We start from the raw sequence: 57,000 nt of genomic DNA, 5'->3' as shown, positions 1-57,000 counted from the left end.
GGTTGCCCAGGTCGCTGTGAATCGAATACGCGAAGTCGAGCGCCGTCGCGCCGCGCGGCAGCGGCATGATCTTCGACTTCGGCGTGAACACGTAGACGGCGTCCGGGAACAGGTCGATCTTGACGTGTTCGAGGAACTCGCTCGAGTCGCCCGCCTCGCTCTGAATGTCCAGCAGCGACTTGAGCCATTGATGCGCGCGCTTCTGCACGTCGTTCAGATCGGCGCCGCCGTTCTTGTAGAGCCAATGCGCCGCGACGCCCGCCTCGGCGATCTCGTGCATCTTGCGCGTGCGGATCTGGAACTCGATCGGCGCGCCGAACGGGCCGACCAGCGTCGTGTGCAAGGATTGATAGCCGTTCACCTTCGGAATGGCGATGTAGTCCTTGAATTTGCCCGGCACGGGCTTGTAGAGCGCATGCAGCGCGCCGATGCACGTATAGCATTCGAGCGCGCCCTCGACGACGACCCGAAAGCCGTACACATCGAGCACCTGCGAGAACGACAACTGCTTGTCGCGCATCTTCTTGTAGATGCTGTAGATCGTTTTTTCGCGGCCGGTGACTTCCGCGTTGATCTTCGCATCCGCGATGGTGCGCTGCACCGCTTCGAGAATCTTGCCGACCACTTCGCGCCGGTTGCCGCGCGCCGCTTTCACCGCTTTTTCGAGCGTCGCGTAACGATTCGGATTGAAGTTCGCGAACGACAAATCCTGCAACTCGCGATACGTATTGTTCAGACCGAGCCGATGCGCGATCGGCGCATAGATGTCCAGCGTCTCGCGCGCGACGCGCCTGCGCTTTTCCGGCGGCACCGCGCCGAGCGTGCGCATGTTGTGCAGCCGGTCCGCGAGCTTGACGAGAATGACGCGCACGTCGCGCGCCATCGCGAGCAGCATCTTGCGGAAGTTTTCCGCCTGCGCTTCCTCGCGATTGCGGAATTCCATCTTGTCCAGCTTGGACAAGCCGTCGACCAGTTCCGCGACCTTGGCGCCGAAGCGCTCCGCGATTTCGGTCTTGGTCACGCCCTGGTCTTCGATCACGTCATGCAGCAGCGCCGCCATGATCGATTGCGCATCGAGCTTCCAGCCCGCGCAAATTTCCGCGACCGCGACCGGATGCGTGATGTACGGCTCGCCGCTCTGCCGATACTGGCCGAGGTGCGCTTCGTCGCTGAAGTGGAAAGCCGCCTTGACTTCCTTGATCTCTTCCGGAGTGATGTAGCTCGCGAGCGCGTTCGTGAGTTTCGCGATGGAAACGACGTCGTGCTTGCGCGGCTGCTCCGGCGTGGCGGTCGGCCCGAACAGATGGCGGAAGGATTGTTCGAGAACCGCGTCGATGTACTTGCGCGCCGCGTGCGGCTTTTCGGCATCGAGCATCGAGTCGGCGTCGACTTCGATATCGGGATCCACGGCGGTGGAGATGGGCAACGGTGTCTGACTCATCTTCCCCTCCGTGGTGACGTGACGCGCTGGGTTGTCGGTTGCAAAAAATGAAACCGTGTGGAACTGCGGCCCTTAGACGGGCACCTTCTTCAACATTTCGATGCCAACCTGGCCCGCGGCGATCTCGCGCAGCGCGACGACGGTCGGCTTGTCGCGGCTTTCGATCTTCGGCGTGTGGCCTTGTGCGAGCTGGCGCGCGCGATACGTTGCCGCAAGCGCGAGCTCGAAGCGATTCGGGATTTGTTTCAGGCAGTCTTCGACAGTGATGCGGGCCATGTTTGTTTCCTTCGGAATATGGGTTTTATTCTACCTTATGTGACCGATCGACCCGGCCACTGCAATGCGTCACGCTTGCGGCGTGGAGTGGATGCCGAGGTCCACGAAAAGCTGCGTGTTGCGTGCGTATTGCGACGTGAAGCGCAGGCGCGTCGCGGCGACGAGACAGCGCAGTTCGTTAAGCGCGCGATCGAAGTTCTCGTTGATGACGACATACTCCGCTTCCGATGCATGCGCCATCTCGCTGCCGGCCGCGAGCAGACGCCGCACGATCACTTTTTCGGAATCCTGGCCACGTTTCTTGAGGCGGTCTTCGAGCGCATCGAGCGACGGCGGCAGAATGAAAATCTCCACCGCATTGCGGAACTGCTTCTTCACCTGCTGCGCGCCCTGCCAGTCGATTTCCAGCAGCACGTCATGGCCCTGCTTCATCTGCTCCGCGATCCACAGCTTCGATGTCGCGTAGTAGTTGCCGTGCACTTCGGCGCTTTCGAGAAACTCGCCCTTGTCGCGCCGCTCCATGAATTCATCGACGGACACGAAGTGATACTGCACGCCATTGGTTTCCTTCGAGCGCGCCTCGCGCGTCGTGTACGAAACCGACAGCAGAATGTCCTTGTCCTCGGCGAGCAGCGCGTTCACGAGCGTGGACTTGCCCGCGCCCGAGGGCGCTACGACCATGAACAGGTTGCCCGGATAGATGCCCGTGTAATGGCTGTGCGAGCGATGCGTGGTATTCGGCATGATGTTGCGTTACTCCAGATTCTGTACTTGCTCGCGCATCTGCTCGATGAGCAGTTTCAGCGTCATCGATGCGTCGGCGAGTTCCTTCGCGGCGGCCTTCGAGCCGAGCGTGTTCGCTTCGCGGTTGAGCTCCTGCATCATGAAGTCGAGACGCTTGCCGACCTTGCCGCCCTTTTGCAGCACATGGCGCGTTTCGTTCAGATGCGCGGTGAGACGCTGCAATTCTTCCGCGATGTCGATGCGAATGCCGTACATCGTCACTTCCTGGCGGATACGCTCGGCGATTTCCTCGCGCGGCACGCTCGTCGTGACCGCGCCGCCGCCTTCGGTCGTCGCGATGCCGAGCGCGTCCTGCAGCCGCTCGACAATTTTCTGCTGATGCTTCGCGATGAGTTCCGGCACGAGCGGCGTGATGCGCGCGACGATCGTTTCCATCTCCGTCACGTTGTCGATCAGCACTTTGCCGAGCGCCGCGCCTTCGCGCGCCCGGACTTCGATGAGATCGGCGATCGCCTGCTTGCCGCACGCGAGCACGGCCTCACGCAGCGTTTCCTGCGACACCGAGCTTTCCGCGAGCACGCCGGGCCAGCGCAGGATTTCGCCGGTACGCATGCGCTCGGCGTCGGGGAAGATATCGAGCACGGCGCGTTCGAGCGCGGCGAGCTGCGTGAGCGCGTCGCGATTGAGCGCGCCCGCGTTTGCCGTCTGCTCGACGCGATTCAGGTTGATGCGGATATCGACCTTGCCGCGCGAGAGCTTGGTCATCAGCATTTCGCGCAATTGCGGCTCGGTCGCGCGCACGTCTTCGGGCATGCGGAAGTTCAGGTCGAGAAAGCGCGAATTCACCGTGCGCAATTCCACCGATACACCGACGCCCGAACCGCCCGCGCCATTGGGTCCCGCGCCATCCGCGACGACTTCGCGCGTCGCGCTGGCATAGCCTGTCATGCTGTAGATCATGGTACGTCTCGCGATAGAGAGCCTTCGTTGCGAAGACCCATTCGATACGAAACGCCCGGCGCTGTCGAAAGTGCCTGTGAGTGGCCTGCGTTGGGCCGCCGGGCGAGGAACCCGCATTATCCCATTTTTACCGCGAAAGCCGCCCGGACGGCGGACCGGCGCGCATGGCGCACGCGCAACGCCTGAAAGTGAATGACGATAAAATCGCTGGGTTTGCTGGTTCCACACTCTTCTTCCGACATCCATGACCGACTCTCCCCTGCTCAAGCCTTCTCCCCCGCGTCCGAGCGGCCGCCGTGCGAATCAGCTGCGCGACGTACGCATCACGCGGCATTACACGAAGCACGCGGAAGGCTCGGTGCTCGTCGAATTCGGCGATACCAAGGTGATCTGCACGGCGAGCATCGCCGAGCGCGTGCCCGAGTTTCTGCGCGGCCGGGAGCAAGGCTGGCTCACCGCGGAATACGGCATGCTGCCGCGCGCGACGCACACGCGCAGCGACCGCGAAGCCGCGCGCGGCAAGCAGACGGGCCGCACGCAGGAGATTCAGCGGCTGATCGGCCGCGCATTGCGCTCGGTGTTCGATCTGGACGCGCTCGGCGCGCGCACGCTGCATATCGATTGCGACGTCATTCAGGCCGATGGCGGCACGCGCACGGCGAGCATCACGGGCGCGTTCGTCGCCGCGCACGATGCGGTCGGCAAACTGCTCGCGTCGGGCAGGATCGCGAAGTCGCCGGTGAAGGATTTCGTCGCGGCGATTTCGGTCGGCATCTTCGCAGGCTCGCCCGTGCTCGATCTCGACTACGACGAAGACTCGCAATGCGATACCGACATGAACGTCGTGATGACGGGCGCGGGCGGCTTCGTCGAAGTGCAGGGCACGGCGGAAGGCGCGCCCTTCACGCGCGACGAGATGAACGAGCTGATCGCGCTCGCCGACAGCGGCATCAAGGCGCTGATCCTGAAGCAGAAGGAAGCACTGGGGATTCGCGGTGTCTGACGTCAATGGTCTTGGGCGCGTCGTGCTCGCATCGAACAATGCGGGCAAGCTGCGCGAATTCGCATCGCTGCTGGATGCGGCGGGCATCGAACTGATCGCGCAGGGCGAACTCGGCGTGCCCGAAGCGCCCGAACCGCACCCGACCTTCGTCGAGAACGCGCTGGCGAAGGCGCGGCACGCCGCGACGTTCACCGGCCTGCCCGCGCTCGCCGACGATTCCGGCCTTTGCGTGCGCGCGCTCAACGGCGCGCCGGGCGTGTATTCGGCGCGCTATGCGTCGATGAGCGGCGGCGCCAAAAGCGATGCCGCGAACAACGCGAAGCTCGTCGCCGACCTCGCTCAGCACACGGATCGCCGCGCTTACTACTTCTGCGTGCTCGTGCTCGTGCGTCACGCGGACGATCCCGAGCCGCTCATCGCGGAAGGCCGCTGGCATGGCGAAGTGATCGATGCGCCGCGCGGCGCAAATGGCTTCGGATACGATCCGCACTTCTTCCTGCCGACGCTCGATGCGACCGCCGCCGAACTCGATCCCGCGCGCAAGAACGCGCTCAGCCATCGCGCGCTCGCGTTGCGCGAGTTGCTGCAACGACTGAAGGAACTTGCGTGAGCGCCGGACCGAAGACGATCAACATCGTGCAGGCGTTCACGTCGCCGGGAAGCATCCGGCTGGCGTCGCTGCCGCCGCTTTCGCTGTACGTGCATTTCCCGTGGTGCGTGCGCAAGTGTCCGTACTGCGACTTCAACTCGCACGAGTGGAAGGACGACACGTTTCCCGAAGAACGTTATCTCGATGCCCTGCGCGCCGATCTCGAAAGCGCGCTGCCGCTCGTGTGGGGACGGCAGGTGCATACGATTTTCATCGGCGGCGGCACGCCATCGCTGTTATCGGCGAAAGGGCTGGACCGCCTTCTCTCCGATGCGCGCGCGCTGCTGCCCATCGATGCCGACGCCGAAATCACGCTCGAAGCCAATCCCGGCACGTTCGAGGCGGCCAAGTTCGCGTCGTTTCGCGCGAGCGGCGTGAATCGTTTGTCGATCGGCATTCAGAGTTTCAACGAGGCGCATTTGAAGGCGCTCGGCCGCATTCACGATGCGATGCAGGCGAAAAATGCCGTCGAGATCGCCGCGAAGCACTTCGACAACTTCAATCTCGATCTGATGTTCGCGCTGCCGCAGCAATCGCTCGACGAGTGCAAACACGATATCGAGACGGCCATCTCGTTCGCGCCGCCGCATCTGTCGCTGTATCACCTGACGATGGAGCCGAACACGGTCTTCGCCAAATACCCGCCCGCGCTCCCCGACGACGACGCTTCCGCCGACATGCAGGACTGGATCCACGAGCGCACGCGCGAGGCCGGTTACGCGCGCTACGAAGTGTCGGCGTATGCGAAGCCGCATCGTCAGAGCAGGCATAACCTGAACTACTGGCGCTTCGGCGATTACCTCGGCATCGGCGCGGGCGCGCATACGAAGCTGTCGTTTCCGTCCAAAATTCTGCGTCAGGCGCGCTTCAAGCATCCTTCGAGCTATATGGATCACGCGCTTTCGCCGGCCGAAACCGCGATCCAGGAAGAACGCGAAGTCGGTCCGCGCGATCTGCCGTTCGAGTTCATGCTGAACACGCTTAGGCTCGTCGAAGGCTTTCCGGTGCATTCGTTCGTCGAGCGCACGGGACTGGCGCTGTCCGCGATCGAGCCGGCGCTCGCCGAAGCGGAAAAACGCGGGCTCATCACGCGCGACATCGAACGCATTGCGCCGACCGAACTCGGCCAACGCTTTCTCAACGATCTCCAGGAACTGTTCTTGAAGGATCCGCACAATTGAGCGCGCCGACGATGGCGCCGAACTCGGTGATGCGGCATCGCCCGTTCGCGCTTTTCTGGAGCGCTCGGGTGATGTCGTCGGTGGCGTTTCAGATGATGTCGGTCGCGATCGGATGGCAGGTTTATTCGATCACGCATAGCGCCTACGCGCTCGGTCTCGTCGGCCTCGCGCAATTCCTGCCGATGTTCGTGCTGACGCTCGTCGTCGGGCACGCTGCGGACCGTTACGACAGACGCGTGATCGCGTACGTGTGCCAGTCGATCGAGGGCATCGCCGCGCTCGTGCTGTGTCTCGGCGCGTGGCACGGCTGGCACGATGTCGCGCCGATCTACGCGATCGCCGCCGTGACGGGTGCGGCGCGCGCGTTCGAATCGCCGTCGATGGCCGCGCTCTTGCCCAATCTCGTCGCCCGCAATCAGTTGCAGCATGCGAGCGCGTGGTCGACGTCGGCGAATCAGACGGCGCAGATCCTGGGTCCCGCGATGGGCGGCGTGCTCTACGGGTTCGGCGCGCTGACCGTGTACGGCGCGGTGAGCGTCGCGTTTCTCGTCGCGGCGTGCGCCGTGGCCGCGATCAGAATCGACGAAGCCGTGCGTATGCGCGCGCCGCTCTCGTTCGAAGCGCTCTTTTCGGGTATCGGTTTCATTCGCAGCAAGCCGGTGATTCTGGGCGCGCTGTCGCTCGATCTTTTCGCCGTGTTGCTCGGCGGCGCGACCGCGCTCCTGCCGGTCTACGCGCGCGACATCCTGCATACCGGACCGTGGGGACTCGGCGTTCTGCGCGCGGCGCCCGCGGCCGGCGCGCTGGCCGGATCGATCTGGCTCGCGCATTTTCCGCTGCGGCAGCGCGCGGGCAATGCGCTGTTCGGCGGGGTGATCGCGTTCGGAATCGCGACGATCGTCTTCGGACTGTCGCGCAATATCTACGTGTCGCTGATTGCGCTGGCGGCGCTGGGCGCGTCGGATGTGATCAGCGTCGTCGTGCGGATGTCGCTCGTGCAGTTGCAGACGCCCGACGAAATGCGCGGACGCGTCGGCGCGATCAATTCGCTGTTCATCGGCACGTCGAATCAGCTCGGCGAGTTCGAATCGGGGATGACGGCGGGACTGCTCGGCGCGGTGCCGGCGGTGCTGATCGGCGGAATCGGCACGATTGTCGTCGCGCTGTTGTGGATGCGCCTTTTTCCCGCGCTCAAGGCGACGAAATCGCTCGAAGGATGAGCGTTCCTGCGCGGCTGCGAGTTGCGCTACAATACGCGCCTTGCTGGAGGTGTGGCCGAGCGGTTTAAGGCACCGGTCTTGAAAACCGGCGAAGGAGCGATCCTTCCGTGAGTTCGAATCTCACCGCCTCCGCCAGATCAAATCAAGCCTCGTAAGTTCAAACGCTTACGGGGCTTTGTCTTTTGCCGCTCCGTTTTCGCGACGCGCTCGAACGCGCCAAGGCTGGCCCGTTGCTTCGCTATCCTGAACCATCAATTTCAGACAAAACGCCTATCCGACGTCTCCGGAGCCACGTATCTTCCCTTCTGCCTCCTTCCGAGTTCCCCCCATGCTCGATTCGAAGGAGGTCTTCAATGGGAAAGGTTGGACTTGGGCCTCGCACTCGCGAGGCTTTTTTTCGTCCGATGCCACGCCCCGACAGACAATCGACGTGAACACTACGGCCATAACGCCATCTAACCGCCTCATCGATCACAACGCGGAGAGTCGCCCATGAAGTCAGGCCGCATCATGCCCATCCTCGTCGGCTGCATCGCCGCCGTGAGCCTGTCGGCGCATGCCCAGCCTCAGCCAAACGCGCAATGGCGCGCGACCGAAACAACGCTCTTCGACCTGATTCAAAACGGATATGGGATCGTCGCGGTAACGAGCGTGGCCGCGCGCAACTCCGGCCTTCCCGAAGACACCTACGTGCTTCAGAAAAACAATAGCCTCTACCGCTGCGTGGAAACGCGCGCGGCCGAAACCGGCGCGGTCAGATCTGCCGCGCCGATGCGCTGCGCCGAACTCGTCAAGCCCTACACCGAATAATCGAAACCGAACGCTCAATTGTCATCGGATCTGACGGGCGGCCGGACGTGCGGAACCGGCTCCGCCTTCGCAGCGTCCTGTTTGGGCGCGGCGCGTTGCGATTCGCTCTTCGAATGCGCCGCGGAAGCCGGTTGCTGCTTCGTTGCGGGCGCGCCCGACGGTGCAGGATCGTTCTTGCGTGTCATGGCATTCTCCCGAAATCCGGGGACATCCCCTTTCCACATTAGCACCGCGCCGCCGATACCGCACACGCCATGCACGACTCAGCCGACCGGCGCCTCGCCCTCACCCGACTGCTTGCCCGGCCTGTCGTTCGGACCTTGCTTGCGGTTGTCGTCATCGCGCTCGGGCAGCTTGCTTTTCTCGTTGTCGCTGTGCTCGGCCGTCTTTCCGTCTTCCGGACGGTTGGTCTCGCTGTTCATGGCGCCCTCCTTAAAGTGCTTTCGAATGAAAGCATCGGCAGCAAACTGCGCGCCTGAATGCGTCCGGGCGCACGAATTCGGTTCGCTGACGGCCTTTGCAGCGACTACCATTTAAGTAACGTCATCCCGCCATTGTTGCGATGTCCGCGTCACGTTTTCGCCGTACCGCCGCCGCGCTCGTCCTTGCGTCGGCGATGAGCGCCTGCACGATCACCCCGCCCCCCAGCGTCGTGGCTGCGCGCGCGCCCGCGCCGGCCGTCTCCGGTCAAACGCTCGACGAGTACAAGGCGCGCATCGCGCAGCGCATCTTCGAGCGCAATCCGTCGCTCGTGCTGAAGGGCACGCCGCAAGCGATGCTGCGCTCGTTCGTGCTCGTGTCGTTTACGGTGGATCGCGGCGGGCGGCTCGTCGAATCGTCGGTGTATCGCACCAACGGCGATGATGAAGCCGAAGCCACCGCGCTCGCCTCGCTGCGCCGCGCATCGCCGCTGCCCGCGCCGCCCCCGCGCCTTTTGAACGGCAACGGCCAACTGGAGCTTTTCGAAGGCTGGATGTTCAACGACAACGGCCAGTTCCAGCTACAGACGTCCCATTCGCCGCAAGCCACGACCATCGATTGATTGGCGCTCGGCCGGCACGCTCGTTATAATTTTTTGCACCCCGGCCGGACCCGCTTCCGGCGTGGCCTGCGCCTCGCGCTCACCCCGCGCGTCCGGCGCAGCGCCCGCGCGCAGCCGAACTGCGCCGCGACACCGCGCGCCACTCACGCGCCGTCCAACCCTGGCTTTCCCGCCATTCATCGCAATCCCTACAAAAAGCTGACGCGCGCCGGACGACGACATCGTTCGTCATTCCGATCGCTCTTGCCCGGCGATGCGCGCGACAATGCTTCGCACCAAGGCAACACGACAACGGAGACAACATGGCCTCACCCTCGCTTTCCGCCGCAAAGCCCGGCGACGGATCCCAAAGCGCTTCCCGCGTGATTTTCGCGAGCTTCATCGGCACCGCGATCGAGTTCTACGACTTCTATGTCTACGCGACCGCCGCCGCGCTCGTCATCGGACCGGTGTTCTTTCCGCACGACTCGCCCGCCGCGCAGGCGCTCTCGGCGTTCGTCACCTTCGGCATCGCGTTCTTCGCGCGGCCTATCGGCTCGTTCATCTTCGGACACTTCGGCGATCGCATCGGCCGCAAATCGACGCTCGTCGCCTCGCTGCTCGTGATGGGCCTCTCGACGACGCTCATCGGCTTCGTGCCCGGCTACGATTCGATCGGCAGCGCGGCCCCGATCCTCCTGTGCATCCTGCGGTTCGGCCAAGGCATTGGGCTGGGCGGCGAATGGGGCGGCGCGGCGCTGCTCGCGACCGAATACGCACCGAAGGGCAAACGCGGTCTCTTCGGCATGTTTCCGCAGCTCGGGCCGTCGATCGGCTTTCTCGCGTCGAACGGTCTGTTCTTCGGTCTCGCGCTCTCGCTCTCCGATGAGCAATTCCGCAGCTGGGGCTGGCGCGTGCCGTTCATCGTGAGCGCGGTGCTGGTCGCGCTCGGCCTGTACGTGCGCCTGAAGATCGCGGAAACGCCGGCGTTCCGCGCGGCCGTCGAGCGCGAAGAACGCGTCAAGGTGCCGGTCGCGACGCTGCTCGGGCGCCATCTCGTGCCGACGCTGCTCGGCGCGTTCGCGATGGTCGTCTGCTACACGCTCTTCTATATCTCGACGGTGTTTTCGCTGTCGTACGGCGTGGCCAAACTGCATTTCGCGCGCGAGACCTTCCTCGGCCTTCTGTGCCTCGCCGTGGTGTTCATGGCGCTCGCCACGCCGATCTCCGCGATCGCGAGCGACCGTTTCGGACGCAAGCCGGTGCTGATCGTCGGCTGTCTGCTGGCGATCCTCTCCGGCTTCGCGATGGCTCCGCTCCTCGGCAGCGGCGACACGATCCAGGTCGCGCTCTTCCTGACGATCGAGCTCTTCCTGATGGGCGTCACGTTCGCACCGATGGGCGCGCTCCTGCCCGAGCTCTTCCCGACCAACGTGCGTTACACGGGCGCGGGCGTCGCGTACAACCTCGGCGGGATTCTGGGCGCATCGGTGGCGCCGTACATCGCGCAATTGCTCGCCAATCGCGGCGGGCTCGCGTGGGTCGGCGGATATGTGTCGGCGGCTGCGGCGGTGAGTTTGATCGCCGTGCTGTGTATGCGCGAGACGCGCCACATCACGCTGGAGTAAGCACGAGAGAAACCGGCGCGCTCAGCGATCGCGCCGGTTCGTGGCGTGCGCCGGGACCGGCCTGCCCTCGATGACGGGCATACGCGGCGCCGGCCGCTCGACGCTCTTCGCACGCGCCGCTTTCGCCGCCTTCCGATCCGCCCAGAAGCGCGCGAGCGCAAGCAGGCCGACGATGGCGATGCCATCGGCGATCAGCCCCAGAATCCAGTGCGACGGATACCGCCCGAGCCCGAGCACGCCCATCGCGCGCAGCGCCGAATCGAGCACGAGCGACACGCATGTGCCCGCGATGAAGCACACGAGCCCCTGCTGGCCGATCGTGACGACGCCCGGCAGCCTGCGTGCGAGCTTGCCGACCCAGCCCGCATACACGCCGCGCGCGACGATCCACGCGATGGCGGCGAAGCTCACGATGCGCAGCGTCGCGAGATTCTGCTTCATGTATCCCGGCGGCGCCTGCGTTTCGAGGAAGAGCTTGGCGAACGCGAAGGTCAGCGCCAGCGCGATCGCCCCGGCGGTCAGCCAGCGCGCGAATCGGCCGGCGTGGAATTCGTCGCTGATCGGCTGCACGCGCGCGAGCACGCCGGTCATGAACATCAACTGCCACGCGAACGGATTGAACGACCACGCTTCGCCGTATGTGCCCGGCAGGAAGCGCAGCAGCGGCATGGCCGCGAGCCACACAAGCAGGCTGCCGAAAATGGCGATGACGGGTTTCTTCTGCGCGAGCGGCACGATCGCCGGGACTGCGAGCGCGAACACCGAATACATCGGCAAAACCGCCGACAGATACGGCTGCTGACGCAACAGCACGATATCGACCGCAAGGCCGAACGGCCGCATGAGAAAGTTCGGCCACTCGGTGTACTGGACCATCGGCGTGTCGACTTGAAGCGCCATCAGGATCGCGCCGCCGACCAGCATCAGAAACGCCGTGAACAGATACGCGCGATAAATTTCCCAACTGCGTTTGAAAAAGCGTCGGCGGGCGGCTGAATCGCTACGGCGAGTCGCAAGCGCCGTATAAGCCGCCGCCGACGCATAACCTCCGAGAAACACGAAAACTTCGGCGGAATCGCAAAACGCATACTGGTGCAGCGTAAAGCGCGATAGCACGCTTCCCGTTATATGGTCGACCGCGATAATGAGCAGCACGATTCCTCGAAAGAAATCGACTTCGAGAGAACGTGTCGTCGGGGAAGTCATCTGGCGAATGCTCCACGGACCTGCGGTTTCGGCGCGCCGCCGGACGGGCTGGCGCACATACGCGGTTTGTACCTGCTCCGAAAGGAAAATTCCCTTAATCAACGAGTATTTAAATTAACACTCGGTGCCAGTCGGCAAGCTGGCGGCAAAATGACTTTTTTGTCCGCTTTCCAGTAAATGTGCCGCTGCCTATACTCGAAAGAAGTTCGACAAAAACGATGCGCGGAAAACTTGCGCCGCGAACCAGAAGGAGGCCGGGCATGCGTATTCATGTTGAGAGCGCTCATCTCGTCGCGATGATCGCCATCGCGCTTTCGACCGCGTTGCTGCTCGCGATCAAGTTCCGACCGGCGACATGGCGAGGCGTGCTCGTCGAAGCCGTCATCGCGAATGTCGGCGCGATCCTGGCCGTGCTCGCCTTCGAAGTGCTGACCGCCTGAGCCGCGCGCGCCGGCATCAGACGCCGGACCTACAGAAAAATTTCAAATCGGTTGAACTTTCCCCCGCGCGGGCACTCTGAGCAGGTAATGCCGTTCGTCGGATCGCTCGTCGAACCTAACGCACGGCTCTCATCTCCTCTCCGCTCCTGCTTATGGCGGGAGCGTTTCTTGGGCGCCCGGCGAAAGCCTCGCGCCTGTTCTTTTTTCTGGCCCCGGAAAACGCTGATCGACCGCGCATCGGCGGCGTCGACATGACACGCGCAAACGATAACGCGCCAAGCAAAAGAGCCAGAATCCCGAGACTCTGGCTCTTTCGATAAACGCGGCGCGCAAGCACGCGCCGCACGCGGCATCACGCCTGCGGAATTTCGATCTTCACTTCCAGCACTTCGAGATCGTCCTGACGTTCGAGGCTGACTCGAATATCGTCATCGGAAATCTTCACGTACTTCGAAATCACGGCAACCAGTTCCCGTTGCAACGCCGGCAGATAATCGGCGGCGGCTTTGCCACCCGCGCGCTCGTGCGCAATGATCAACTGCAAGCGTTCCTTCGCGACCGTAGCGGACTTCTTCTTCTCGCCCAGCAAAAACGAAAGAATCGACATTGCGTCCCCTTACTTGGTGCCGAAGATGCGTTGCAGCAAACCGGGCTTCTGATAATCGGTGAAGCGCAGCGCCTTTTCCTCGCCGAGGAATCGCGACACCACGTCCTTGTACGATTCCGCGACATCCGTGCCATCGAGATGCACGGCCGGCAAACCCTGGTTCGATGCGTGCAGCACCGCTTCCGATTCCGGAATCACGCCGATCAGATCGATGCGCAGGATTTCCTGGATGTCGGAGAGCGACAGCATTTCGCCCTCGCTTACGCGCTTCGGGTTGTAGCGCGTGATGAGCAGATGTTCCTTGACCGGTTCCTTGCCTTCGATCGCGCGCTTGGTCTTCGACGACAGAATGCCCAGAATGCGGTCCGAATCGCGCACGGACGACACTTCCGGATTCGTCACGATGAGCGCTTCGTCGGCGAAGTGCATTGCCATCAGCGCGCCGGATTCGATGCCCGCCGGCGAATCGCAGACGATGTACTCGAAGTCCATCTTGATCAGCTCGTTGATGACCTTCTCGACGCCTTCGAGAGTCAGCGCGTCTTTATCGCGCGTTTGCGATGCCGGCAGGATGTAGAGGTTCTCGCACTTCTTGTCCTTGATGAGCGCCTGATGCAGATTCGCTTCGCCCTGGATGACGTTGATCAGGTCGTACACGACGCGGCGTTCGCAACCCATGATGAGGTCGAGATTGCGCAGACCGACGTCGAAGTCGATCACGGCCGTCTTGTGGCCGCGCAATGCGAGCGCCGATGCGAAGCTCGCGCTGGTGGTCGTCTTGCCGACGCCGCCCTTTCCCGAAGTCACCACAATGATTTTTGCCATACAAGTACCTTGTGTTCGTCAATAAGTCCGCTTGCGTTGCCTGCGAGCGCGCGCCAAGGGCATCGGGCGCGCGAATCGATGCAACCCGTCAGGTCAGACGCAGCGGTTCGATCATCAGTTTTTCTTCGTTCAGCCAGATCTGCACCGGCTTGCTGAGCACGTCGGCCGGCAGCGGGTTCTCGGTCGTCCGATAGATGCCCGCGATGGAGATGAGTTCCGGCTCGAGACAGGTGCAGAAGATGCGCGCGTCGAGATTGCCGTGCACGCCCGCGAGCGCGCGGCCTCGCAACGGCGCATAGATATGGATATTGCCTTCGGCGATCACTTCGGCCCCGTACGACACGAGCCCGAGGACGATGAGATCGCCCTTCGCATAGACCTGCTGCCCCGAGCGCAGCGGACGATCGATGATGGTCGCCGGCGCCGGCAGCGCGGGCGGCGGCGGCGTGTTCGCGACCGCGGCTTCGATCACCGCGGCAGCTTCGGTGTTGGGCTTCGCTTCGTCGACGGAGGGCTTGGGCGCGCCGCGCCGGTCACGTGCTTCGAGAACAGGCAGGCCGCCCGCGTTCGCCCATTGAATCGCCCACGTCTGCTCGGGCAGCGCAACGATGCCGATCGGACGCATGCGGACGTCTCTCAGCACCTTTTCCAGATCGGCAAGCGCGACACGTTCGCCTTCGGCGAGACGGCGCACGTCGATGGCGACGACATCGCCTGCGAAAAATTCGGGAGTCGCTTCGAAGCGCCGCGTGAGTTCAGTGCGCAGGGCATCGAGGTCGGGAGTCTTGACGACGAAGAGAAGCGTGTCGACGGAGCCGCTGCGCAGTTCGAAGAAGGGCGTTTTGTTGAGCGACATAAGAACGGCCAAAAATTTTGCGTATTTTACAGGCGTTGTCGCACACGGCCATAATTTTTAGGACCGATTTCAGCTATCGGAAACGAGAAGTGCGTGCGACGAACGCGCACGACGAACATGCGTGAAGCGAAGACGAAGCCGAAGCGGAGGCGCCTCAGTCGTCCTCTTCGGGATGCATGTGGCGCACGAAGAGCGACTCGGCTTCTTGCTCGTGAGACGGCATCGCGCGACGATCGCCGGTGGGACCGAAGCCGAGGCGCTCGTAGAAGCGCACCGCAGTGCGGTTCTCCTCGGATATCCACGCATGCACCTCTGCGACGCCTTGCTGCGCGAGCCATCGCGACGCGACGTTCACGAGCAGTTCGCCGCCACGCAGATGCCGCACGGCCGGCGCGACCCACAGCGCGCTCACGAATGCGCGCTCGTTCGGCGCCTCTTCGATGTACGCGTGCACGAGACCGCAAGGATGGCCTTCGGTGTAGAGCAGAAACGTCGCGAGCCGGGGCGAACTCGCATGCAGCGACGCGGTGTCGTCGAACGACGACGGATCGACGAGCAGCGCATCTTCCAGCGTTTCGCCGAATGCGTATGGCGCTTCGCGCAGCGATGCCGTGCGAAGCTCGCGCAAGACCGAACCTTGTTGCGCGGCGATGCGGCTGACGGTCAGTGAGGGACTCATGCGGGCGCTCATGCGGACAATTTCTCTCTGGCTTTCAGGCGGGATACGCGTGCGGCTCTGTCGGCCGGTCCGGCGCTCGGGCCATCGGCATAGCTTCAACCGAACGGGCGAACCCGTCAATTCCTAAATCCGGGAAAGTGCTTTACAACGCACACGGCATGGCGAACGCGCGCTCATGGCGCTGCATAGCTGCCCGTGCCATCCGGCCACGGCGTGAGCACTTCGAAGCCGTCGTCGGTCACGGCGACCATGTGCTCCCACTGCGCGGACAACGAGCGGTCCTTCGTCGTCACGGTCCAGCCGTCGCGCGACTGCTGCGTGCCGGCGCGGCCCGCATTGATCATCGGCTCGATCGTAAAGACGAGGCCCGGCTTCAGACGCAGGCCCGCGCCACGCTGACCGTAATGCAACACTTGCGGATCTTCGTGATACACGCGGCCGATGCCGTGTCCGCAATACTCGCGCACCACCGAGAAGCCTTCCCGATGCGCGACGCTTTGAATCGCCGCGCCGACGTCGCCGAGCGTCGCGCCGGGACGCACTTCGCGCATGCCGGCGACCATCGCTTCGTAGGTGGTTTCGGTGAGGCGGCGCGCCTGCTCGCTCGGTGTGCCGGCGTAGTACATGCGGCTCGTGTCGCCGTAGTAGCCGTCCTTGATGATCGCGACATCGATGTTGATGATGTCGCCTTCCTTCAGTTCCTTCGCCCCCGGAATGCCGTGGCATACGACGTGATTCACCGACGTGCAGATCGTTTTCGGAAAGCCCATGTAGCCGACGTTAGCGGGCACGGCCTTCAGTTCGTTGACGATGAAGCGATTGCAGATGGCGTCGAGTTCGTCGGTGGTGACGCCCGGGCGGACGTATTCGCCGATCATCGCGAGGACTTCGGCGGCCATGCGGCCGGAGATGCGCAACTTTTCGATGTCGGCGGGTGTCTTGAGCGTGATGGCCATTGAGCAATGCGAATGGGTTCGTGCCGCCTCGCGCGCGCCTTTTCGCCGATGTTCGACGCAGGCGGCGCGCGAGGACAATGGGCCCGATGATAGCACTCCCGCGCAGCCTCTCCGCTCGCGGAGGCGCATCGGCGCTGCATTTCGAGCCTTCGGGCGCGTTGTTTGTGCGTGCGTCGCCGTCGTCGTTCGATCTTGTGATCAGCGACCGTTTGTGTTTTAGTGGCGCGACTTCTGACCTGCCGGAGTGTTATGAACCTGCATCGATTTGCTTCTCTTTGCGCCGTGCTGTCGGGCGTCGCCACCCTCGCCGCCTGCAGTTCGACGAGCGATCCCGAACTGCGTGCGTCGAAACCCGTGATTCATGTTTCGTCGGCGCGGCCTGCGTCGGATATATCGAGTTGTCTGCAACGCATGATTCCGTCCGCGCAGACGCGACGCGATCAGGGCTCGACGGAGTTGCTGGTCGGCTCGAATGCGTGGCTCGTGACGCTCACGCCTTCGGCTTATGGATCGATCGTGAAGGTGCAGCAGTCATCGAGCGACGATGGCGGCGTGCCCGAACCCGAATTGCGCTTCGATATCGCGAGGTGCACGACCTGAAGACGCGCTCCGCCTCGACGAAGCGGAGCCGCAAAAGCAAAACCCCGCAAGCCTTTCGACTTGCGGGGTTTTTGTGTCTTGGCGGAGAGGGTGGGATTCGAACCCACGGTACGGGAAAACCGTACGCCTGATTTCGAGTCAGGTACATTCGACCACTCTGCCACCTCTCCGTCTACCCTTGCGGGTCTTCGTGAACTGGTCGTTGCTCAACGAAGAACGAAAGTATATCGAACCCTTTCGCGCTTTCCAAGCCCCTTGTTGAAAATAAACATCAGGCCGACGCGGAAACTTCGATTCTTTCCGCGCCGCGCATGTACGGACGCAGCACTGTGGGAATCGTCACCGAGCCGTCCGCATTCTGGAAGTTCTCCAGCACCGCGACGAGCGTGCGGCCGACCGCCAGGCCCGAGCCGTTCAACGTATGCACGAACTCCGGCTTGCCCTGCGCATTGCGGAAGCGCGCCTGCATGCGACGCGCCTGGAACGCCTCGGTATTCGAGCAGCTCGAAATCTCGCGATACGTGTTTTGCGCCGGCAGCCACACTTCCAGATCGAACGTCTTCGCCGCCGAAAAGCCCATGTCGCCGGTGCACAGCGTAATCACGCGATACGGCAGTTCGAGCTTCTGCAAGATCGTCTCCGCCTGGCCGACCATCTCGTCGAGCGCGGCGTACGAATGCTCGGGCGCCACGATCTGCACCATCTCGACCTTGTCGAACTGATGCTGGCGGATCAGGCCGCGCGTATCGCGCCCGTACGAGCCCGCTTCGGAGCGGAAGCACGGCGAATGCGCGGTCAGCTTCACCGGCAGCGCGTCGGCTTCGAGGATGCTGTCGCGCACCGTGTTGGTGAGCGAGATCTCCGACGTCGAGATGAGGTACTGCGTGACCGTGTTCTCGTCGCCGCCTTTCTCGACGCGGAACATGTCGTCGGCGAACTTGGGCAGCTGGCCCGTGCCGTAGAGAATCTCCGGATTCACGATGTACGGCGTGTACGCCTCGGTGTAGCCGTGCTGCTCCGTATGCGTGTCGATCATGAATTGCGCGAGCGCGCGATGCAGCCGGGCGATCGGCCCGCGCAACAGCGTGAAGCGCGCGCCGGAGAGCTTCGCGCCCGTTTCGAAATCGAGACCGAGCGGCGCGCCGACATCGACGTGATCCTTGACTTCGAAGTCGAACGAACGCGGCGCGCCCCAGCGCCGCACTTCGACGTTCTGCGTCTCGTCGTTGCCGACCGGCACGCTTTCGTGCGGCAGGTTCGGCACGGTCAGCATCAGGTCCGACAGACGCTTCTGGATCTCATCCAGCTTCGCCGCCGATTCCTTCATCGTGTCGCCGATGCCGCTCACTTCCGCCATTACCGCCGACGTGTCCTCGCCGCGGCCTTTCATCGCGCCGATCTGCTTCGACAGGCTGTTGCGGCGTGCCTGGAGTTCTTCGGTGCGGGTCTGGATCTCGCGACGCTCGGCTTCGAGCGCGGCGAACGCGGCGACGTCGAGCGTGTAGCCTCGAGTGGCGAGACGCTTCGCGACGCCGTCCAGGTCTTTGCGGAGGGTTTGGATGTCGAGCATGGCGGGGCTGCTTTGTTAAGTAATCGGAAACGCCGATTTTAGCGCACGGTCATCGCGCGCCGGGCGGGATCGGCGAAACGCGGCGAGCGCGCGCGCGAAACGGACCGCGCCGGTTTCAGCGCTTCTTCTCGTCGCGATGCTCGCGCCGCCACGCATCGTCGAGTTCGGCGAGACGCGAGAGCTTTTCGCCGATCTTCCCTTCGAGTCCGCGCGGCGTCGGCTTGTACCAGTACGGATCGCGCATGCCGTCGGGCAGATAAGTCTCGCCGGCCGCGTAGGCGTCGGGCTCGTCGTGCGCGTAGCGATATTCGTGGCCGTAGCCGAGTTCCTTCATCAGCTTGGTCGGCGCGTTGCGCAGATGCACCGGCACGCCGCGCGACTGATCCTTGCCGACGAAGCGCCGCGCTTCGTTGTACGCGTTGTAGCCGGCGTTCGATTTCGGCGCGACGGCGAGATAGATGAGCGCCTGCGCGAGCGCCAGTTCGCCTTCGGGCGAGCCGAGCCGCTCGTAGGTTTCGGCGGCGTCGAGCGCGATGCGCGCGCCGCGTGGATCGGCGAGGCCGATGTCCTCCCACGCCATCCGGACAATGCGCCGCGCCATGTAGCGCGGGTCCGCGCCGCCGTCGAGCATGCGGCAGAACCAGTAGAGCGCCGCGTCCGGATTGCTGCCGCGAACCGATTTGTGCAGCGCGCTGATCTGGTCATAGAACGCGTCGCCGCCCTTGTCGAAGCGGCGCAGGTTTTCGGCGAGCGCGCTGCCGAGCAGTGCGCCGTCGACCTCCGTCTGCTTTTGCTGCGCCGCCGCGCGCGCGACGATTTCCAGATTGTTCAGGAGCTTGCGGCCGTCGCCATCGGCGGAACCGATCAGCGCGTCGCGGGCTTCGTCGGTGAACGTGAGGCCGCCGAGTTCCTTCGTTGCGCGTTCCAGCAGTTCCTTGAGTTCATCGGCGTCCAGACTCTTCAGCACGTACACCGCCGCGCGCGACAACAATGCGCTGTTCACCTCGAACGACGGATTCTCCGTCGTCGCGCCGACGAACACGAACAATCCCGATTCGACGTGCGGCAAGAACGCATCCTGCTGGCTCTTGTTGAAGCGATGCACCTCGTCGACGAACACGAGCGTCTGATGCCCGTTCGCGCGATGAATCTGCGCCGTTTCCACCGCCTCGCGAATGTCCTTGACACCGGACAGCACCGCCGACAGCGAGATGAACTGCGCGTGAAACGCATCGGCCATGAGACGCGCGAGCGTGGTCTTGCCGACGCCGGGCGGGCCCCAGAGAATCATCGAATGCGCCTCGCCCGATTCGAAGGCGACGCGCAGCGGTTTGCTCGGCCCGAGCAGATGTTTCTGGCCGATCACGTCGTCGATGGTGCGGGGGCGCAGGCGCTCCGCGAGCGGAACGGTGCCACGGTTTTCTTCGAACATGTGCTGTGCGATGCAGATTGACGCAGTTGGGTGGATCGCGGCGATAATCTCGCGCTTCGGCAAAGGCGCGGCGCGGCCGCAGAATCGGGTCATTATGACAGCCTGAGGGCCGCGACCAACGCGGGCCACGCCTGAACAATCCATATAAGGACGCAATCCGATGGGGCAAGAGCACACCACGAACGCCGCAGCGCACGGCGAAACTTCGACTTACGCGCCGCTCACGCCGGTGCCGCCGGAGCGGCGCGCATTCGGCACGAGCGACGCCTTCGCGCTCTGGTTCTCGCTCGGCATCGGCCTGCTGGTCGCGCAGGCGGGCGCGCTACTGGTGCCGGGATTGTCGCTGCCGCACGCCCTCGCGGCGATCGTCATCGGCACGGTGATCGGCGTCGTGCTGCTCGCGCTCGCGGGCGTCGTCGGCACGGATACGGGGCTTGCGGCGATGTCCTCGCTGCGCCCGACGCTCGGCGTGCGCGGCGCATCGGTGCCGGCGGTGCTCAACGCAATCCAGCTCGTCGGCTGGGGTTCGTTCGAGATCATCGTGATGCGCGATTCCGCCGACGCGCTCGCGAAGCAATCCTTCAATCTCTCGATGCCGCTCGTCTGGACGCTCGTCTTCGGCGCGCTCGCTACCTTGCTCGCGGTGAGCGGCCCGCTCTCCTTCGTGCGCCGCTTTCTGAGAACGTGGGGAATCTGGCTCCTGCTCGGCGGCGCGGGCTGGCTCACCTGGAATCTGCTCGCGAAGCACGATCTCGCCACGCTGATGGCGCGTCCCGGCACCGGCGAAATGGCGTTCGGCGCGGGCATCGATCTGGTCGTCGCGATGCCGCTGTCGTGGCTGCCGCTGATCGCCGATTACACGCGTTTCGGCAAGAGTGCGGGCGGCGCGTTCCGCGGCACGCTTCTCGGCTACGGCATCGCGAATCTGTGGTTCTATGCGCTCGGCGCGATCTACGGGCTCGCGGCGGGCGGCGGCGATGCGCTTCTCACGACCGCGTTCGCGCAGGCGGGCGGCGGGCTCGCGCTCTTCCTGATCCTGATCGACGAAACCGACAACGCCTTCGCCGATATCCACTCCGCCGCCGTATCGACGGGCACGTTCTGGGCGCGCGCGAGCGTGCCGCTGCTCTCGTGCGCGTTCGGCGCGCTGTGCACGCTCGTCGCGCTCGTCGTCGAGATGGGCAAGTATCAGAACTTCCTGCTGCTGATCGGCTCGGTGTTCGCGCCGCTCTTCGGCGTCGTGCTGGCGGATCACTTCATCGTGCGCAAGCGCCGCATCGAAGCGGCCGTGCTCGCCGATGTCAACGGCCGCTATGGCTTCTCCGGCGGATGGCACGTCAGCGCGTTCATCGCGTGGGGCATCGGGATCGCGGCGTATCACGCGATCAACCAATGGCTGCCGAATCTCGGCGCGACGCTGCCCGCGCTCGCACTCGGCGCGGTGTGCTATCTGCTGCTCGTGTCGGGCAGACGTCGCGCCTACGCGTAAGCGTTATTTCGCCGCGCGATACTCCACGCCCGGCAGCACGCACAGCAACTCGAACGCGAGGTTCGCGCCGAGCAGCGCGGTCGTGCCGAACGGATCGTAAGGCGGCGCGACTTCGACGAGATCCGCGCCGACGATGTTCAGCCCGCGCGCGCCGCGCACGATCTCCAGCGCTTGCGGCACCGTCAGCCCGGCGATTTCCGGCGTGCCGGTGCCGGGCGCGAACGCGGGATCGATGCCGTCGATATCGAAGGTGATGTACACCGGCCCATCGCCCATCTGCGCGCGCACTTCGTCCATCAACGGAACGAGCGACTTGTTCCAGCATTCCTCCGTCTGCACGACGCGAAAGCCCTGCTCGCGGCACCAGTCGAAATCGCCCGCTTCGTAGCCCGTGCCGCGCAGCCCGATCTGCACGACGCGCGAGCAATCGAGCAAGCCCTCTTCCACCGCGCGGCGAAACGGCGTGCCGTGCGCGATCTTCTCGCCGAACATGGTGTCGTTGACGTCCGCGTGCGCGTCGATATGAATCAGCCCGACCTTGCCGTGCTTCGCGTGAATCGCGCGCAGGATCGGCAGCGCGATGGTGTGATCGCCGCCGAGCGTCAGCGGCTTGCAGCCGTGCTTCAGGATTTCGCGATACGCGCGCTCGATGCGGTCGATCGAATCGAGCAGGTTGTACGGATTGATCGCGACATCGCCGATATCAGCCACGCGCAGCGAATCGAACGGCGCGGCGCGCGTCGCCATGTTGTACGGACGCAGCAGCACCGACTCGCTGCGCACCTGACGCGGGCCAAAGCGCGCGCCCGTGCGATTCGACGTGCCGAGATCGAACGGCACGCCGACGAAACAGGCATCCAGCCCTTCCGCCGATTGAACGTGCGGCAGACGCATCATCGTCGTGATGCCGCCGCAGCGCGGCATCTGATTGCCGGAAAGCGGCTGCGGACGCTCGGCGCGCTGTTCGAGGAAATGCGAATCGAAGTGTTCGGCTGGAGCGAAAAGCGACGAAGGCGAGGAAGGATTCATGGCGTCGAATGGCGGCGGGTGGTCGATCCGACAATTAATAGCCGCTTTCCCGCGGAGATAAAATGGCGAAGAAATCAACTTAACATCGATATTTATCGATGTATCGACGGCGGCCATGTTCACTCACCTTTCCGATCTGGATCTGCGCCTGATCCGCGTGTTTCTCGCCATCGTCGATGCGGGCGGCGTCTCGTCCGCGCAAGCGACGCTCAACGTCGGGCAGTCGACCATCAGCACGCAGCTCGCGACGCTGGAAACGCGGCTCGGCTACCGGCTTTGCGAGCGCGGACGCGGCGGCTTCGCGCTGACCTCGCGCGGCGAGCCGTTCGTCGAGGCGTGCCGGACGCTGCTCGCGGCCATCGACACCTTCGATTCGACCGCGCGAAATGTCGGCAAGAAGCTCGTCGGCACGCTGACGCTCGGGATGATCGGCAACACGCCTGTCAGCGCGAACGCGCGCGTCAGCGAGGCGATCGCGCGTTTCCGGCAGCGCGACGAATCCGTGCGCTTCGCGGTGCTCGTGCGCTCGCCCGGTGAACTCGAAGAGATGCTGCTCGCCGAACGCATCCAGATGGCGATCGGATACTTCTGGCATCGCGTGCCGTCGCTCGAATACACCGAAATTTTCGCGGAGGATCAACTCGCGTATTGCGGACGCGAGCATCCGCTGTTCGCGCGCGCGGGACGCGTCGCCGTACCAGAAGCGTTCGAGCACGACTGGGCGTGGCGCAGCTATCCGCTGCCGGAAGCGGGCGAGCTGACGCCGCGCAATATCGGGGCGGTCGCAGACAACATGGAGGCCGTCGCGATGCTTGTGCTGTCGGGCCGGCATCTCGGCTATCTGCCCGAGCATTTCGCCGCGCCCTACGTGAAGGAAGGGTTGCTCGCGCCGTTGAACCCGAAAGCGATGCGCTATCGCGTCGCGTTTCAGATGGTCACGCGCGCTGAACGCTCGGGCAACGCGAAACGGGAAATCGTGGAAGCGTTCGTCGAGGACATGCAAGCCGCGCACGCCTGACGCGCGCGGCCGGACCTGAAACCTCAGCCGTTGATGACATCCGCGCCCTTCGGCACGGTGAATTTGAACGTATCGCTCTTGATGGGCGGGTTCTTCTGGATGTTCGAGAACGTCAGCAGCGTCACGTTGCCGAAAACGTCGTGCAGTTCCATCGCCTGCAGGTTGCCGTCCTTGAAGCCGATGCCGACCGTCTCGAATTGCGTGTCCTTCGCCTTGGGCGTGAGTTCGAGCCAGTCGATGCCGCCCTTCTCCCCCGCGTCGCGCAGGTTGAAGTTCTTTTCCAGATCGTTACTGCCGAAGAGAATCGCCGCCGGGCTCGCACCGAGCGCGCCGCCGAGCGTGCGTACCGTGACCTGGTTCAGATCCTTGTCGTAGACGTAGAGCTTGTCGCCGTCGGCCTGGAGAATTTGCGAATACGGCTTCTGATACGACCAGATGAACTTGCCCGGCCGCGCGAACATGAACGTGCCGCTGGAGGCTGCGCCCTTGGTCGGCACTTGCGTGGACGTCGCGCCGTTGTTGGTCTTGCCGGGCGCCTTGATCTCCTGCTGCGTGAAGTCGCCGCGCGCCGCGTGGACTTGCGACACGAACGCCTTCAATTGCTCCGTGCCGCTCGCGAATGCGTGCGATGCGACCAGCATCGACGCCGAAACCAGCGCCGTGCCGAATGCCTTGACGAAACTGCGCCCCGTAAACTGCTTCATGCTTATGTTCTCCATATAACGCGCGGTCATTCCGCGTCGCGCGCCGGCGTGAGGATTTCGCGGTTGCCGTTCGACGACATCGCCGACACGAGCCCCGAGTTCTCCATCTGTTCGAGCAAACGCGCCGCCCGGTTGTATCCGATGCGCAAATGCCGCTGCACGAGCGATATCGACGCGCGACGGTTCTTGATGACGACCTCGACCGCCTGATCGTACAAAGGGTCCGACTCGCCATCGGCGCCGCCGGTTCCGCTTGCGCCCGCCGAGCCTTCGTCGCCATCGCCCGCGAGGCCGCCTTCCAGAATGCCCTCGATATAGTTCGGCTCGCCCTGCTCCTTCAGCCTGTCGACGACGCGATGCACTTCTTCATCCGACACGAACGCGCCGTGCACGCGTACAGGCAGGCCCGAACCGGGCGGCAGATAGAGCATGTCGCCCATGCCGAGCAGCGACTCCGCGCCCTGCTGATCGAGAATCGTGCGCGAATCGATCTTCGACGACACCTGGAACGCCATGCGCGTCGGCACGTTCGCCTTGATGAGGCCGGTGATCACATCGACCGAAGGACGCTGCGTCGCGAGAATCAGATGGATGCCCGCCGCGCGCGCCTTCTGCGCAATGCGCGCGATCAGCTCTTCGACCTTCTTGCCGACGACCATCATCAGATCGGCGAGTTCGTCGATCACGACGACGATGTTCGGCAGACGCGTGAGCGGCTCCGGCTCGTCGGGCGTGAGGCTGAACGGATTCGGAATGTTTTCGCCGCGCTTCTTCGCTTCGTCGATCTTCGTGTTGAAGCTCGCGAGATTGCGCACGCCCATCTTGCTCATCAGCTTGTAGCGGCGTTCCATTTCGGCGACCGCCCAGTTGAGCGCGTGGCCGGCCTGCCGCATGTCGGTGACGACCGGACACAGCAAATGCGGAATGCCTTCGTAGACGCTCATTTCGAGCATCTTCGGATCGATGAGGATGAGACGGACCTGATCCGCGCTCGCCTTGTACAAGAGCGAGAGAATCATCGCGTTGATGCCGACGGACTTGCCCGAGCCCGTCGTGCCCGCGACGAGCAAGTGCGGCATCTTCGCGAGATCGGCGCAGACCGGATTGCCGCCGATGTCCTTGCCGAGGCCCATCGTCAGCGGCGATGCGCCGTTCGCATAGACTTCGGAGCCGAGAATTTCGGAGAGCTTGACCGTCTGACGGCGCTGATTCGGCAATTCGAGCGCCATGAAGTTCTTGCCCGGAATCGTCTCGACGACGCGAATCGACACGAGCGACAGCGAGCGCGCGAGATCCTTCGCAAGACCGACGATCTGGCTGCCCTTCACGCCCGTCGCCGGCTCGATTTCATAGCGCGTGACGACCGGCCCAGGATACGCCGCGACCACGCTCACTTCGACGCCGAAGTCCTTCAGCTTCTTCTCGATGAGACGCGACGTGTATTCGAGCGTATCGGCGGCGATGGTTTCCTGCGTCTTCGGCGGCGGATCGAGCAGCGCGAGCGGCGGCAAGGTGGAATCGCCCGGCAGGTCCTTGAAGAGCGGCACCTGCTTTTCCTTCTCGGCGCGTTCGGAACGCGCGGGCGCGGGCGCGGCGGGCACGATCATCACCGGCTCGTGATCCTCGCTCTTCTCGCGCGAACGCACGACCTTGCCTTCGCGCTTGACCGCGGCCGCTTCGCCCAGCTTGCGATCGCGTCCGGCTTCGCGGCGCAGTTGCGCGCCGGTGATCGCATCGAGAATGCCGTCGCCGACCTTCTCGCACACGGACAGCCACGAGAAGCGGAAATACAGCGAGAGGCCGATCGCGAGCGCGATCAGCAGAAACAGCGTCGCGCCCGTGAAGCCGAGCGCGTGCGATACATGGCGCGCGACCACATCGCCGACGACGCCGCCCGGCGCGCGCGGCAACTGCACCTTGAGCGACCACATGCGCAGTGCCTCGATGCCGTCGGAGGCAAGCAGCACGAGCACGAACGCGAACGCTTCGGCGAGCCAGGTGCGGTCTTTCGGCGCGTCTTCGTCGACGACCGGCGGATGCGTGATCTTTCGATAATTCGCGATGATGCGCCGCGCGAGCAGCACGATCAGCCAGTAGGACGATAGCCCGAAGACGAGCAGGAGGATGTCCGACGTGTACGCGCCGACGCGCCCCGCCCAGTTCGCGATGTGATCGACGCTCACCGCGTGGGTCCAGCTCGGATCCTTGCGGCTGTACGAGAGGAGCGCCATGACGAGAAACAGTCCGAGTGCGACCTGGAGAATCCAGCGAATCTCGGTGAAGAGCCGCGACATGCGGTGCGGCAATGCCTGCGGGCTCGCGGAATAGGTAGCTTTGGCCATTGATTCGGTGTCGCTTTGTATCGCTTTTTTGCGGCTCGCGCCTGTTGCGCAAGAGCGGCATGGAACGGTGAACTATTGTAAACGCTGCATTGCGGTGAAAGGCGCAAAAACCGGCGCGTTCTTGCAACCTGTAACACTCGTCACGCGCGCGTCATGTCGCGGTTTCGGCCCGGCGCGGCTATCAATCCGATTGAAAGGTTCATTCGGAAGGCTTTTTCCGACGCCTTTATAATCGTCGTTTTGCACTCAAATACGGTTCATCGGATGTACCGGGCGTCGAGATTGCTGCGTCGCAGGCAATCGCTCGCGCGCCTCGAGGCGCGCATCCGAAACCATCAATAACGGACCATCATCATGTCTTCGCCCAAACACGCCAAAGTGCTGATTCTCGGTTCCGGCCCCGCCGGCTACTCCGCCGCCGTCTACGCCGCGCGCGCGAACCTGTCGCCGCTGCTCATCACCGGCCTCGCGCAGGGCGGCCAGCTGATGACCACCACGGACGTCGAGAACTGGCCGGCGGATCCGTCGGGCGTGCAAGGCCCCGAACTGATGCAGCGTTTCGAGGAACACGCGCGCCGCTTCAACACCGAGATCGTCTTCGATCACATCCACACCGCGAAGCTCAACGAGCGCCCTTTCCGTCTGATCGGCGATTCCGGCGAGTACACCTGCGATTCGCTCATCATCGCGACGGGCGCATCGGCGCAATATCTCGGCGTGCCGTCGGAAGAAGCGTTCATGGGCAAAGGCGTGTCGGCCTGCGCAACGTGCGACGGCTTCTTCTATCGCAACGGTGAAGTCGCGGTGATCGGCGGCGGCAATACGGCCGTCGAGGAAGCGATCTATCTCGCGGGCATCGCGAAGAAGGTCACGGTCGTGCATCGCCGCGACAAGTTCCGCGCCGAGCCGATTCTCATCGACCGCCTGCTCGCGAAGGAGAAGGAAGGCATCGTCGACATCAAGTGGAATCACGTGCTCGACGAAGTCACCGGCGATCAGTCCGGCGTCACCGGCCTGCGCATCAAGGACACGCAATCGGGCAAGACGACCGACATCGCGCTGCAAGGCGTGTTCGTCGCGATCGGCCACAAGCCGAACACCGATCTCTTCGTCAACCAGCTCGAGATGAAGAACGGCTACATCATCACGAAGGGCGGCACGAGCGGCGACGCGACCGCGACGAGCATCCCCGGCGTGTTCGCGGCGGGCGACGTGCAGGATCACGTCTATCGCCAGGCGATCACGAGCGCGGGCACGGGCTGCATGGCCGCGCTCGATGCGCAGCGTTATCTCGAAACCATCGACGAAACGCCGTCGCCGCATTCGATGAGCCACGAAGCCGACCGCTGATCGGGCGGCGCGAGCCGCTAGAATGCAGCCACGACGGGCCACGGTTCACTCCGCCGGCCCGTTTTCGTTTCGGCGCGCGCGTGCCGTCGTTTCACGCGGCGGCGCCGGCGCGCGGCGCGCCGAGTCCGATCCCCGACCCATTCCGCTGGCCGAACGATGCCGAAGAATCTCCCTCATCCGAACGAACCGAAAGTCCGTCGCAAGGAAGCGCCGCGCCCGGCCGCGCCCGCGCAAAAACCGGTGGATGCGCGCGATGTCGCCGCCGCCGTGAAACGCGAAGGCCTGTCGGGTCTGTCGTCGCTGAAGGGCGCGCTGAAGGCCGACGCCGAAAAGCGCGAAGTCCAGCGGGTCGCGGCGGCGCGCGCCGAGCGGGAAGCCGTCGCGGATGCCGACGAGTTTCGTCGCGCGATCGGCGAAATCGAGCCGCTCAAGACGCCGCCGCGCACGACCGTCACGCGCGTACCGCCGCCGCCCGTGCCGCTGCAGAGCCGCCGCGACGAAGAAGCGGTGCTGCAGGAAGCGCTCTCCGACGAATACGATCCCGAAAGCCTGCTCGACATCGACGAAACGCTGTCGTTCTATCGTCCGGGCGTCAGCCAGGAAGTCGTCAGAAAGCTGCGGCGCGGGGCGTGGATCGTGCAGGCGCAGCTCGATCTGCACGGCATGCGCCGCGAGGAAGCGCGCGAGGCGCTCGCGGAGTTCATCCGCGAATCGGTGAAGCGCGGGCTGCGCTGCCTGCGCGTCATTCACGGGAAAGGGCTCGGGTCCATCGGCAAGGAGCCGGTGCTGAAGGGCAAGGTGCGCGCGTGGCTCGTGCAGAAGTCGGAGGTGATCGCGTTCTGTCAGGCGCGGCCGCACGACGGCGGCGCGGGCGCGGTGCTCGTGCTGCTGCAGCCGGGCGGCACGCCGCGTCATCACAATCATCCGCAGGACAAGTCGCAGGACCGGAGCCTCGGCAAGAACAGCAATCCGGGGCCGGACAGTGCATCCTAGACTCACCCTCGCCATCACCATCATGGAGGCGCTCGCGATTTTCGCGTACGCCTTCTCCGGACTCATCGAGGCGCGCAAGCGCCGGCTCGACGCGGTAGGCGCGTTTCTCGTCGCGCTCGTGACCGCGTTCGGCGGCGGCACGGTGCGCGACGTGCTGCTCTCGCGCCGGCCCTTCTACTGGGTCGAGCATCAGGACTACGTGCTGTTCATCTTCGCGATGGCGATCTTCGCGCCGCTTTTTTTGCGCGTCACGTCACGCCTCTTCGACCAGCGCGCGCTGCTCGTCACCGATGCGATCGGGCTCGGGCTCTTCAGCGTGTCGGGCACGTCGATCGCACTCGACGCCCAGATGCCCGCCTTCACCGCGACGATGATGGGCGTCATCACCGGCGTGTTCGGCGGCGTGCTGCGCGACGTGCTCTGCAACGAGATTCCGCTGATCCTGCGCGACTCGCGCCCGTACGCGGTCTGCGCGTTCGCCGGATGCTGGATGTATCTCGGGCTCGAACGGCTCGACGTCGACACGATCTACAACGTGCTCTTTTCGACGGCGTTCATCCTGATCGCGCGGCTCATCACCTTCAAGTTCGATATCCGCCTGCCGCATTAGCCGCACGGGAGGCCAGCGCGTCGGGCGCAGGTCGGGCGCAAAGCAGGCGGGAAAACCCTTCGATTTGCTACAATCGCGTAGTTTTCTAGCCCCGCATCCGGCCGCGATGCAAGCCGCTCCGGTCGCCATCACGCACACAGAACATGAACATCGAGCAAGCGCGTTTCAACATGATCGAGCAACAGATTCGTCCGTGGGAAGTGCTGGACCAGGACGTCCTGAACCTGCTCGCGATCGTCAAGCGCGAGAACTTCGTTCCCGCCGCGTACCGCAACATCGCTTTCGCCGATCTCGAAATTCCGCTGCCTGGCGGCGAGCGCATGTTGTCGCCCAAGGTCGAAGCGCGCGTCCTGCAGGAACTCGCGATCCACAAGGGCGAAACCGTGCTGGAAATCGGCACCGGCTCGGGCTACATGGCGGCGCTGCTCGCGCACCGCGGCCGCAGCGTGACGACGGTCGAAATCTCGCCGGAGCTCGCCGCTTTCGCGCAGCAGAACCTCGCGGCGAACGGCGTGACGAACGTCGACGTGATCACCGGCGACGGCGCGCTCGGCTGGAATCAGGGCGCGCCTTACGACGTGATCTGCGTGTCGGGCGGGCTGCCGGTCATGCCGCAGGAATTTCTGGAACAGCTGAAGATCGGCGGGCGCATCGCGGCGTTCGTCGGCTCGGCGCCGGTCATGAAGGCGCAGATCATCACGCGCGTGGACGAAAAGCAGTTCCGCGTGTCGGATGTCTTCGAAACGCTCGTCGCGCCGCTGAAGAACGCGGTGCATCCGTCGCAGTTCAAGTTCTAAGCCGAAAGCGCGCTGCCGGCCTTATCCGGTAGCGCGCATCTTGCCGGAATCTCCATGCAAAACCTGACCGCACCCGAACTCGCCGCGTGGCTCGCCGATTCGTCGCGCCCCGCTCCCGTTCTGCTCGACGTGCGCGAGCCCTGGGAAATCCAGACGGCGAAGATGGACAACATCGTGTCGATTCCGATGCGCGACATCCCCGCACGCAGCGAAGAACTCGACGACGAAGCGCAGATCGTCTGCATCTGCCATCACGGCGCGCGCAGCGCACAGGTCGCGATGTTCCTCGAATCGCGCGGCTTCACGAAGACGTTCAATCTCTACGGCGGCATCGACGCATGGTCGCGTCAGGTCGATCCGTCGGTTCCGACGTACTGAAAGCGCTCGGCGCGGCGCTTCATCCCTCGCTCGACCAGAGTGCGGTGCCGCGCGCCGAAAAGATGACGAGATAGCCGTTCGGCAAGATAGTCGCGTAGGCGCCCGGATGGCCCGACGTGTGCGTCTGCCAGACCGTCGCGCCATTGTTGTCGTACATCGCCAGATTGCCGTCCTCCTGCATGCGCAGTTCGACGCCCGGCGTGCCGCTCACCTGCGATGACCAGATCGTCGCGCCATCCTTCACCGCGACGAGATAGCCGTCGCCGCGCAAGTTCACCTGCACGTTTCCATTGCACGCCGCGATCGATTGCCCTTCCGCAAGGCCTTCGCCCATCGCGATGCGCCCGCACGCTGTCGGCGCGTTGATCGGCGGCAGCGCGGCTAACCAGCCCAGATCGACCGCATTGGCGATCGCCAGCATGCCGGCATCGTCCGGATGAAGGTCGTCGCCGCTGTTGTAGGCGCGCGCGAACGCCGTCGAGTCGTGCGCGCCGGCCGGGTGGCCCAGCGCCGCGGCCTGATCCAGCACGGCATCGCAACCGCTGCTCTTGCTGCGCAGATAAGCGTTCACCGTCTGGCGCGTGTTCTCGATCTCGGGCGTCCATTCGTCGAGGCCTTCGAAGGGGGTAAGCGTCGAGCAGATCAGGCCCACTTTCGCCGCGGCCGCCTGGTGAACGAGTTGCTGATACGCGCCGATGAGCTGCTGCGCGCTCGGCGGATTGCCGCTGATGAGATTGTTCACCGCGTCGTCGGAGACGATCACCCATTTGACGTTGGACTGCGCGAGCACGTCGCGGGCGAAGCGCGTCAGCCCGGCTTGGCCCGAACCGTTCGTGAAGAAATCGTTGCCGCTGATGCCCTGATTCAGCACGCCGACCGTCATGCCTGAGCGGATCAGCCGCTCCGCGAGGCGGTTCGGCCAGCGCCGGTTCGTATTGGGCGTCGACGCGATTCCGTCCGTGATCGACGCGCCGAAGGCGACCACCGCGCCCGTCGCCGCGGCGTTCATCACATCGACATTGGTGAGGAAATAGTACGACTGCTCGCCCGCCGCGTTCACGACGCCGCCCGTGAACGCCGGGTCCGCGCTGACGTCGCCCGGTGCGATCCAGTTGTCCTGCAAGCCCTCGACGTGCCCGGTCGATCCCGGCGGCGTCTGCGACGGAATATGGAAGCTCACGGAGATGTCCGCGAGCGCCGGCACCTGAAACGGAACGGGGTCGGTCTGGACGGTGCCGCCGACGGGAATCGTCACATAAGTCTGCCCGTTGAAGGTCGCGGCCTTGTCGCTGCCGGCGATCGTCCGCGCGCCGCTCGCGCGACGGGCGAGATGCACGTCGCCGAGCGTAACGGGCTGCGTGCCGAACAGATTGGAGAACGTCAGGCGCGCCGCCGTCCCGCCGATGCTCGTCCGCACGACGTGGCGAATCGTCTGATTGTTGAAGCCCCGGTCGGCGGTGACATCGGGCGCGGCGGCCCAGGTTCCGGTCCACGGCGCGGATGTGATAACGCCCTGCGCGAAGTAATGCGACGTATCGGGCCAGGACAGAAAAACGACGAGCGCAAGCCCGATCAACGTGTGTAGCGCCCGTTTCACGCCGCCTCCTTTTCTTTCGATCCTCGTATCGGTGGAAGGAAACTAGACCATCTTACAAGCGCATCGGCCGTGCGGTGGCGTACAGACAACGCAAAAACGCCGGTCCGGAAAGCGCGTGCAAAAAAATGGGCTGCATGAGCATCGCGCCCGTGCAGCCCGTTCCTGAACGCGTCAGGCGAGCGCAATCAGACGACGTTCATCGCCAGCGCGCTTGCGCGGTAATGTTCCGCGGCCTTGTCCGCGTCGCCGAGCTGTTCGTGCAGACGGGCGAGCGCGCGATGCGTGCGAATCTTCAGCGGTTCGTTGTCGGCGAGCTTCAGCGCCGATTCGAGGAACGCCTGCGCCTTGCCCCACAACTGCTGATGCAGGCAGAGACGTCCGAGCGTGAAAAGCAGGTCGGCGTCTTCGGTGCGTTCCTTCTGCCACGCTTCGGCGCGCTGGATCAGCGGGAAAGCGTCGCCGCCGACGATGCAGTCCGGATAACGCCGCAACAGCCGCGCGTCCCAGTTGTGCGCGAGCGCGTCTTCGACGATCTTCTTCGCCTCCGCGCGACGATCGAGCGCGATCAGCAGTTCCGCGGCGAGATCGGCGAGACGCGGCGACTGGCGCTCGGTCGCCGACAGCGATTGCCACAGTTCGAGCAGCGCGTCCGGGTTATGCCGGCGATCGCGCAGCAGATTTTCCGCCGCGACCTGGCGCAGCCGCACCGCGACCGCCGGATGCAGCGCCTCGCGCTTCTCCAGCATCCGCACGAGCTTCAGCACTTCGCCCCAGTTCTTCAATTGCTGCTGCGCGCGCAGCGCGATCTGCTGCGCGTGGATGCGCCGGCCGCCCTGCGCCTGCATTTCGGTGAGCGCGACGAGCGCGCCGTCGGCGTCGCGGCCATCGGCGCGCATGTCGGCGGTGGCCATCAGGCGCGCGTCCTGCCAGTCGGCGCCGGAAACCTGCGCGAGCCACTCGTCGCGGCGCGCATATTCGTGCAGACGATGCGCCGCGTTCGCGCCGATCAGCCCGGCCGCACCCTTGTTGTCTTCGACGGACAACGCATCGCGCGCGGCCTTCTCGGCTTTCGAGAAACGTCCGGCGTACAGATGCCCGACCGCATCGCGCAGCGACGCATTCGCCTTCGCGATCTTGCTGCGCGTGCGATACGCGGCGACGCGCGACGGCATCTTCCAGACGCCACGCACCGCGCGGATGATCGCGTACAGCACGATGAACAGCACGACGAGCGCGACCGCGAACAGATTGAGCGACATGTCCACGCGATACGGCGGGATCACGAGCAGGATTTGTCCGTTGTTGAAGCCGCCGACGGTCGCGACGATCACCGCGACGGCGAACAGCAGCGCGAGCCAGATGAGTCCACGAATCGTCATCATCCGCCTCGCTTGAACTGATGGACGGCGGCGAGGCTCGCGTTCAGGTTCGGTACGGCGACGGCGAGCGACGCCTGATCGACCTGCTTCACGAGCTCGCGCACGGCCTGCACTTTCTTCGACGAGGCATCGAAGTAGCGGCCGAGCGCGGCGTCGGCGGCGTGCAGGTCCGACTTGAGCGTCGGCTCGCTGCGCGACAGCAGCGAAAGACGCGCGGACAGCAGCCGCAGCTTCACGTTTTCGCGCACGAAATAACCTTGATCGGGCGATGTGAGCATCGCATCGGCGTTATCGATGCGGCGCACCGAGACGAGGCTCGACAACTGCTGGCCGATGCCGTTCGTGATCTGATGCCACAGCACCTTCCAGCGCGGCTCGCCGGTCGCCGCCGCGATCGACGCGCTGTTGGCCGGCTCGGCGGCCTGCGCGCGGGCGCGGGCGATCGGCGCCTCGCCCGAAAGCGGCAACTGGTCGATCTGGTCGATGGCCGTGTCGAGCTTGATCGCGAGACCGGTGAGATCGGTCGTCGGCGTGGCTTTCAGCTTGTCGATGTCCTGCGCGATCGCCTTGCGGATCGCGACGACCTGCGGACCGGTGGTCGCGGCAAGACGCGTGTCGGCGCTTTGCAGCGCGAAAAGCGCGAGTTGAACGTTGCCGGTGAGTTGCAACTGCTGGCTCGCGCTCGACAGAATCTGCTCGACTTCGGCGACGGTCCAGTCGTCGCGATTGCTCGCGAGATCCTGATATTGCTGCTGCAGCGCCTGACTGTGCGCTTCGGCATCGGCGAGCTTGCCCTGCAACTGGATGATCTGCGTGTTCAACGCGGTGGTCGCGCTCGCGGCCTGATCGGCCTTCGCGCGCAGATCGGCGTTCTGCTCGTCGGACTGGGCGAGGCGCTGCGACAGTTGCGCGTCGGTGCGCTCGAACTTCCGGTTCAGGACGAAGGCGCCCGCGCCCGCCGCCACCGCCAGAATGACGACGACGAACCACAACACCACGATGCCCGCGCCGCCGTTCTTCTTCTGCTGCTCATAAGGCGTGAAAGGCGTGTTCGGCGGCAAGGGCGGTGTCACGTTCGGCTGAGGTGAAGCTTTCTTGGAATCGTTCGAATCAGTCATGCGTGATTGAGCCGTTTGTTGGGCCGGCGCGGTGGCCGGATTGGCGTCCGTCGGCGCGGATGAGGAATTTATCGAAGCCGATGCGCTCGCGTGCGCGTGAGCCTCCGGATCCCGTTGGAGCGGGAACAGCGCTTCCAGCGCGTGCGCGATGCGCTCATCGCCCGCGCCGGACACCGTAATCCTATCAAAACCCGCTCCCCGCGCGGCCTCGGCGATGCGCGGGTGCGGGCAGACGAGCGGCGCGCGCTTGAGCAGCACGATTTCGTCGGCGGTGAGATGTTCGTGGGCGAGCTCGTCGAGATTGCGCACGCCTTCCGAGCTTGTCAGCAGCCACGCGTGCGGTTCTCCGGCCAGCAATTCGTGGATGCGCTCCCACTTTTGCATCGACGGTTCCGGCAACACGCGGCGATAGGCGGCGGCCTTTTCGACCCGCGCGCCTGCTTGCGCGAGCCGCTCGGCGAGCCATTCGCGGCCGCCGTCGCCGCGCACGATCAGCACGCGCTTGCCTTCGAGACCGTTCGTGCCGAAATGCGCTTCGATCGCGGTGAAGAGCGCCTCGGAATCGAAGCGCGGATCGAGCGCTTGCGCCGACGGACTGATCACGCGATGCGACGGCGCGTGCACGCCCTGACGCGCGAGCGCCGCGACCGAGCCCGGACCGACGACCGCGACGGGCAAATCGACGGGCCACGGCGCGGCGAGCCGCGAGAACGCATGATCGATCGCATTCGGCGACACGAACACGACGAGCGCATAGCGCCCCGGCGCTTCCGGCGGCAGAAAAAGCTCGTCGAGCGCGGCGCGCAGCGGCGCATCGTCGGCGACGGGCGCGATATCGATGAGCGGAAATTCCAGCGCGTCGAAGCCGGCGCTCGCAAGGAGCGCGAGCAGCGCGGACGACTGTCCGGCGGGACGCGTGACGACGACGATGGCGCGGCGCTCGCTCGCCATCAGGACTTCGGCCCCGAGGGCGCGGTGTTCGGGCCGTCGGCGCGCGACATGGTGCTGAGCGCGGCGACGATATCCATCGCGCCTTGCGCTTCGAGATCCGACGACACGCGCTGGCCGAGCGCGAGCGCGGCGGCGAGATCGGGCGCCTGCACGCTTTCCTCCGCGCGCAGCACGCGCTTGCCGTCGGGCATCGACACCGCCCCGCGCAGATGCAGCGCGCCGTCGCGCCATACGGCGTACGCGGCGAGCGGCACTTCGCAACTGCCGCCGAGCGCGCGCGACACCGCGCGTTCCGCCTCGACCGCGAGCGCGGTGTTTTCATCGTGCAAAGGTGCGAGCCACGCGGCGAGATCGGCGCGGTCCGCGCGAATCTCGATGCCGAGCGCGCCCTGCCCCGCTGCCGGCAAGCTCTCGGACGGATCGAGCAGCGCACGGATGCGCGCTTCCAGACCGAGACGCTTCAAACCCGCCGCCGCGAGGATGATCGCCGCGTACTCGCCGCGGTCGAGCTTGGCGAGACGCGTATCGAGATTGCCGCGCAACGGCCGCACTTCGAGATGAGGAAAGCGCGCGCGAATCATCGACTCGCGACGCAGGCTCGACGTGCCGACGATGCTCCCCGCAGGCAGCGCATCGAGCGATGCGTAATGCGGCGACACGAAAGCGTCGCGCGGATCTTCGCGCTCCATGATGGCGCCGAGCGTGAAGCCTTCGGGCAGTTCCATCGGCACGTCCTTGAGCGAATGCACGGCGAGATCGGCGCGGCCCTCGGCGAGCGCGGCTTCGAGCTCCTTCACGAACAAACCCTTGCCGCCGACCTTCGACAACGTGCGATCCAGGATCTGATCGCCGCGCGTCGTCATTCCGAGGATTTTCACGTCGCAAGATGGATATAATTTGTGCAGCGCACACCGCACGTGCTCGGCTTGCCACATCGCAAGCCGGCTTTCCCGCGAAGCGATGATGATGCTCGCGGGCGGTGTCGTTGAATGCGTCTCGGAATTCATTGATGCTCGATCGAATGACGGGATGGATGAATAGACATTAGCGAACAATGGTAGCACGCACGCCAAGGTCCACCGACACCCGGGCAGCGCGCGAGAGCCTTGTCCGATGCGCCTTTCGGGGCGTCCGTGGTGTGTTCGTAGCGGCGTGAACGACGGCCCCGGCCGTGTCGCGCGCGATGAACGCTTCGGGGCGCGAAGAATGCCGCGGCATGCTGTCGCCGGTTTGACGCACGGCCGTTCGCGCGGCCCGCGATTTTCTGCCGATGCGGCGCCCGTCGAGGTCGCCGGATCATGTCGATGTACCCTGGCTTCGCAGCTTTCGAGAGGAACCCAACGTGACGTCATCCGGATCGGCTCGCCCGGCGCGCCGCAACGCCGCATTGCCCAAGTCTTCCTCCTCCGACGCGCCGCGCGCGGCGTCGTCGCCCATCGTCACGACGAAGGCCGCGACGGCCGCGAAGGCTTCGAAAGCGGCCATCGCGCCGAAGCTCGCGAAGAAAGCCATCGCGACCAAAACCGCGCCGACGAAGCTCAAAACGCCGCGTCCCAACGGCGCGGCCGTCGCGAAAGCCGCGAAGCCCACGAAGCCCGCGAGCCGCACGCGCGACGACAAGGACCGCCCGCTCTTCGAAGACATCCGCTTTCTCGGGCGTGTGCTCGGCGAAGTGCTGCGCGAGCAGGAAGGCGACGCCGTGTTCGAGGTCGTCGAGGCCATTCGTCAGACGGCCGTGAAGTTCCGCCGCGAGGACGACGTCGAAGCCTCGCAGACGCTCGAAAAGAAGCTGCGCGCGCTGTCGCCGGAACAGACGGTGTCGGTCGTGCGTGCGTTCAGCTACTTCTCGCATCTCGCGAACATCGCCGAAGACCGCCATCACAATCGCCGGCGGCGCATTCACGCGCTCGCGGGCTCGGGTGCGCAGCCGGGCACCATCGCGTATGCGATCGAGCGCATGCGCGAGCACAAGAACATCAGCGCGACGCGCAAGCTGCTCGAGAGATTTTTCGGCGATGCGCTGATCGTACCCGTCCTCACGGCGCATCCGACCGAAGTCTCGCGCAAGAGCATTCTCGACGCGCAACACGATATCGCGCGTCTGCTCGCCGAGCGCGATCAGGAACTGACCGCGCGCGAACGCGCACAGAACGAAGCGGTGCTGCGCGCACGCGTGACGTCGCTGTGGCAGACGCGCATGTTGCGCGACGCGCGCCTTTCCGTCGCCGATGAAATCGACAACGCGCTGTCTTACTATCGCGCGACCTTTCTCGCCGAAATTCCCGCGCTCTACGCCGATATCGAAGCCGCGCTCGCGGAACACGGCCTGCCCGTGCGCCTGCCGCCGTTCTTTCAGATGGGAAGCTGGATCGGCGGCGACCGCGACGGCAATCCGTTCGTCACCGGCGAAACGCTCGAAAACGCGATCACGCGTCAGGCGATCGTCATCTTCGAACACTATCTGGAAGAGACGCACAAGCTCGGCGCGGAATTATCCGTGTCGGACCTGCTCGCCGGTTCGAGCGATGCCCTGAAAGCACTCGCCGATGCCTCGCCCGACCAGTCGCCGCATCGCAAGGACGAGCCGTATCGGCGCGCGCTCATCGGCATCTACACGCGGCTTGCGGCGAGCGCGCGCGTGCGGCTCGGCGAAGGCGTCGTGACCGTGCGTAGCGCGGGTCCGGGCGCACCGCAGATTCGCGCGACGCCCTACGCCGATGCCTCCGAATTCGTGCGCGACCTGCACGTGCTGATCGATTCGCTCGCGGAGCATCACGGCGCGTCGATGTCGAGCCTGCGTCTGTCGCCGCTCGCGCGCGCCGCCGAAGTGTTCGGCTTCCATCTCGCGAGCATCGACTTGCGGCAAAGCTCGGACATTCACGAGGCCGTCGTGAGCGAGCTGCTCGCGCGTGCGGGCGTCGTCGAGGATTACGCGTCGCTCACCGAAGAGCAGAAGCGCGAAGTGCTGCTGAAGGAGCTCGCGCAGCCGCGCCCGCTGCGCCTTCCCTACGCGCACTATTCCGATCTCGCGAAAAGCGAGCTCGGCGTGCTCGAAGCGGCCCGCGAGACGCGCGCGAAGTTCGGCGCGCGCGCGGTGCGCAACTACATCATTTCGCATACGGAGACCGTCAGCGACTTGCTGGAAGTGATGTTGCTGCAGAAGGAAACGGGCGTGCTGCAAGGCTATCTCGGCGCGAAGGACGATTCCCCGCGCGACGGCCTGATGGTCATTCCGCTCTTCGAGACCATCGCCGACTTGCGCAACGCGCCGGTCATCATGGGCGAATTCTTCGCGCTGCCGGGCATCGACAAGCTCATCGAAAATCAGGGCAACGAGCAGGAAGTGATGCTCGGCTATTCGGACAGCAACAAGGACGGCGGTTTCCTCACGTCGAACTGGGAGCTGTATCGCGCGGAACTGGCGCTCGTCACGCTGTTCAAGGAGCGTGGCACGACGCTGCGCCTCTTCCACGGACGCGGCGGCACGGTCGGACGCGGCGGCGGCCCGACGTATCAGGCGATTCTGTCGCAGCCGCCCGGCACCGTCGACGGGCAAATCCGCCTGACCGAGCAAGGCGAAGTGATTGCGAGCAAGTTCGCGAACGCGGAAATCGGGCGGCGCAATCTGGAGACGGTCGTCGCCGCGACGCTGGAAGCATCGCTGTTGCCGCACGAGAACGCGCCCGCGCAGCTGCCGCAATTCGAAGCGGCGATGCAGACGCTCTCCGATTCCGCGATGGCCGCGTATCGCGCGCTCGTCTACGAGACGCCGGGCTTCACCGACTACTTCTTCCTGTCGACGCCGATTTCGGAGATCGCGGAGCTGAACATCGGCAGCCGGCCGGCGTCGCGCAAGCTGCAGGATCCGAAGCAGCGCAAGATCGAGGATCTGCGCGCGATTCCGTGGGGCTTCTCGTGGGGCCAGTGCCGTCTCTTGCTGACGGGCTGGTACGGCTTCGGCAGCGCGGTGACGGCGTATCTCGACCGCGCCGGTTCCGACGATGAACGCGCGAAACGTCTCGCGACGCTGCGCAAGATGCACAAGACGTGGCCGTTCTTCAAGAACCTGCTGTCGAACATGGACATGGTGCTCGCGAAGACCGATCTCGCCGTCGCGTCGCGCTATGCGCAGCTCGTCACCGACAAGAAGCTGCGCAAGACCGTGTTCGACAAGATCGTCGCGGAGCATCAGCGCACGTGCGACGTGCTCGGCGAAATTACCGGCAAGATCGATCGTCTTTCGGACAACCCGCTGCTCGCGCGTTCGATCAAGAACCGCTTCCCTTATCTCGATCCGCTCAATCACTTGCAAGTGGAGCTGTTGAAGCGTCACCGCGCGGGCGATCAGAACGTGCGGCTGCGGCGCGGGATTCATTTGACGATCAACGGGATTGCCGCGGGGTTGCGTAATACCGGCTGATGCCTTCCCTTGGCGGGGCGTTTTGGTTCGGGATGCAACGTTGCCTCGATGTATGCGTGGGTTTCGGCGGATCCCGATTTCGTGTCGGTCTATTGGCGTTGCCCCTGTGCGGGGCAGTGCTTATAGACCACTAAGAAAACGGGATCCGGCGAAATCAACAACCGTCACCGACACGAACCCGAGGATCGAGCGACATCCAACAATCTTCAACCACGCCGCTTCCCCTCCACCATCACCGCATCGAGCTCGAACGAGCAATCATCCTTCACGTTGAAATACTGCCGCACCTCATCCGGCGCGCTCGCCCACATCGATCTGATGGCCGTTACGCGCTCGGCCGGCGTACGCATCCGCGTCACCCACGACTCGAATTCCAGCGGGATGCGCCAGCGCTCGGCGATTTGCGCATCGAAACCGGCGGCATCGAGCATCGCGATCCATTCGTCGGCGCGATAGTCACGGATATGCGACGCATCGCGCAGGATTTCGATCGCCTGAATGTGCGTGTCGTAGAGCGGATCGTCGATGCCCGCGATATCGATGAACTTCAGCCGCCCGCCAGGCTTCAACACGCGATGCACTTCGGCAAGCGCTGACGAAACGTCGCGCCAATGATGCGCGCTCATCCGGCTCACGGCCCAGTCGAACGACGCATCCGCGAACGGCAGCGTTTCGGCCGCGCCCTGCTGCGTGCGAATCGTCGTCAGGCCGCGTTCCTTCGCGGCGGCTTCCACGGTCGCGAGCATCTGCGGGGCGATGTCGTACGCCACCACTTCGCGCACGTGCGGCGCGATCGCAAAGCTCGCGTGGCCCGCGCCGCATCCCATGTCCAGCACGCGCGCGTTGCCGCAAGTGGCCGCGAACGTCGCGGAGAGATTCTGCAGATCCGCGCCGCTCGCATGGACGGCGCTCGTGAGATACGCGGCAGCGGTGCTGCCGAATGCGTCTGCGACCTGATCGTGGTGTTTCATCGTGGGCTCCGGTTTCGTCGTGGTCTTGTGTCGCTACAATAGAACCCGCTTTGTACCAGTACAAGTTGTGCAGTTATTCTGGTATGTACACCACCTGCCACGCATGAATCACATCGACAAGAACGAAACCCTCGCCGAAACGTCCGCGCACGCGCTCGGCGAGTTCATCCGCGCGCATCGCGAAAGGCTGTCGCCGCAAGCGGTCGGACTCGCGCCCGGCCCGCGCCGCCGCACGCCCGGCTTGCGCCGCGAAGAAGTCGCGCAACTGTGCGGCGTGAGCCCGACCTGGTACACCTGGATCGAGCAAGGCCGGCCCGTGTCCGCTTCCGCCGATGCCCTCGCGCGCATCGCCGTCGCGCTGCAACTGTCGCGCGCCGAACGTGCGTATCTTTTCGAGCTCGCCGCCCAGCGCGATCCCGCCGAGCCCGATCCGGCTTCGCAGGACGCGCCCGCCGCGCTGCTCCAGACCGTCGGGCTGATCGGCGCGCCCGCCTACGTGCTCGATCGTCAGTGGAACGCGCTGCGCTGGAACGAGCATGCGTCGGCGCTGTTCGTCGGCTGGCTCGACGGCGAGCACGACCGCAATCTGCTCACGTACACGTTCACGTCGCCGGCGGCGCGCGCGCTGATCGTCGACTGGGAAACGCGCGCGCGGCGTCTCGCGGCCGAATTCCGCGCCGATTCGATCCGCCATCTGAACGATGCGCCGACGCGCGCGCTCATCGACGATCTCTCCGCCGCGAGCGATGCCTTCGCGCGCTACTGGGCGTCGCAGGACGTGTTCGAGCGCGAAGGCGGCGAGCGCGCGTTCAATCATCCGTCGCGCGGGCGCGTCGTGTTCAATCAGATCACGTTCAAGCCCGCGCATCGCGAGGATTTGAAGCTCGTGATTCTGGTCGGATCGGAATAGTGCCGAATGTTAAAATTGTCGACTTCCCGAAGCCCGAACCGCTGAAAACATCACCATGACGTCCCAACTCCACAAAAAAGGCGAAGCCTGGTCGGCTCGCTTCTCCGAGCCGATGTCGGAGCTCGTCAAGCGCTACACGTCGTCGGTGTTCTTCGACAACCGGCTCGCGCTCGTCGACATTCAAGGCTCGCTCGCGCACGCGTCCATGCTTGCGGCGCAGAAGATCATCAGCGCCGACGACCTCGCCGCCATCGAGCGCGGCATGGCGCAGATCAAGGGCGAAATCGAGCGCGGCGAGTTCGAGTGGAAGCTGGATCTGGAAGACGTGCATCTGAACATCGAGGCGCGCCTGACCGCGCTGATCGGCGATGCGGGCAAGCGCCTGCACACCGGCCGCTCGCGCAACGATCAGGTCGCGACCGACATCCGCCTGTGGCTGCGCGGCGAAATCGACCGCATCGGCGAGCTGCTGAAGGAGTTGCGCGTCGCGCTCATCGACATGGCCGAAAAGCATGCCGACACCATCATGCCGGGCTTCACGCACCTGCAGGTCGCGCAGCCGGTCACGTTCGGGCATCACCTTTTGGCCTATGTCGAAATGTTCTCGCGCGATGCCGAGCGCATGCGCGATCTGCGCCGTCGCGTGAACCGTCTGCCGCTGGGCGCGGCGGCGCTCGCGGGCACGAGCTATCCGATCGACCGTCACGCGGTCGCGGCGGCGCTCGGCTTCGACGGCATCTGCGCGAATTCGCTCGACGCCGTGTCCGACCGCGACTTCGCGATCGAATTCACGGCGGCGGCCGCGCTCGTCATGACGCACGTGTCGCGCTTCTCCGAAGAACTCGTGCTGTGGATGAGCCCGCGCGTCGGCTTCATCGACCTGGCGGACCGTTTCTGCACGGGTTCGTCGATCATGCCGCAGAAGAAGAATCCCGACGTGCCCGAACTCGCGCGCGGCAAGACGGGCCGCGTGAACGGCCATCTGATGGCGCTGCTCACGCTGATGAAAGGCCAGCCGCTCGCGTACAACAAGGACAATCAGGAAGACAAGGAGCCGCTGTTCGATACCGTCGATACGGTCGCGGATACGCTGCGCATCTTCGCGGAAATGGCCGCGGGCATCACGGTGAAGCCGCAGGCGATGCGCGCGGCCGCGCTGCAAGGCTTCTCGACCGCCACCGATCTCGCCGACTATCTCGTGAAGCGCGGCCTGCCGTTTCGCGACGCGCACGAAGCCGTCGCGCACGCGGTGCGTATCTGCGACGATCGCGGCTGCGATATCGCGGACCTGTCGCTCGACGCGATGCGTATCGAACTGCCGAACGTCGCGCATCTGATCGGCGAAGACGTGTTCGACTATCTGACGCTCGAAGGCTCGGTCGCGAGCCGCAATCATCCGGGCGGCACCGCGCCGGATCAGGTGCGCGCGGCGGCGAAAGCGGCGCGCGCGGCGCTCTGATCGCATTGTCGCGTTGCTGATCTCGAAGGCCGTTCGCAAGGACGGCCTTTTCGTTTCCGCACGCGACGTCATGTCTCGCGCGCGATGCACCTTATTTTCGAGATAATCGGAAATTCATTGCGGTTTCACCGGCAAGCTCGTCCATGATCATTCGCCCCAAGCTCAACTGGTTCCGGCTGCTGTTCGTGTGGCGCGGCTCCGTGCTGCCGCAACTGCTGCCGCGCCTCGGGCTGATCTTCGCGCTGTCGCTCGCGGCGATCTTCATGCACGACCACATGCGGCACTATCCGCTCGGGCTCGGCACGCCGCCGTTCGCGCTCGTCGGCATCGCGCTCGCGGTGTTTCTCGGTTTCCGCAATAGCGCGAGTTACGAGCGATGGTGGGAAGGCCGCAAGCTGTGGGGCACGCTGCTCAACACATCGCGCGCGCTGGCGCAGCAGGCGCTGTCGCTGCCGGACAATCGCGACCGCGCTGAGGAGCGACGTTTTCTGTCCGCGCTCGGCGCGCTGCCTCACGCGTTGAGACATCAACTGCGCAACACCGACGCGCTCGCCGATCTCGCGCCCCGCCTCTCGCCTGAACTGCACGCACGCGTGGCCGCCGCGAAGTTCCGGCCCGCGCTGATTCTGCTCTGGCTCGGCGAATGGGTCGCCGAACGCAAGCGGGAAGACGCGCTCGACGGCTATGCCGTCCTCGCGATTCAGCACAATCTGAACGCGCTTTCGGATGTGATCGGCGGATGCGAGCGCATCGCCTCCACGCCGCTGCCCTTCTCCTACTCGGTGATGATTCACCGCACGATCTACCTCTTCTGCGTGATGCTGCCGTTCGGCCTCGTCGATGGCGCCGGCCTGCTCACGCCGCTTTTCGCGTTGCTCGTCGCGTATGCGTTCATGGCGCTGGAGGCGATCGCCGCGCAGATCGAAGATCCGTTCGGCCTCGAGGAAAACGATCTCGCGTTGAACGCCATCTGCGACGCGATCGAAGCCGCGCTGCACGACATGGCCGCCGACCCCGACTTCCCGATGCCGCCGAAGACCGTCGCATCCTCGCGCGATTTCATCCTCGATTGATCGCGGCTCGATCTTTCATCAAACGACACAATTCGTTTCGCGATAGCGGATGCTGCGCAAGCACGACATCGTTCATAATCGTGCGACTCATCCTGGAGGAATTGTTTTGAAACTGTTCTACAAGGCAGGCGCCTGTTCCCTCGCGTCGCACATCGCGCTCGAAGAATCCGGGCTCGCCTACGAAACCGAAGCCGTCGATCTCAAGACCAAGCTCACCGCGAGCGGCGCGGATTTCACCAAGATCAACGCGAAGGGTTACGTGCCCGCGCTCCTGCTCGACAACGGGGAACTGCTGACCGAAGGCCCGGCGATCATGCAATACATCGCCGATCAGGTTCCGGCGAAGCATCTCGCGCCGCTCAACGATGCGATGGCGCGGTACCGTCTGCAAAGCTGGCTCACGTTCATCGGCACGGAACTGCACAAGAACTTCTCGCCGTTCTTCAACCCGGCCGCAAGCAGCGACTGGAAGGCCGCGGCGATGGCCAATCTCGAACGCCGTCTCGCCTACGTCGCGCAGCAAGTCGATGACAAGCAGTTCCTGCTCGGCAACGAATTCACCATCGGCGATGCGTATCTGTTCACGGTTTTGAGCTGGGCGAAGCATATCGATCTCGACCTCGGCAAGTGGCCCGCGCTCGTCGCGTATCAGGCGCGTGTCGGCGCGCGCCCGGGCGTGCAGGCCGCGCTCAAGGCCGAAGGACTGATCTGAATCCACGTCGTCTCCGGTAGCCAGGCGGCCTCCTTCGGGAGGCCGTTTTCACATGTAGCGTCGGCATCTCGATAAACGCGTCAGCACAATGCCATCCGGCGAAACCGCTCGTTTCATCATCTCAAATAAGAGTCGTCTCATTCAATCTTAGACGCGCGCTCCCTATCATTTGCTCATGTTCTCGCGACGCCAAACGCAATCGGCGTCGTCAATCTGATACCGGAGATTCTCATGCGCAATCTGTTCAGCAAAGCCGCCGTCATCGCCATCGTTGCCGGCGCCGCCACGCTCGGCGTCGTCGCTTCGCCCAATGCAATGGCCGCCAGCAAGAGCGCGACCTTCGATGTCACGCTGACCGTGCAGGACGACTGCTCCATCGCCGCGAACCCGCTGAATTTCGGCAGCACCGGTGTGATCAGCAACAACCTCGATCAGACGACGACGCTCTCGGTCACATGCACCAAGGGCACGGCCTACAGCGTCGCGCTCGACGCGGGCACCGCGAACGGCTCGACTGTCGCGGACCGCAAGATGAGCAACGCGGCCGGCGATGCATCGGTCGAATTCAATCTGTATCGGGATACGGCGCGCACGCAGGTCTGGGGCAATACGGTGGACAGCGACACGGTCGCAGGCACGGGCGACGGCTCGAACCAGAGCATCACGGTTTATGGCCGCGTGCCGTCGCAAGACACGCCGGCTGCGGGCACGTATTCGTCGACCATCACCGCGACGCTGGTTTTCTAAGCATTTCGGTTTCCTTTTTTCAAAGGCGCGGGGCTTTTTAGAAAGCACCCGCGCATATGCACTGTTGCATGGCGCGAAAAATCAATATCCCCTCGGGTCCATTCATGAAAAGTCACTCGCTCTACCATGCCGCATTCGCCGCCTTGATTGCGGCGGAAACGCTTGCTGTGTCTCCCGAAGGTTTCGCGAAAAGCGGCACGGCCAAAATGGACATCGCGCTGACAATCGAAAATGCCTGCTCGATCGTCACGCCCGGCGCTCCTGTCGAAATCGATCAGGCAAGCCGCGTCGCGGTGAATTGCGGCGGGACCAAAACGCCGTATCGCGTCGGCGTCGAAGCGAGATCGGCTTCGGGTGAGGCGCTATCGTTGCAATCGATCGAGCACACGTCTCACGTCAAGGACGCGGAGGCATCGACCAGTGTGTCCGGCAGCGAAAACTATCCACCGATCGTTGCCGTCACGGTTCAGTTCTAACGCACCGATACGCCGATATACCGGCAGGCGATTAAAGCGATCCCGCATACGGACCTGCGGCGCGTTTCATATTCGCATCGCTGCATGCATCAACGATCCATATCGCCGGAATGCCGATTGAAAATAACGGCCCGATGTCGAACTCACGACGTGCATATTCAAATCGACGGTGCCATATTTCGAAGCAGTATTCTTTGCGTCGCGTAAAAAGCACGCCTATAAGAAAACCAGAAGGAAAACTAATCATCAATTTCCAACTTGCTTAGTGGAGAAGCTTGGATTATCAATATATCCGCGTATAGGCGCTTGAAATGCGCGGCGTTTGAGGCAAACAGCTTGACAATGTAGAGAATCGAAACCAACCATAATCGAAACAAAGGAGGCCATTCTCATGAATCGCCTTGTTAAGCATTCCAAAATTAGCGCATTGACGCTGGCCTTGCTGGTTGCCTATTCAGTCAGTGCCAATGGCGCCGAGTGGCAGGAAGGGACCACATATTCGGCAGGCGCCACCGTCACTTACAACGGCCACACGTATCAGGCGCTGCAATCGCATACCGCCTACCCCGGCGCGGGATGGACGCCTTCCACCACGCCGACGTTGTGGAAGGATCTCGGCGCAACGGGCGGCACGCCGACGCCGACGCCGACACCGACTCCAACCCCGAGTCCCACGCCGACACCGACTCCAACGCCGACTCCAACACCCACGCCAACGCCAACGCCGACTCCGACTCCGACTCCGACGCCCACGCCGACACCGTCGGGCGCCGCGTGTTATGACGCGTGGTCGTCGACGCAGGCTTATGCGACGGCGGGCACGCGGGTGACGTACAACGGCCGCAATTATCGAAACAAGTGGTGGACGCAGGGCGAAAATCCGGCGCAATCCGGGCAATACGGCGTATGGGAAGATCTCGGCGCGTGCTCGGGCGGGCCGTCGCCTGCTCCTGCTCCTGCGCCGACGCCGGTTCCGACACCGACGCCAACACCCGTTCCGACGCCCACGCCCACGCCCACGCCCACGCCCACGCCGACGCCCACGCCCACGCCGACGCCGACGCCGACGCCGACGCCGGTTCCAACACCAACGCCGACGCCCACGCCGGTTCCAACACCGACGCCAACGCCGGTGCCAACGCCGGCCCCAACACCGACGCCGACACCCACACCCACACCCGCACCCTCCCCCTCAGGGGCGCGTGAAATCGGCGGCTACTTCGCGCAGTGGGGCATCTACGACCGCAACTACAAGCTCAAGGACGTCGACACGACCGGCTCTGCCTCGATGCTCACGTTCATCAACTACGCGTTCGGCAACCTCTACCAGAAGAACGGCGGCTACGAGTGCGGCATCATCAACAAGGCCGAGCCGGGCGCGACCAATCCGAACGCCGCGGACGCAGGCACCGGCGGCGACGCCTGGGCCGACTATCAAAAGAACTTCGGCGCCAACGAAGCCGTCAGCGGCAAGGGCGACACCTGGGACTTCCCGACGAACGATCCGCGCTACGGCAAAGCCGGAGCCGGCCCGCTGAAAGGGAACTTCAATCAGCTCAAGCAGTTGAAGGCCAAGCATCCGAACCTGAAGGTGATCATTTCGCTCGGCGGCTGGACCTGGTCGCGATGGTTCGGCAAAGCGGCGGCAACCGACGCGCTGCGCAAGCAGCTCGTGAGCTCGTGCATCGACGTCTACATCAAGGGCAATCTGCCCTATGACGCCGGCTCGAACGCGGGCGGCGACGGCATCGGCGCGGACGTGTTCGACGGCATCGACATCGACTGGGAATTCCCCGGCGGCGGCGGCCAGCCATACAACGCCGTCGATCCGAACGACAAGAAGAACTACACGCTGCTGCTCGCCGAGTTCCGCAAGCAACTCGACGCCATCGGCGCCCAGAACGGCAAGCGCTATCTGCTGACGGTCGCGATCGGCGCGGGCGGCGACAAGATCGCGATGACCGAGCCGGGCGAATACAGCAAGTCGCTCGACTGGATCAACATCATGTCGTACGACTTCCACGGCGGATGGGAAACCAACGGGCCGACCGACTTCCAGGCGCCGCTCTACGGCGACCCCGACAGCCCGAACTACAAGGCGGGCCAGTATGCGCCGACCTATAACGTCGACGGCGCGGTGAAGGCGCTGCTCGCAGGCGGCGTGCCGACATCGAAGATCGTGGTCGGCGTGCCGTTCTACGGACGCGGCTGGACCGGCGTCACCAAGGGTCCGCAAGGCGACGGCCTGTATCAGAAAGCCACCAAGCCCGCGCCGGGCAAGTACGAGGAAGGCATCCAGGACTACCGCCTCCTGAAGAGCGCGGCCGGCACGGTGTACGAGCATCCGGTCGCGAAAACCGCGTACAAGTTCGACGGCACCACCTGGTGGTCCTACGACACGCCCGGAACCATGAAACTCAAGATGGACTACGTGAAAGCGCAGAACCTGCGCGGCTCGTTCGCCTGGGAACTCGACGGCGACGGACCCAACGCCGAGTTGCTGAAAGTGATGAGCGACGGACTGAAGTGATGCTCGACGGGCCGCGCGCGTATCGCCCGACCGGGCAGACGCGCGCGGCGCCGAGATCCGAACCTGCCGGGGGCTGCCATGTATAACCATTTGACGAAGGCTGCCGCACTGAGGGGAAAGCTGACGCAGACCGGCATCGGCTTGCGCCGGCGCGGCTTCACCTTGCTCGAACTGCTGGTGGTGCTGCTCATCATCGCGCTATTGGCGGGCTATGTCGGACCGAAGCTCTTCGGCGAAGTGGGCAAGGCGCGCAGCAAGACGGCGGCATCGCAGATGAAGGGCATCGAAAGCGCGCTCGACCGTTATCGGCTGGACACCGGGCACTATCCGGGCACCGACGCCGGCCTCGCCGCGCTGATGACCAACGTCGGCAACACGTCGGGCTGGGAAGGTCCGTACATGAGCAGCGCGATTCCGAACGATCCGTGGGGCAAGCCGTATATCTATCGATCGCCGGGCGAAGGCGGCAAGGATTACGACCTGATGACCTACGGCGCCGACGGCAAGCCGGGCGGATCGGGCGAGGACGCGGACATCGTCGCCAAATGATCCGCGCGGTGAGCGCCATGCGATATCGCGTACGGGTCGAAAGCGACGGCGGCCAGCAGGAGCTGGAACTCGACGCCGCCGATGACGCCCAGTTGCGCCAGAGCGTCGCCGACATGGGTCTGTCGCTCATCGAAGCGACGCCGCTCGAAAAGCGCAAGGCGGGCTTCACGTTCCGCAAGCCCGTGTTCGAGCGCGCGCTCTTCACGCAAGAGCTGATCGCGCTGCTCGAAGCGGGCCTGAGCCTCGTCGAGACCGTCGAGACATTGCGCGACAAGAGCCGCGACGGGCTCAATCGCACAGTGCTCGCGCAGATCGTCTCCGCGCTCTACGAAGGCGAGCCGCTGTCGCGCGCGCTCGAGCGGCAGCCCGCGCATTTTCCGCCGCTCTACGTCGCGACCGTGGCCTCCGCCGAACAGACCGGCCATCTCGCCGAGGCGCTCAAGCGCTATCACCACTACGACGCGCGGCTCTCCGTGGTGCGCAAGAAAGTCGTGTCGTCGATGGTGTATCCGTCGATCGTCATCGCGACGGGCGCGCTCATCGTCCTGTTTCTCGCGTTCTACGTGATCCCGAAGTTCAGCCAGGTGTTCGCGTCGATGAAGGAGATTCCGTTCTCCGCGCGCGTGATGCTCGCGTGGGGAAATCTCGTCGAGGCGCACGGCGGGCTGCTGCTCGCGGGCGTCGTCGGCGCGATCGTCGGCGCGGGCTTGTCGTTGCGCAGCGAGAAAGTGCGCGCGCGGCTCTTCGAAGCGTTCATGCGGCTGCCGAAGCTCGCGGACTATCAGCGCCTCTTCGCGCTGACGCGCTTCTACCGCACGCTCGGCCTCTTGCTCGCGGGCGGCATGTCGATGGTTACGTCGATGGAACTCGCCGCGCAGGTCTTGCCCGCGCAATTGCAGACGGCGCTCGCGCAGGCGCTCGACGAAATTCGCGCGGGCAAGCCGCTCTCCGGCGCGCTGCCCGCCGCGAATCTGACGACGCCGGTGGCCGAACGGCTCATCCGCGTGGGCGAGCAAAGCGGCGAGCTGGCCGGCATGGTGACGCGCTCGGCCGAGTTTTGCGACGAAGAGCTGGACCGCGCGATCGACACGCTGATGCGCGTGGTCGAGCCCGTCCTGATGCTGGTGGTGGGCAGCATCATCGGGACGATCATCTTCCTGCTCTACATGCCGATCTTCCAACTGGCCGGAGCCGTGGGGTGAATCATGGAACAAGCCGCGCACATCGCGCCCGATACGCGCACGCGCCAGCAGCGATTCTGGGACGATGCCGATCACGATCCCGCCGACTATCTGCATAACGTGACGGCGACGCTCGGCCTGCGCGGCTTCGACGCGCAAGCGCTCGAAACGCTCACGCCGCGCTTCGACCTGCTCTCTTTCGGCGACGCGATGTCGCGCAAGTGCCTGCTCGCCGACGACCCCGGCGCGCACTTGTGGCTCGTGCTCGCCGACCCTTTCGACGCCAACATGCGCGCCTGGGCGATGAACCGCGTGAAGAAGCCCTTCGCGTTCGCGTTCTGCGTGCCCGCCGAACTGATGGCGTACCTCGCGCTGCATGAATCGGCGCATCAGGCGCTCACGCAGATCAGCGTCGAGGGCAAGTCGTCGGCGAGCGCCGATGCGGGCGTCGAGATCACGCTCGCCACGCTCGCCGCCGACGTGCATCCCGTGATCCGGCTCGTCAATTCGTCGCTGTACGACGCGCTGCGGGCCCGCGCATCGGATATCCATATCGAAAGCACGGCGGCGGGACTCGTCATCAAATACCGCATCGACGGCGTGCTGCAGGAAACGGCGAGCGCGCCGGGCATCGACACGGCCGAGCAAGTGCTGTCGCGCCTGAAGGTCATGGCCGATCTCGATATCGGCGAGCGGCGCATTCCGCAGGACGGGCGCTTCAAGGCGATCATCAATCAGCGCGAGATCGATTTTCGCGTCTCGATCATGCCGTCGATCCACGGCGAAGACGCCGTGCTGCGCGTGCTCGACAAGCAACGCGGCGAGGCCGGCGCCACCGCGCTGCGGCTCGATTCGATCGGCCACGAGCCGGAGATCGTCGAGGCGATCCGCACGATCGCGCACGAGCCGTACGGTCTCCTGCTCGTGACCGGGCCGACCGGCTCGGGCAAATCGACGACGCTCTACGCGACGCTCACCGAAATCAATACCGGCGACGAGAAGATCATCACGATCGAAGATCCGGTGGAATACGAGTTGCCGGGCGTGCTGCAAATTCCCATCAACGACAAGAAAGGGCTCACGTTCGCGCGCGGCCTGCGCTCGATCCTGCGGCACGATCCGGACAAGATTCTCGTCGGCGAAATCCGCGATGGCGAAACGGCGGGCATCGCCGTGCAGGCAGCGCTGACCGGCCACCTCGTGCTGACGTCCGTCCACGCGAACAACGTCTTCTCCGTGCTCGACCGCTTCCTGCACATGGGCGTCGACATGCACAGTTTCGTCGACGCGCTGCTCGGCGCGGTCGCGCAACGGCTGATGCGCAAGAACTGCCCGCATTGCGTGCGCGACGACGATCCGCCCGACGACGCGCTGCTGCGCGCTTCGGCGCTCACGCGCGAAGAGATCGCCGGCTGGCGTTTCCGCAAAGGCGCGGGCTGCGAGGCGTGCAGGCGCACGGGCTATCTCGGACGTCAGCCGATCGCGGAAGTGCTGCGCCTGAACGATGCGATCAAGCAATGCTTCGTCGAGCGGCGGCCGATCGTCGAGCTGAAGCAACTCGCGTATCAGAGCGGCTTCGTGCCGCTGCGCGGCATCGCGTTGCGCGCGGTCGCCGACGGACGCACGACGCTCGCCGAAGTCAATCGCGTCACGATGGTCGAAGGCTGACGGAGGCGAATCATGTCGCGTTGGTCGGACCATCTCGAAGCGTTGCGCAGCGTCGCGAAGAAGCGGCCGAAGCTGAATGCGCCGTCGATCAAAACGCCCGCATTCATGAGCCGCACGACGATCTGGATCGACGGACGGCACGCCCGCACGTTCGGCGGCGCGCCGATGCCGCTGTCATCGGCGAACGATGTCGCCGCGGCGCTCAAGGCCATCGAAACGCTCGCGCCGAAGCCCGCGAACCTCGGTCTGCATGCGCTGCGCGTGGTGGTCGGCGCACCGTTCGCGCGCTATCACGCGCTGCCGTGGCAGCCGCTGCCGAAACCGCAGGACTGGGTCGCCGCCGCACGCGTGCAGGCCGTGCAGATGGGCGCGGGCACCGAGGCGTGGCGCTACGCCGTCACCGATGGCGCGTGGGAACAGGGACGCCTCGCCGCCGCGATATCGGAGGCGCTGTGCGCGGGCATCGAGCGTCTGTGCAAGACGCGCAAGCTGCAACTGCTCGGCATCGAGCCGGCGTATACCTTCGCGATGCAGAAGCATGCGGCGCGCATCCGCGACGGCGCGATCGCGATCGTCGCGCTGGAGGAAACGGAGCGTGACGCGGCCATCGCGCATATCGGGCTGCGGCGCGGCGGCGGATGGACGGCCTTCATCGCATTGCCGGTGACGCGCACGCGCGAGGGCGCGCTCGATGGCGTGCTGCGCGACGCGTTCGCGCTCTGCGCCGATACGCCGCCCGAACGCCGCTATGTGATTGGACCGGGCGGACCGGGCGGACCGGACGCGCGCGAGCGCTGGTCGGCCGACGCCGCGCTCGTCGAATGGCTGCCCGCGCCCTGGGATGCCGCGACATGAAAGCGCCCGTCATCGACCTGCATCGTCCGAACCGGCCCGGCGCGGCCGTGGGGCTGCTCGCGCTCGTCGTCGGGATCGTCGCGCTGATCGCGGCGATGCAGTATCGCGACGCGCTCAAGGAACAAGGCGAGGCGCTCGACGAACGCGAGGCGACGATCGCGAAGCAGGAAGCGAAGTTTCATGTGATCAGCAACGCGCATCGCGAGTCCGGCGACGCGCGCATGGCGCAGTTGATGGCGCAGCAGCGCTACGCGACGGAACCGGCGCGCGATCTGATCGAAGGCGGATGGCATCCGAATATCGCGCTGCTGTCGCTGGATTTCGTCACCGCGTCGCGGCAGATCAACATGCAGTTCGAGACGCGCTCGGTCCAGGAAGCGATCTCTTACGCCGACTGGCTTCAGGCGCAGCCCGGCGCGGAAAGCGTCGCGATCAAGCGGCAGATTCAGAAGCCGGGACCGCCGGCGCCATCGGTGGAGACGTCGTTGCAGGTCACGTGGAAGGCGTTCGTCGCGCGCCCGGTGGCGGCTTCGGCAGTTGCGGCCGCTGCTTCGGCTTCGGCGGCTTCGGCGGCATCGGCGGCATCGCCGGCTTCCGCCGCTCCGGCCGCATCGCAAGCGCGGCCCCAGGCGAGCCACGCCGCCCATCCGAGCGGAGCGCGCCGATGAACCGCCTCGTCTGGGAACTGCGGCGCGCGCAGTGGCGGCTCGGCACCTTCGGGCTGCTCGCGGTACTGCTCATCGCGGGCGCGGCGATCGTCGCGCTGACCGACATCCTGCCCTTGCATCGCGACATCGCGCAGCGTGAGGCCGATCTGAACGCGCGCGCCGTCCATCTGACGCAACCGCCGCCGCCCTCGCCCGACGAAGCCGTCGCACCGGTCAGCCCCGAGGAGCGTTATTTCGTGTTCCTGCACAGTCTGCATGCGATCGCGGCGAAGAACGGCATCGCGATTCCGCAGATCACGTATCAGCTCGCCGCGCAGGAGAAGGACGATCCGTCGCTGCGGCGCTATGTCGTCGAGACGACGTTCAGCGCCACTTATCTGCAGTTCCGCGGCTTCATGCACGAACTGCGGACGCTGCCGGGCCTGCGCTGCGAACGGCTCAGCCTGTCGCGGCCGAATATCGGCGTGACGCAACTGGAGGTGCGCCTGCAATGCGCGTTTCTCGTGGAAGCAACGAAATGAGCCGGCTCGACCTGCGCACCCTGAAGATCTCGCGTCCGGTGCTGGGGCTGATGGTGGCGGCGCTCGCGCTCGTCGTATTCACGTATTTTCGCGGCGGCGACGATACGGCGCCCGAACCGCAACAGTCAGCGGCGACATCGACGGCGAAGCCCGCCGCGCCCGCTTCCGCGCCGCCGGCGGCGAGCGCAGCCGATATCGTCGCGGCGGCCGGACCCGCGCCCATCGATCTCTTTCCGACGCAGAACTGGCAGCCACCGCCGCCGCCTCCGCCGCCCGAACCGCCCAAGCCGTCGAAGCCGCCGCCGCCGCCCGAGCCGCCGCCGCTGCCGTTCGCGGTTCGCTCGCTCTGGCTCGATCAGCAAGGCGTTTTCTATGTGGTCATTTCCGGCGCGAACCGCGAGTTCCCGCTCTGCATGAACTGCCAGAAGAAGGGCTTCCTGCACAAGGGCGACGTGATGCTGAACGCTTATCGCATCGACGACATCAGCCGCCGCGAAGTCCAGTTCACGTACCTGCCGCTGAAGCGCCGGCAGACGCTGTCGCTTGGAGAACTCAAATGAGCCGGCTCAAAGACGTGACGGTCTGCCTGTTGATTCCGCTCATCGCGGCATGCGCGGGGGATCTGCATCGGCAGGATCTGCAAAACCGGCTCGCGGGCATGCCGCCCGACGCCCAGCTCGAACTGCTCGCGCAGCAAAGCGCGCAGTATCCCGACGATCTGGAAATCAGAAGCTGGTATCTCGCGTTGCGGCGCAGGCTGTCGATGGAATACCTGCAACGCGCGACCGTCGCGTACCGCGCGGGCGACGCGGCGCAGGCGCTCGGCTGGGCGCACAAGGCGCAGCAGGCCGCGCCCGGCGACGACAACCCGCGCGAGATGATCGAGTGGATCGAGCGACAGGCGCCGATCGACGCGGAAGTGCGCTACGCCGAATCGGTGCGTCTGGATCAGCCGCAGGCGGCGCTCTCGGCCGTTATCGACGTGCTCGCGAAGCAGCCCGACAACGCGCGCGCGATCCGGCTGCGCGAAGAACTGCTCGCGCCGAAGGGACAATCGATCGAGCCGAAGCTCAACAAGGACCTCGATCAACCGATCACGGTGCAGTTCCGCGATCAGCCGATCATCAGCATCTTCGAGCTGGTGTCGAACATCACCGGGCTGAACTTCACGTTCGACCGCGAAGTGCAAGCGACCGCGCCGACCACGATCTTCGCGAGCAACACGCCCGTCAAGCAGGTGCTGTCGATGGTGCTCCAGGCCAATCAGCTTTCGAGCAAGATCGTGAGCGGCAATTCGATCCTCATCTACCCGAAGCGGCCCGACAAGGAAACCGAGTACAAGGATCTCGTCGTGCGGACGTTCTATCTGCAGAACTCGACGGCGGCGCAGGTGCTCGGCGTGCTCAAGCAGATGGTCAAGACGCGCGACGCCGTGCTCGACGAGCGCACCAACGCGATCATCATGCGCGACGCGCCGGACACGATCAAAGTGGCGGAGCGCATCATCCGCGCGCTCGACGTGACGCCCGCCGAAGTGGTCATCGACGCGCAGGTGCTCGAAGTGTCGTCGTCCGATCTGCTGAACATGGGTATCCAGTATCCGGACCGCATCACGTTCGGGCTCAAGTCCGGCACGATCGACGACGGCACCACGCTGCCCGACAACACCGTCACGCTCGAACAACTGCATAACCTCAACAGCAGCGACGTGCTGGTGCGGATCGGGCCGGTCGGCATCAACTTTTTGCAGACGCACGGCAAGACGCGCACGCTCGCCAATCCGAGCATCCGCGTGCGCAATCGCGAGAAGGCGAAGGTGCTGATCGGCGACCGGCTGCCCGTCGTCACGACGACGCTCTCCAGCAACTTCAGCTCCGAGAGCGTCAACTATCAGGACGTCGGCCTCACGCTGGAAGTCGCGCCGGTGATCGCCAGTCCCGACGAAGTGCAGGTGAAGCTGCGCATGGAAGTGTCGAATGTCACCGACACGATCACGACGTCGACCGGGCTCGTCGCGTACCAGATCGGCACCCGCACCGCCGAAACCGTGATGAGCGTGCGCAACAACGAAACGCAGATGCTCGCGGGCCTGCTCCAGCGCAACGATCGCAGCTCGGGATCGGGCTTGCCGGGACTGAGCCGCCTGCCGATTTTCGACCGCATCTTCGGCTCGCGCGCCGACGACTCGAAGGAAACCGAACTCGTCTTGCTGCTCACGCCGCGCATCGTGCGCAATCAGGCCGTGCCGACGGGCAACGCGATGCAGTTCGATTCGGGCACGGAAACGCGCATCAGCACCGAGCGCGATGTCGTGACCGGCAACGAGAGCTTGCGTCTGCCGCCGCCGGTCGCCGCCGCGCCGGCGGTCGCGGCCGGTGCGGTCGCCGCAGCCCCGCTGCCC

General features: G+C 64.7%; 54 protein-coding genes and 2 tRNA genes (1 of these 56 only partly in view). 33 read left to right on the top strand and 23 right to left on the bottom strand.

Features of this window, described 5'->3' with window-relative positions; translation table 11 throughout:
• The 4 genes from NCS00_RS04050 to NCS00_RS04035 all read right to left on the bottom strand — a co-directional run.
• Positions 1–1,441, bottom strand: partial view of a RelA/SpoT family protein gene (locus NCS00_RS04050; protein WP_008350928.1) — the 5' portion only. Its footprint begins 956 nt before the window's first position; only the first 1,441 of its 2,397 coding nucleotides appear in the window; the start codon lies at positions 1,439–1,441; its stop codon lies beyond the left edge, outside the window.
• Between the two features lie 72 nt (positions 1,442–1,513).
• Positions 1,514–1,717 (bottom strand): DNA-directed RNA polymerase subunit omega, encoded by a 204-nt coding sequence (gene rpoZ / locus NCS00_RS04045; RefSeq protein ID WP_006999799.1) that lies wholly within the window; start codon positions 1,715–1,717, stop codon positions 1,514–1,516.
• Between the two features lie 69 nt (positions 1,718–1,786).
• Positions 1,787–2,461, bottom strand: a complete 675-nt coding sequence (gene gmk / locus NCS00_RS04040) for a guanylate kinase (protein ID WP_008350937.1) — start codon at positions 2,459–2,461, stop codon at positions 1,787–1,789.
• 9 nt (positions 2,462–2,470) lie between these two features.
• Complete coding sequence (locus NCS00_RS04035) at positions 2,471–3,421, bottom strand: YicC/YloC family endoribonuclease (RefSeq protein WP_008350939.1); 951 nt, start codon at positions 3,419–3,421, stop codon at positions 2,471–2,473.
• Positions 3,422–3,665: 244 nt separating this feature from the next.
• Here NCS00_RS04035 and rph point away from each other — a divergent pair, with 244 nt between their 5' ends.
• The 6 genes from rph to NCS00_RS04005 all read left to right on the top strand — a co-directional run bounded on the left by rph (position 3,666) and on the right by NCS00_RS04005 (position 8,284).
• On the top strand, positions 3,666–4,424 hold the full coding sequence (gene rph, locus NCS00_RS04030) for a ribonuclease PH (protein ID WP_008350941.1): 759 nt from the start codon (positions 3,666–3,668) through the stop codon (positions 4,422–4,424).
• Positions 4,417–5,034, top strand: a complete 618-nt coding sequence (rdgB, locus tag NCS00_RS04025) for an RdgB/HAM1 family non-canonical purine NTP pyrophosphatase (RefSeq protein ID WP_008350944.1) — start codon at positions 4,417–4,419, stop codon at positions 5,032–5,034. Before rph ends, rdgB begins: the two co-directional genes overlap by 8 nt.
• Positions 5,031–6,254 (top strand): radical SAM family heme chaperone HemW, encoded by a 1,224-nt coding sequence (gene hemW, locus NCS00_RS04020; RefSeq protein ID WP_250439258.1) that lies wholly within the window; start codon positions 5,031–5,033, stop codon positions 6,252–6,254. Before rdgB ends, hemW begins: the two co-directional genes overlap by 4 nt.
• A gap of 11 nt (positions 6,255–6,265) precedes the next feature.
• On the top strand, positions 6,266–7,474 hold the full coding sequence (locus tag NCS00_RS04015) for an MFS transporter (protein ID WP_250439507.1): 1,209 nt from the start codon (positions 6,266–6,268) through the stop codon (positions 7,472–7,474).
• Between the two features lie 45 nt (positions 7,475–7,519).
• Positions 7,520–7,609 (top strand) — tRNA-Ser (locus tag NCS00_RS04010).
• Between the two features lie 357 nt (positions 7,610–7,966).
• Positions 7,967–8,284, top strand: a complete 318-nt coding sequence (locus tag NCS00_RS04005; protein WP_034471367.1) for a hypothetical protein — start codon at positions 7,967–7,969, stop codon at positions 8,282–8,284.
• Positions 8,285–8,298: 14 nt separating this feature from the next.
• On the opposite strand, the gene NCS00_RS04000 is transcribed toward NCS00_RS04005, so the two are convergent.
• A complete protein-coding gene (locus NCS00_RS04000) occupies positions 8,299–8,469 on the bottom strand; it encodes a hypothetical protein (protein ID WP_175981760.1) in 171 nt (56 codons plus the stop codon).
• 78 nt (positions 8,470–8,547) lie between these two features.
• Positions 8,548–8,706 carry a hypothetical protein gene (locus NCS00_RS03995; RefSeq protein ID WP_008350949.1) on the bottom strand — a complete coding sequence of 53 codons (159 nt, stop codon included), beginning with the start codon at positions 8,704–8,706 and terminating at the stop codon, positions 8,548–8,550.
• 140 nt (positions 8,707–8,846) lie between these two features.
• Between NCS00_RS03995 and NCS00_RS03990 the strand changes: the two genes are divergently transcribed.
• Positions 8,847–9,326: a TonB family protein gene (locus tag NCS00_RS03990; RefSeq protein WP_250439255.1), complete on the top strand. Its 480-nt coding sequence runs from the start codon at positions 8,847–8,849 to the stop codon at positions 9,324–9,326.
• Between the two features lie 302 nt (positions 9,327–9,628).
• A complete protein-coding gene (locus tag NCS00_RS03985) occupies positions 9,629–10,933 on the top strand; it encodes an MFS transporter (RefSeq protein WP_034471371.1) in 1,305 nt (434 codons plus the stop codon).
• A 21-nt stretch (positions 10,934–10,954) separates the two neighbouring features.
• On the opposite strand, the gene NCS00_RS03980 is transcribed toward NCS00_RS03985, so the two are convergent.
• A complete protein-coding gene (locus tag NCS00_RS03980) occupies positions 10,955–12,139 on the bottom strand; it encodes an OpgC domain-containing protein (protein ID WP_244807794.1) in 1,185 nt (394 codons plus the stop codon).
• A gap of 260 nt (positions 12,140–12,399) precedes the next feature.
• Here NCS00_RS03980 and NCS00_RS03975 point away from each other — a divergent pair, with 260 nt between their 5' ends.
• Positions 12,400–12,579, top strand: a complete 180-nt coding sequence (locus NCS00_RS03975) for a hypothetical protein (protein ID WP_034471375.1) — start codon at positions 12,400–12,402, stop codon at positions 12,577–12,579.
• A 352-nt stretch (positions 12,580–12,931) separates the two neighbouring features.
• On the opposite strand, the gene minE is transcribed toward NCS00_RS03975, so the two are convergent.
• The 5 genes from minE to map all read right to left on the bottom strand — a co-directional run bounded on the left by minE (position 12,932) and on the right by map (position 16,502).
• Entirely contained in the window at positions 12,932–13,186 is a 255-nt protein-coding gene (minE, locus tag NCS00_RS03970; RefSeq protein WP_008350955.1) for a cell division topological specificity factor MinE, read from the bottom strand.
• A gap of 9 nt (positions 13,187–13,195) precedes the next feature.
• Entirely contained in the window at positions 13,196–14,011 is an 816-nt protein-coding gene (gene minD, locus NCS00_RS03965; RefSeq protein ID WP_008350957.1) for a septum site-determining protein MinD, read from the bottom strand.
• Between the two features lie 88 nt (positions 14,012–14,099).
• Entirely contained in the window at positions 14,100–14,867 is a 768-nt protein-coding gene (minC, locus tag NCS00_RS03960) for a septum site-determining protein MinC (RefSeq protein WP_008350959.1), read from the bottom strand.
• A 154-nt stretch (positions 14,868–15,021) separates the two neighbouring features.
• A complete protein-coding gene (locus NCS00_RS03955) occupies positions 15,022–15,546 on the bottom strand; it encodes a GNAT family N-acetyltransferase (RefSeq protein ID WP_008350962.1) in 525 nt (174 codons plus the stop codon).
• A 173-nt stretch (positions 15,547–15,719) separates the two neighbouring features.
• A complete protein-coding gene (gene map / locus NCS00_RS03950; RefSeq protein ID WP_008350964.1) occupies positions 15,720–16,502 on the bottom strand; it encodes a type I methionyl aminopeptidase in 783 nt (260 codons plus the stop codon).
• Between the two features lie 249 nt (positions 16,503–16,751).
• Here map and NCS00_RS03945 point away from each other — a divergent pair, with 249 nt between their 5' ends.
• Positions 16,752–17,102, top strand: coding sequence for a hypothetical protein (locus NCS00_RS03945; RefSeq protein ID WP_250439253.1), 351 nt, complete (start codon positions 16,752–16,754; stop codon positions 17,100–17,102).
• Positions 17,103–17,181: 79 nt separating this feature from the next.
• Here the strand turns inward: NCS00_RS03945 and NCS00_RS03940 are convergent.
• From NCS00_RS03940 to NCS00_RS03930, 3 genes are all read right to left on the bottom strand, one after another.
• Positions 17,182–17,272, bottom strand: a tRNA-Ser gene (locus NCS00_RS03940).
• A 101-nt stretch (positions 17,273–17,373) separates the two neighbouring features.
• Positions 17,374–18,672 (bottom strand): serine--tRNA ligase, encoded by a 1,299-nt coding sequence (serS, locus tag NCS00_RS03935; protein ID WP_008350969.1) that lies wholly within the window; start codon positions 18,670–18,672, stop codon positions 17,374–17,376.
• A gap of 115 nt (positions 18,673–18,787) precedes the next feature.
• Entirely contained in the window at positions 18,788–20,104 is a 1,317-nt protein-coding gene (locus tag NCS00_RS03930) for a replication-associated recombination protein A (protein ID WP_034471382.1), read from the bottom strand.
• A 160-nt stretch (positions 20,105–20,264) separates the two neighbouring features.
• Here NCS00_RS03930 and cytX point away from each other — a divergent pair, with 160 nt between their 5' ends.
• Positions 20,265–21,593, top strand: a complete 1,329-nt coding sequence (gene cytX, locus NCS00_RS03925; RefSeq protein ID WP_250439251.1) for a putative hydroxymethylpyrimidine transporter CytX — start codon at positions 20,265–20,267, stop codon at positions 21,591–21,593.
• 3 nt (positions 21,594–21,596) lie between these two features.
• On the opposite strand, the gene speB is transcribed toward cytX, so the two are convergent.
• A complete protein-coding gene (speB, locus tag NCS00_RS03920; RefSeq protein WP_175981751.1) occupies positions 21,597–22,622 on the bottom strand; it encodes an agmatinase in 1,026 nt (341 codons plus the stop codon).
• A 115-nt stretch (positions 22,623–22,737) separates the two neighbouring features.
• Here speB and NCS00_RS03915 point away from each other — a divergent pair, with 115 nt between their 5' ends.
• On the top strand, positions 22,738–23,640 hold the full coding sequence (locus tag NCS00_RS03915) for a LysR family transcriptional regulator (protein WP_250439241.1): 903 nt from the start codon (positions 22,738–22,740) through the stop codon (positions 23,638–23,640).
• A gap of 23 nt (positions 23,641–23,663) precedes the next feature.
• Here the strand turns inward: NCS00_RS03915 and lolA are convergent, their stop codons facing one another.
• A complete protein-coding gene (gene lolA, locus NCS00_RS03910; protein ID WP_081851844.1) occupies positions 23,664–24,344 on the bottom strand; it encodes an outer membrane lipoprotein chaperone LolA in 681 nt (226 codons plus the stop codon).
• 26 nt (positions 24,345–24,370) lie between these two features.
• Positions 24,371–26,686, bottom strand: coding sequence for a DNA translocase FtsK (locus tag NCS00_RS03905; protein ID WP_250439239.1), 2,316 nt, complete (start codon positions 26,684–26,686; stop codon positions 24,371–24,373).
• A gap of 354 nt (positions 26,687–27,040) precedes the next feature.
• Here NCS00_RS03905 and trxB point away from each other — a divergent pair, with 354 nt between their 5' ends.
• The 5 genes from trxB (at position 27,041) to NCS00_RS03880 (ending at position 30,814) form a co-directional block, all read left to right on the top strand.
• Entirely contained in the window at positions 27,041–28,036 is a 996-nt protein-coding gene (gene trxB / locus NCS00_RS03900) for a thioredoxin-disulfide reductase (RefSeq protein ID WP_284508105.1), read from the top strand.
• A 156-nt stretch (positions 28,037–28,192) separates the two neighbouring features.
• Positions 28,193–29,029 carry a Smr/MutS family protein gene (locus tag NCS00_RS03895; protein WP_008350985.1) on the top strand — a complete coding sequence of 279 codons (837 nt, stop codon included), beginning with the start codon at positions 28,193–28,195 and terminating at the stop codon, positions 29,027–29,029.
• Positions 29,019–29,639, top strand: coding sequence for a trimeric intracellular cation channel family protein (locus tag NCS00_RS03890; RefSeq protein ID WP_008350988.1), 621 nt, complete (start codon positions 29,019–29,021; stop codon positions 29,637–29,639). Before NCS00_RS03895 ends, NCS00_RS03890 begins: the two co-directional genes overlap by 11 nt.
• 143 nt (positions 29,640–29,782) lie before the next feature.
• Complete coding sequence (locus NCS00_RS03885) at positions 29,783–30,436, top strand: protein-L-isoaspartate O-methyltransferase family protein (protein WP_008350990.1); 654 nt, start codon at positions 29,783–29,785, stop codon at positions 30,434–30,436.
• A 54-nt stretch (positions 30,437–30,490) separates the two neighbouring features.
• On the top strand, positions 30,491–30,814 hold the full coding sequence (locus NCS00_RS03880) for a rhodanese-like domain-containing protein (protein WP_008350991.1): 324 nt from the start codon (positions 30,491–30,493) through the stop codon (positions 30,812–30,814).
• Between the two features lie 19 nt (positions 30,815–30,833).
• Here the strand turns inward: NCS00_RS03880 and NCS00_RS03875 are convergent, their stop codons facing one another.
• The 4 genes from NCS00_RS03875 to hemC all read right to left on the bottom strand — a co-directional run bounded on the left by NCS00_RS03875 (position 30,834) and on the right by hemC (position 36,866).
• On the bottom strand, positions 30,834–32,411 hold the full coding sequence (locus tag NCS00_RS03875; protein WP_250439222.1) for a GDSL-type esterase/lipase family protein: 1,578 nt from the start codon (positions 32,409–32,411) through the stop codon (positions 30,834–30,836).
• Between the two features lie 185 nt (positions 32,412–32,596).
• Positions 32,597–33,790, bottom strand: a complete 1,194-nt coding sequence (locus NCS00_RS03870) for a heme biosynthesis protein HemY (RefSeq protein WP_008350996.1) — start codon at positions 33,788–33,790, stop codon at positions 32,597–32,599.
• Positions 33,790–35,859, bottom strand: a complete 2,070-nt coding sequence (gene hemDX, locus NCS00_RS03865; protein ID WP_250439213.1) for a fused uroporphyrinogen-III synthase HemD/membrane protein HemX — start codon at positions 35,857–35,859, stop codon at positions 33,790–33,792. The genes NCS00_RS03870 and hemDX overlap by 1 nt, the downstream gene beginning before the upstream one ends.
• On the bottom strand, positions 35,859–36,866 hold the full coding sequence (gene hemC / locus NCS00_RS03860) for a hydroxymethylbilane synthase (protein ID WP_008351000.1): 1,008 nt from the start codon (positions 36,864–36,866) through the stop codon (positions 35,859–35,861). The genes hemDX and hemC overlap by 1 nt, the downstream gene beginning before the upstream one ends.
• Positions 36,867–37,201: 335 nt before the next feature.
• Here hemC and ppc point away from each other — a divergent pair, with 335 nt between their 5' ends.
• Positions 37,202–40,279, top strand: coding sequence for a phosphoenolpyruvate carboxylase (gene ppc, locus NCS00_RS03855; protein ID WP_250439211.1), 3,078 nt, complete (start codon positions 37,202–37,204; stop codon positions 40,277–40,279).
• Positions 40,280–40,485: 206 nt separating this feature from the next.
• On the opposite strand, the gene NCS00_RS03850 is transcribed toward ppc, so the two are convergent.
• On the bottom strand, positions 40,486–41,250 hold the full coding sequence (locus tag NCS00_RS03850; protein ID WP_008351004.1) for a class I SAM-dependent methyltransferase: 765 nt from the start codon (positions 41,248–41,250) through the stop codon (positions 40,486–40,488).
• A gap of 103 nt (positions 41,251–41,353) precedes the next feature.
• Here NCS00_RS03850 and NCS00_RS03845 point away from each other — a divergent pair, with 103 nt between their 5' ends.
• The 15 genes from NCS00_RS03845 to NCS00_RS03775 all read left to right on the top strand — a co-directional run.
• Positions 41,354–42,160, top strand: a complete 807-nt coding sequence (locus NCS00_RS03845) for a helix-turn-helix transcriptional regulator (protein WP_008351005.1) — start codon at positions 41,354–41,356, stop codon at positions 42,158–42,160.
• A gap of 55 nt (positions 42,161–42,215) precedes the next feature.
• Positions 42,216–43,619: an argininosuccinate lyase gene (gene argH / locus NCS00_RS03840; protein ID WP_008351007.1), complete on the top strand. Its 1,404-nt coding sequence runs from the start codon at positions 42,216–42,218 to the stop codon at positions 43,617–43,619.
• 143 nt (positions 43,620–43,762) lie between these two features.
• Positions 43,763–44,692 carry a bestrophin family protein gene (locus NCS00_RS03835; protein WP_008351010.1) on the top strand — a complete coding sequence of 310 codons (930 nt, stop codon included), beginning with the start codon at positions 43,763–43,765 and terminating at the stop codon, positions 44,690–44,692.
• A 106-nt stretch (positions 44,693–44,798) separates the two neighbouring features.
• Positions 44,799–45,404, top strand: coding sequence for a glutathione transferase GstA (gstA, locus tag NCS00_RS03830; RefSeq protein ID WP_250439209.1), 606 nt, complete (start codon positions 44,799–44,801; stop codon positions 45,402–45,404).
• Between the two features lie 231 nt (positions 45,405–45,635).
• Positions 45,636–46,151, top strand: coding sequence for a Csu type fimbrial protein (locus tag NCS00_RS03825; RefSeq protein ID WP_244807785.1), 516 nt, complete (start codon positions 45,636–45,638; stop codon positions 46,149–46,151).
• A gap of 68 nt (positions 46,152–46,219) precedes the next feature.
• Positions 46,220–46,627 (top strand): hypothetical protein, encoded by a 408-nt coding sequence (locus NCS00_RS03820; RefSeq protein WP_250439197.1) that lies wholly within the window; start codon positions 46,220–46,222, stop codon positions 46,625–46,627.
• Between the two features lie 391 nt (positions 46,628–47,018).
• Positions 47,019–49,157, top strand: a complete 2,139-nt coding sequence (locus tag NCS00_RS03815; protein ID WP_250439194.1) for a glycosyl hydrolase family 18 protein — start codon at positions 47,019–47,021, stop codon at positions 49,155–49,157.
• Positions 49,158–49,235: 78 nt separating this feature from the next.
• Positions 49,236–49,706 (top strand): type II secretion system major pseudopilin GspG, encoded by a 471-nt coding sequence (gene gspG / locus NCS00_RS03810; RefSeq protein WP_008351020.1) that lies wholly within the window; start codon positions 49,236–49,238, stop codon positions 49,704–49,706.
• 17 nt (positions 49,707–49,723) lie between these two features.
• Complete coding sequence (locus NCS00_RS03805; protein WP_034474466.1) at positions 49,724–50,908, top strand: type II secretion system F family protein; 1,185 nt, start codon at positions 49,724–49,726, stop codon at positions 50,906–50,908.
• A gap of 3 nt (positions 50,909–50,911) precedes the next feature.
• Entirely contained in the window at positions 50,912–52,555 is a 1,644-nt protein-coding gene (locus NCS00_RS03800) for a GspE/PulE family protein (protein WP_008351022.1), read from the top strand.
• Positions 52,556–52,567: 12 nt separating this feature from the next.
• The gene (locus tag NCS00_RS03795; RefSeq protein ID WP_008351023.1) at positions 52,568–53,410 is read left to right on the top strand and encodes a hypothetical protein; all 843 of its coding nucleotides are present in this window, start codon (positions 52,568–52,570) and stop codon (positions 53,408–53,410) included.
• On the top strand, positions 53,407–54,078 hold the full coding sequence (locus NCS00_RS03790) for a hypothetical protein (protein ID WP_250439192.1): 672 nt from the start codon (positions 53,407–53,409) through the stop codon (positions 54,076–54,078). Before NCS00_RS03795 ends, NCS00_RS03790 begins: the two co-directional genes overlap by 4 nt.
• Positions 54,075–54,599: a hypothetical protein gene (locus NCS00_RS03785; protein ID WP_175981731.1), complete on the top strand. Its 525-nt coding sequence runs from the start codon at positions 54,075–54,077 to the stop codon at positions 54,597–54,599. The genes NCS00_RS03790 and NCS00_RS03785 overlap by 4 nt, the downstream gene beginning before the upstream one ends.
• Positions 54,596–55,159 carry a hypothetical protein gene (locus tag NCS00_RS03780; RefSeq protein WP_034474455.1) on the top strand — a complete coding sequence of 188 codons (564 nt, stop codon included), beginning with the start codon at positions 54,596–54,598 and terminating at the stop codon, positions 55,157–55,159. Before NCS00_RS03785 ends, NCS00_RS03780 begins: the two co-directional genes overlap by 4 nt.
• On the top strand, positions 55,156–57,000 hold a 1,845-nt coding region (locus tag NCS00_RS03775; RefSeq protein WP_250439184.1), incomplete at its 3' end, for a secretin GspD/PilQ domain-containing protein. The genes NCS00_RS03780 and NCS00_RS03775, both read left to right, overlap by 4 nt.

The organism is Caballeronia sp. AZ1_KS37, assembly GCF_023631165.1.
Taxonomy (GTDB): domain Bacteria; phylum Pseudomonadota; class Gammaproteobacteria; order Burkholderiales; family Burkholderiaceae; genus Caballeronia; species Caballeronia zhejiangensis.
This window is presented reverse-complemented; position numbering and strand designations above follow the sequence as displayed.

Excerpts from the sequence above, each read along its gene's own strand:
- rpoZ (WP_006999799.1), bottom strand. The coding sequence starts at position 1,717 with ATGGCCCGCATCACTGTCGAAGACTGCCTGAAACAAATCCCGAATCGC.
- gmk (WP_008350937.1), bottom strand. The coding sequence starts at position 2,461 with ATGCCGAATACCACGCATCGCTCGCACAGCCATTACACGGGCATCTAT.
- NCS00_RS04035 (WP_008350939.1), bottom strand. The coding sequence starts at position 3,421 with ATGATCTACAGCATGACAGGCTATGCCAGCGCGACGCGCGAAGTCGTC.
- rph (WP_008350941.1), top strand. The coding sequence starts at position 3,666 with ATGACCGACTCTCCCCTGCTCAAGCCTTCTCCCCCGCGTCCGAGCGGC.
- NCS00_RS04015 (WP_250439507.1), top strand. The coding sequence starts at position 6,266 with ATGGCGCCGAACTCGGTGATGCGGCATCGCCCGTTCGCGCTTTTCTGG.
- NCS00_RS04005 (WP_034471367.1), top strand. The coding sequence starts at position 7,967 with ATGAAGTCAGGCCGCATCATGCCCATCCTCGTCGGCTGCATCGCCGCC.
- NCS00_RS04000 (WP_175981760.1), bottom strand. The coding sequence starts at position 8,469 with ATGACACGCAAGAACGATCCTGCACCGTCGGGCGCGCCCGCAACGAAG.
- NCS00_RS03995 (WP_008350949.1), bottom strand. The coding sequence starts at position 8,706 with ATGAACAGCGAGACCAACCGTCCGGAAGACGGAAAGACGGCCGAGCAC.
- NCS00_RS03990 (WP_250439255.1), top strand. The coding sequence starts at position 8,847 with ATGTCCGCGTCACGTTTTCGCCGTACCGCCGCCGCGCTCGTCCTTGCG.
- NCS00_RS03985 (WP_034471371.1), top strand. The coding sequence starts at position 9,629 with ATGGCCTCACCCTCGCTTTCCGCCGCAAAGCCCGGCGACGGATCCCAA.
- NCS00_RS03980 (WP_244807794.1), bottom strand. The coding sequence starts at position 12,139 with ATGACTTCCCCGACGACACGTTCTCTCGAAGTCGATTTCTTTCGAGGA.
- NCS00_RS03975 (WP_034471375.1), top strand. The coding sequence starts at position 12,400 with ATGCGTATTCATGTTGAGAGCGCTCATCTCGTCGCGATGATCGCCATC.
- minE (WP_008350955.1), bottom strand. The coding sequence starts at position 13,186 with ATGTCGATTCTTTCGTTTTTGCTGGGCGAGAAGAAGAAGTCCGCTACG.
- minD (WP_008350957.1), bottom strand. The coding sequence starts at position 14,011 with ATGGCAAAAATCATTGTGGTGACTTCGGGAAAGGGCGGCGTCGGCAAG.
- minC (WP_008350959.1), bottom strand. The coding sequence starts at position 14,867 with ATGTCGCTCAACAAAACGCCCTTCTTCGAACTGCGCAGCGGCTCCGTC.
- NCS00_RS03955 (WP_008350962.1), bottom strand. The coding sequence starts at position 15,546 with ATGAGTCCCTCACTGACCGTCAGCCGCATCGCCGCGCAACAAGGTTCG.
- map (WP_008350964.1), bottom strand. The coding sequence starts at position 16,502 with ATGGCCATCACGCTCAAGACACCCGCCGACATCGAAAAGTTGCGCATC.
- NCS00_RS03945 (WP_250439253.1), top strand. The coding sequence starts at position 16,752 with ATGAACCTGCATCGATTTGCTTCTCTTTGCGCCGTGCTGTCGGGCGTC.
- serS (WP_008350969.1), bottom strand. The coding sequence starts at position 18,672 with ATGCTCGACATCCAAACCCTCCGCAAAGACCTGGACGGCGTCGCGAAG.
- NCS00_RS03930 (WP_034471382.1), bottom strand. The coding sequence starts at position 20,104 with ATGTTCGAAGAAAACCGTGGCACCGTTCCGCTCGCGGAGCGCCTGCGC.
- cytX (WP_250439251.1), top strand. The coding sequence starts at position 20,265 with ATGGGGCAAGAGCACACCACGAACGCCGCAGCGCACGGCGAAACTTCG.
- speB (WP_175981751.1), bottom strand. The coding sequence starts at position 22,622 with ATGAATCCTTCCTCGCCTTCGTCGCTTTTCGCTCCAGCCGAACACTTC.
- NCS00_RS03915 (WP_250439241.1), top strand. The coding sequence starts at position 22,738 with ATGTTCACTCACCTTTCCGATCTGGATCTGCGCCTGATCCGCGTGTTT.
- lolA (WP_081851844.1), bottom strand. The coding sequence starts at position 24,344 with ATGAAGCAGTTTACGGGGCGCAGTTTCGTCAAGGCATTCGGCACGGCG.
- NCS00_RS03905 (WP_250439239.1), bottom strand. The coding sequence starts at position 26,686 with ATGGCCAAAGCTACCTATTCCGCGAGCCCGCAGGCATTGCCGCACCGC.
- trxB (WP_284508105.1), top strand. The coding sequence starts at position 27,041 with ATGTCTTCGCCCAAACACGCCAAAGTGCTGATTCTCGGTTCCGGCCCC.
- NCS00_RS03895 (WP_008350985.1), top strand. The coding sequence starts at position 28,193 with ATGCCGAAGAATCTCCCTCATCCGAACGAACCGAAAGTCCGTCGCAAG.
- NCS00_RS03885 (WP_008350990.1), top strand. The coding sequence starts at position 29,783 with ATGAACATCGAGCAAGCGCGTTTCAACATGATCGAGCAACAGATTCGT.
- NCS00_RS03880 (WP_008350991.1), top strand. The coding sequence starts at position 30,491 with ATGCAAAACCTGACCGCACCCGAACTCGCCGCGTGGCTCGCCGATTCG.
- NCS00_RS03870 (WP_008350996.1), bottom strand. The coding sequence starts at position 33,790 with ATGACGATTCGTGGACTCATCTGGCTCGCGCTGCTGTTCGCCGTCGCG.
- hemDX (WP_250439213.1), bottom strand. The coding sequence starts at position 35,859 with ATGGCGAGCGAGCGCCGCGCCATCGTCGTCGTCACGCGTCCCGCCGGA.
- hemC (WP_008351000.1), bottom strand. The coding sequence starts at position 36,866 with ATGAATTCCGAGACGCATTCAACGACACCGCCCGCGAGCATCATCATC.
- NCS00_RS03850 (WP_008351004.1), bottom strand. The coding sequence starts at position 41,250 with ATGAAACACCACGATCAGGTCGCAGACGCATTCGGCAGCACCGCTGCC.
- NCS00_RS03845 (WP_008351005.1), top strand. The coding sequence starts at position 41,354 with ATGAATCACATCGACAAGAACGAAACCCTCGCCGAAACGTCCGCGCAC.
- argH (WP_008351007.1), top strand. The coding sequence starts at position 42,216 with ATGACGTCCCAACTCCACAAAAAAGGCGAAGCCTGGTCGGCTCGCTTC.
- NCS00_RS03835 (WP_008351010.1), top strand. The coding sequence starts at position 43,763 with ATGATCATTCGCCCCAAGCTCAACTGGTTCCGGCTGCTGTTCGTGTGG.
- NCS00_RS03825 (WP_244807785.1), top strand. The coding sequence starts at position 45,636 with ATGCGCAATCTGTTCAGCAAAGCCGCCGTCATCGCCATCGTTGCCGGC.
- NCS00_RS03820 (WP_250439197.1), top strand. The coding sequence starts at position 46,220 with ATGGCGCGAAAAATCAATATCCCCTCGGGTCCATTCATGAAAAGTCAC.
- NCS00_RS03815 (WP_250439194.1), top strand. The coding sequence starts at position 47,019 with ATGAATCGCCTTGTTAAGCATTCCAAAATTAGCGCATTGACGCTGGCC.
- gspG (WP_008351020.1), top strand. The coding sequence starts at position 49,236 with ATGTATAACCATTTGACGAAGGCTGCCGCACTGAGGGGAAAGCTGACG.
- NCS00_RS03805 (WP_034474466.1), top strand. The coding sequence starts at position 49,724 with ATGCGATATCGCGTACGGGTCGAAAGCGACGGCGGCCAGCAGGAGCTG.
- NCS00_RS03800 (WP_008351022.1), top strand. The coding sequence starts at position 50,912 with ATGGAACAAGCCGCGCACATCGCGCCCGATACGCGCACGCGCCAGCAG.
- NCS00_RS03795 (WP_008351023.1), top strand. The coding sequence starts at position 52,568 with ATGTCGCGTTGGTCGGACCATCTCGAAGCGTTGCGCAGCGTCGCGAAG.
- NCS00_RS03790 (WP_250439192.1), top strand. The coding sequence starts at position 53,407 with ATGAAAGCGCCCGTCATCGACCTGCATCGTCCGAACCGGCCCGGCGCG.
- NCS00_RS03785 (WP_175981731.1), top strand. The coding sequence starts at position 54,075 with ATGAACCGCCTCGTCTGGGAACTGCGGCGCGCGCAGTGGCGGCTCGGC.
- NCS00_RS03780 (WP_034474455.1), top strand. The coding sequence starts at position 54,596 with ATGAGCCGGCTCGACCTGCGCACCCTGAAGATCTCGCGTCCGGTGCTG.